The 57,671-nt window shown below is 35.7% G+C and carries 53 protein-coding genes, 3 tRNA genes and 1 pseudogene (2 of these 57 only partly in view); 29 read left to right on the plus strand and 28 right to left on the minus strand.

All coding sequences use genetic code 11. The annotated features are described in order from the left end of the window. The 9 genes from GYM76_RS10530 to GYM76_RS10570 all read right to left on the minus strand — a co-directional run. Nucleotides 1-193, minus strand: the beginning of a protein-coding gene (locus tag GYM76_RS10530) for an SIS domain-containing protein (RefSeq protein WP_220225429.1). It extends 893 nt beyond the left edge of the window; 193 of the gene's 1,086 nt are visible here — the first part of the coding sequence; the start codon lies at nt 191-193; its stop codon lies beyond the left edge, outside the window. A gap of 10 nt (nt 194-203) precedes the next feature. Then, nucleotides 204-1,028 (minus strand): PTS system mannose/fructose/sorbose family transporter subunit IID, encoded by an 825-nt coding sequence (locus GYM76_RS10535; RefSeq protein ID WP_065562742.1) that lies wholly within the window; start codon nt 1,026-1,028, stop codon nt 204-206. Further along, complete coding sequence (locus GYM76_RS10540) at nt 1,009-1,839, minus strand: PTS sugar transporter subunit IIC (RefSeq protein ID WP_220225430.1); 831 nt, start codon at nt 1,837-1,839, stop codon at nt 1,009-1,011. The genes GYM76_RS10535 and GYM76_RS10540 overlap by 20 nt, the downstream gene beginning before the upstream one ends. Nucleotides 1,840-1,853: 14 nt before the next feature. Then, nucleotides 1,854-2,321: a PTS sugar transporter subunit IIB gene (locus tag GYM76_RS10545; RefSeq protein WP_220225431.1), complete on the minus strand. Its 468-nt coding sequence runs from the start codon at nt 2,319-2,321 to the stop codon at nt 1,854-1,856. An 11-nt stretch (nt 2,322-2,332) separates the two neighbouring features. Further along, entirely contained in the window at nt 2,333-3,016 is a 684-nt protein-coding gene (locus GYM76_RS10550; RefSeq protein WP_065562745.1) for a GntR family transcriptional regulator, read from the minus strand. Continuing rightward, nucleotides 3,013-3,735 carry a GntR family transcriptional regulator gene (locus GYM76_RS10555; protein ID WP_081299500.1) on the minus strand — a complete coding sequence of 241 codons (723 nt, stop codon included), beginning with the start codon at nt 3,733-3,735 and terminating at the stop codon, nt 3,013-3,015. The genes GYM76_RS10550 and GYM76_RS10555 overlap by 4 nt, the downstream gene beginning before the upstream one ends. A gap of 318 nt (nt 3,736-4,053) precedes the next feature. After that, nucleotides 4,054-4,130, minus strand: a tRNA-Pro gene (locus tag GYM76_RS10560). A gap of 25 nt (nt 4,131-4,155) precedes the next feature. Continuing rightward, nucleotides 4,156-4,231, minus strand: a tRNA-His gene (locus GYM76_RS10565). Nucleotides 4,232-4,355: 124 nt separating this feature from the next. Further along, a complete protein-coding gene (locus GYM76_RS10570; RefSeq protein WP_220225432.1) occupies nt 4,356-5,645 on the minus strand; it encodes a serine dehydratase subunit alpha family protein in 1,290 nt (429 codons plus the stop codon). 375 nt (nt 5,646-6,020) lie between these two features. On the opposite strand from GYM76_RS10570, the gene GYM76_RS10575 reads away from it, so the two are divergent. Both GYM76_RS10575 and GYM76_RS10580 read left to right on the plus strand, forming a co-directional pair. Then, complete coding sequence (locus GYM76_RS10575) at nt 6,021-6,701, plus strand: response regulator transcription factor (protein WP_065562775.1); 681 nt, start codon at nt 6,021-6,023, stop codon at nt 6,699-6,701. Between the two features lie 12 nt (nt 6,702-6,713). After that, entirely contained in the window at nt 6,714-8,015 is a 1,302-nt protein-coding gene (locus GYM76_RS10580; RefSeq protein ID WP_065562747.1) for an ATP-binding protein, read from the plus strand. Here the strand turns inward: GYM76_RS10580 and GYM76_RS10585 are convergent. Then, a complete protein-coding gene (locus GYM76_RS10585; protein WP_220225433.1) occupies nt 8,012-8,758 on the minus strand; it encodes a M15 family metallopeptidase in 747 nt (248 codons plus the stop codon). The two genes, GYM76_RS10580 and GYM76_RS10585, sit on opposite strands and share 4 nt — an antisense overlap. 100 nt (nt 8,759-8,858) lie before the next feature. Between GYM76_RS10585 and GYM76_RS10590 the strand changes: the two genes are divergently transcribed. Genes GYM76_RS10590 through GYM76_RS10600 form a run of 3 tightly spaced genes read left to right on the plus strand, consistent with a single transcriptional unit; the run spans nt 8,859 to nt 11,278 of the window. Then, complete coding sequence (locus GYM76_RS10590; RefSeq protein ID WP_220225434.1) at nt 8,859-10,037, plus strand: bifunctional tRNA (adenosine(37)-C2)-methyltransferase TrmG/ribosomal RNA large subunit methyltransferase RlmN; 1,179 nt, start codon at nt 8,859-8,861, stop codon at nt 10,035-10,037. Nucleotides 10,038-10,050: 13 nt separating this feature from the next. Then, nucleotides 10,051-10,659: a hypothetical protein gene (locus GYM76_RS10595; protein WP_220225435.1), complete on the plus strand. Its 609-nt coding sequence runs from the start codon at nt 10,051-10,053 to the stop codon at nt 10,657-10,659. 46 nt (nt 10,660-10,705) lie between these two features. Next, on the plus strand, nt 10,706-11,278 hold the full coding sequence (locus GYM76_RS10600) for a manganese efflux pump MntP family protein (protein ID WP_065562750.1): 573 nt from the start codon (nt 10,706-10,708) through the stop codon (nt 11,276-11,278). Between the two features lie 85 nt (nt 11,279-11,363). On the opposite strand, the gene groL is transcribed toward GYM76_RS10600, so the two are convergent. From groL to GYM76_RS10615, 3 genes are all read right to left on the minus strand, one after another. Next, the gene (groL, locus tag GYM76_RS10605; RefSeq protein WP_065562751.1) at nt 11,364-13,010 is read right to left on the minus strand and encodes a chaperonin GroEL; all 1,647 of its coding nucleotides are present in this window, start codon (nt 13,008-13,010) and stop codon (nt 11,364-11,366) included. A gap of 46 nt (nt 13,011-13,056) precedes the next feature. Continuing rightward, nucleotides 13,057-13,350, minus strand: coding sequence for a co-chaperone GroES (locus tag GYM76_RS10610; RefSeq protein ID WP_220225436.1), 294 nt, complete (start codon nt 13,348-13,350; stop codon nt 13,057-13,059). 148 nt (nt 13,351-13,498) lie between these two features. Continuing rightward, a complete protein-coding gene (locus GYM76_RS10615; RefSeq protein WP_065562752.1) occupies nt 13,499-13,933 on the minus strand; it encodes an FxsA family protein in 435 nt (144 codons plus the stop codon). A 159-nt stretch (nt 13,934-14,092) separates the two neighbouring features. On the opposite strand from GYM76_RS10615, the gene GYM76_RS10620 reads away from it, so the two are divergent. From GYM76_RS10620 to GYM76_RS10655, 8 genes are all read left to right on the plus strand, one after another. Continuing rightward, a tRNA-Phe gene (locus tag GYM76_RS10620) sits at nt 14,093-14,168 on the plus strand. Nucleotides 14,169-14,537: 369 nt separating this feature from the next. After that, complete coding sequence (locus GYM76_RS10625) at nt 14,538-14,771, plus strand: hypothetical protein (protein ID WP_220225437.1); 234 nt, start codon at nt 14,538-14,540, stop codon at nt 14,769-14,771. A gap of 17 nt (nt 14,772-14,788) precedes the next feature. Further along, complete coding sequence (locus tag GYM76_RS10630) at nt 14,789-15,640, plus strand: HNH endonuclease signature motif containing protein (protein ID WP_220225438.1); 852 nt, start codon at nt 14,789-14,791, stop codon at nt 15,638-15,640. Next, on the plus strand, nt 15,633-16,031 hold the full coding sequence (locus tag GYM76_RS10635; protein ID WP_220225439.1) for a (deoxy)nucleoside triphosphate pyrophosphohydrolase: 399 nt from the start codon (nt 15,633-15,635) through the stop codon (nt 16,029-16,031). Before GYM76_RS10630 ends, GYM76_RS10635 begins: the two co-directional genes overlap by 8 nt. 382 nt (nt 16,032-16,413) lie before the next feature. Then, a complete protein-coding gene (locus GYM76_RS10640; protein WP_255561418.1) occupies nt 16,414-17,397 on the plus strand; it encodes a sulfate ABC transporter substrate-binding protein in 984 nt (327 codons plus the stop codon). Nucleotides 17,398-17,477: 80 nt separating this feature from the next. Then, a complete protein-coding gene (gene cysT / locus GYM76_RS10645) occupies nt 17,478-18,296 on the plus strand; it encodes a sulfate ABC transporter permease subunit CysT (RefSeq protein WP_370632644.1) in 819 nt (272 codons plus the stop codon). Between the two features lie 9 nt (nt 18,297-18,305). Further along, complete coding sequence (cysW, locus tag GYM76_RS10650) at nt 18,306-19,154, plus strand: sulfate ABC transporter permease subunit CysW (RefSeq protein WP_220225441.1); 849 nt, start codon at nt 18,306-18,308, stop codon at nt 19,152-19,154. 9 nt (nt 19,155-19,163) lie between these two features. Next, nucleotides 19,164-20,243, plus strand: coding sequence for a sulfate/molybdate ABC transporter ATP-binding protein (locus GYM76_RS10655; RefSeq protein ID WP_220225442.1), 1,080 nt, complete (start codon nt 19,164-19,166; stop codon nt 20,241-20,243). A gap of 19 nt (nt 20,244-20,262) precedes the next feature. On the opposite strand, the gene GYM76_RS10660 is transcribed toward GYM76_RS10655, so the two are convergent. The 5 genes from GYM76_RS10660 to sat form a co-directional block, all read right to left on the minus strand. Further along, nucleotides 20,263-21,216 (minus strand): LysR substrate-binding domain-containing protein, encoded by a 954-nt coding sequence (locus GYM76_RS10660; protein WP_065733648.1) that lies wholly within the window; start codon nt 21,214-21,216, stop codon nt 20,263-20,265. A 352-nt stretch (nt 21,217-21,568) separates the two neighbouring features. Further along, nucleotides 21,569-23,329 carry an assimilatory sulfite reductase (NADPH) hemoprotein subunit gene (gene cysI / locus GYM76_RS10665; protein WP_220218385.1) on the minus strand — a complete coding sequence of 587 codons (1,761 nt, stop codon included), beginning with the start codon at nt 23,327-23,329 and terminating at the stop codon, nt 21,569-21,571. 47 nt (nt 23,330-23,376) lie between these two features. Continuing rightward, entirely contained in the window at nt 23,377-25,164 is a 1,788-nt protein-coding gene (locus GYM76_RS10670) for an assimilatory sulfite reductase (NADPH) flavoprotein subunit (RefSeq protein WP_220225443.1), read from the minus strand. Between the two features lie 139 nt (nt 25,165-25,303). Continuing rightward, a complete protein-coding gene (locus tag GYM76_RS10675; protein ID WP_065562758.1) occupies nt 25,304-25,939 on the minus strand; it encodes a phosphoadenosine phosphosulfate reductase family protein in 636 nt (211 codons plus the stop codon). Nucleotides 25,940-25,984: 45 nt separating this feature from the next. Next, the gene (gene sat / locus GYM76_RS10680; protein ID WP_220225444.1) at nt 25,985-27,145 is read right to left on the minus strand and encodes a sulfate adenylyltransferase; all 1,161 of its coding nucleotides are present in this window, start codon (nt 27,143-27,145) and stop codon (nt 25,985-25,987) included. Between the two features lie 340 nt (nt 27,146-27,485). On the opposite strand from sat, the gene GYM76_RS10685 reads away from it, so the two are divergent. From GYM76_RS10685 to GYM76_RS11045, 9 genes and pseudogenes are all read left to right on the plus strand, one after another. After that, nucleotides 27,486-28,763, plus strand: coding sequence for an MFS transporter (locus tag GYM76_RS10685; RefSeq protein WP_220225445.1), 1,278 nt, complete (start codon nt 27,486-27,488; stop codon nt 28,761-28,763). A 12-nt stretch (nt 28,764-28,775) separates the two neighbouring features. Further along, the gene (gene pdxY / locus GYM76_RS10690; RefSeq protein WP_220225446.1) at nt 28,776-29,642 is read left to right on the plus strand and encodes a pyridoxal kinase PdxY; all 867 of its coding nucleotides are present in this window, start codon (nt 28,776-28,778) and stop codon (nt 29,640-29,642) included. Nucleotides 29,643-29,767: 125 nt separating this feature from the next. After that, nucleotides 29,768-31,507 carry a gamma-glutamyltransferase gene (gene ggt, locus GYM76_RS10695; protein WP_255561353.1) on the plus strand — a complete coding sequence of 580 codons (1,740 nt, stop codon included), beginning with the start codon at nt 29,768-29,770 and terminating at the stop codon, nt 31,505-31,507. A 712-nt stretch (nt 31,508-32,219) separates the two neighbouring features. Continuing rightward, the gene (hsdR, locus tag GYM76_RS10700; RefSeq protein WP_220225447.1) at nt 32,220-35,741 is read left to right on the plus strand and encodes a type I restriction-modification system endonuclease; all 3,522 of its coding nucleotides are present in this window, start codon (nt 32,220-32,222) and stop codon (nt 35,739-35,741) included. 111 nt (nt 35,742-35,852) lie between these two features. Next, on the plus strand, nt 35,853-37,454 hold the full coding sequence (locus tag GYM76_RS10705) for an N-6 DNA methylase (protein WP_220225448.1): 1,602 nt from the start codon (nt 35,853-35,855) through the stop codon (nt 37,452-37,454). Beyond that, nucleotides 37,454-38,716, plus strand: coding sequence for a restriction endonuclease subunit S (locus tag GYM76_RS10710; protein WP_220225449.1), 1,263 nt, complete (start codon nt 37,454-37,456; stop codon nt 38,714-38,716). Before GYM76_RS10705 ends, GYM76_RS10710 begins: the two co-directional genes overlap by 1 nt. A gap of 3 nt (nt 38,717-38,719) precedes the next feature. Further along, complete coding sequence (locus GYM76_RS10715) at nt 38,720-39,379, plus strand: hypothetical protein (protein WP_220225450.1); 660 nt, start codon at nt 38,720-38,722, stop codon at nt 39,377-39,379. Continuing rightward, nucleotides 39,357-39,725, plus strand: coding sequence for a hypothetical protein (locus tag GYM76_RS10720; protein WP_220225451.1), 369 nt, complete (start codon nt 39,357-39,359; stop codon nt 39,723-39,725). Before GYM76_RS10715 ends, GYM76_RS10720 begins: the two co-directional genes overlap by 23 nt. Nucleotides 39,726-39,905: 180 nt before the next feature. Further along, nucleotides 39,906-40,097 (plus strand): annotated as a pseudogene (locus GYM76_RS11045) (RtcB family protein); the annotation flags it as partial. 262 nt (nt 40,098-40,359) lie between these two features. Here the strand turns inward: GYM76_RS11045 and GYM76_RS10730 are convergent. Continuing rightward, nucleotides 40,360-40,821 carry a hypothetical protein gene (locus GYM76_RS10730; RefSeq protein WP_220225452.1) on the minus strand — a complete coding sequence of 154 codons (462 nt, stop codon included), beginning with the start codon at nt 40,819-40,821 and terminating at the stop codon, nt 40,360-40,362. Nucleotides 40,822-41,186: 365 nt separating this feature from the next. On the opposite strand from GYM76_RS10730, the gene GYM76_RS10735 reads away from it, so the two are divergent. Both GYM76_RS10735 and GYM76_RS10740 read left to right on the plus strand, forming a co-directional pair. Then, entirely contained in the window at nt 41,187-41,882 is a 696-nt protein-coding gene (locus tag GYM76_RS10735; protein ID WP_220225453.1) for a hypothetical protein, read from the plus strand. 407 nt (nt 41,883-42,289) lie between these two features. Further along, complete coding sequence (locus tag GYM76_RS10740; protein WP_220225454.1) at nt 42,290-42,832, plus strand: hypothetical protein; 543 nt, start codon at nt 42,290-42,292, stop codon at nt 42,830-42,832. A 394-nt stretch (nt 42,833-43,226) separates the two neighbouring features. On the opposite strand, the gene treC is transcribed toward GYM76_RS10740, so the two are convergent. The 3 genes from treC to treR all read right to left on the minus strand — a co-directional run bounded on the left by treC (nt 43,227) and on the right by treR (nt 47,522). Continuing rightward, nucleotides 43,227-44,906 carry an alpha,alpha-phosphotrehalase gene (gene treC, locus GYM76_RS10745; protein ID WP_220225455.1) on the minus strand — a complete coding sequence of 560 codons (1,680 nt, stop codon included), beginning with the start codon at nt 44,904-44,906 and terminating at the stop codon, nt 43,227-43,229. Between the two features lie 69 nt (nt 44,907-44,975). Further along, nucleotides 44,976-46,403 (minus strand): PTS trehalose transporter subunit IIBC, encoded by a 1,428-nt coding sequence (gene treB, locus GYM76_RS10750; RefSeq protein ID WP_220225456.1) that lies wholly within the window; start codon nt 46,401-46,403, stop codon nt 44,976-44,978. 162 nt (nt 46,404-46,565) lie between these two features. Further along, nucleotides 46,566-47,522, minus strand: coding sequence for a trehalose operon repressor TreR (gene treR, locus GYM76_RS10755; protein WP_220225457.1), 957 nt, complete (start codon nt 47,520-47,522; stop codon nt 46,566-46,568). Nucleotides 47,523-47,714: 192 nt separating this feature from the next. On the opposite strand from treR, the gene GYM76_RS10760 reads away from it, so the two are divergent. Continuing rightward, a complete protein-coding gene (locus tag GYM76_RS10760; protein ID WP_220225458.1) occupies nt 47,715-48,245 on the plus strand; it encodes a hypothetical protein in 531 nt (176 codons plus the stop codon). Nucleotides 48,246-48,332: 87 nt separating this feature from the next. Here the strand turns inward: GYM76_RS10760 and GYM76_RS10765 are convergent, their stop codons facing one another. Next, complete coding sequence (locus GYM76_RS10765; protein ID WP_065562514.1) at nt 48,333-48,668, minus strand: helix-turn-helix domain-containing protein; 336 nt, start codon at nt 48,666-48,668, stop codon at nt 48,333-48,335. Between the two features lie 177 nt (nt 48,669-48,845). On the opposite strand from GYM76_RS10765, the gene GYM76_RS10770 reads away from it, so the two are divergent. The 3 genes from GYM76_RS10770 (at nt 48,846) to GYM76_RS10780 (ending at nt 52,606) form a co-directional block, all read left to right on the plus strand. Further along, nucleotides 48,846-49,481, plus strand: coding sequence for an NAD(P)-dependent oxidoreductase (locus GYM76_RS10770; RefSeq protein WP_065562515.1), 636 nt, complete (start codon nt 48,846-48,848; stop codon nt 49,479-49,481). Between the two features lie 332 nt (nt 49,482-49,813). Next, nucleotides 49,814-51,181, plus strand: a complete 1,368-nt coding sequence (gene allB, locus GYM76_RS10775; RefSeq protein WP_220225459.1) for an allantoinase AllB — start codon at nt 49,814-49,816, stop codon at nt 51,179-51,181. 42 nt (nt 51,182-51,223) lie between these two features. Then, nucleotides 51,224-52,606: an NCS1 family transporter gene (locus GYM76_RS10780; RefSeq protein WP_220225460.1), complete on the plus strand. Its 1,383-nt coding sequence runs from the start codon at nt 51,224-51,226 to the stop codon at nt 52,604-52,606. Between the two features lie 34 nt (nt 52,607-52,640). On the opposite strand, the gene flhA is transcribed toward GYM76_RS10780, so the two are convergent. The 5 genes from flhA to flgA all read right to left on the minus strand — a co-directional run bounded on the left by flhA (nt 52,641) and on the right by flgA (nt 57,491). Beyond that, nucleotides 52,641-54,722: a flagellar biosynthesis protein FlhA gene (gene flhA / locus GYM76_RS10785; RefSeq protein ID WP_370632646.1), complete on the minus strand. Its 2,082-nt coding sequence runs from the start codon at nt 54,720-54,722 to the stop codon at nt 52,641-52,643. Nucleotides 54,723-54,737: 15 nt separating this feature from the next. Then, nucleotides 54,738-55,868, minus strand: a complete 1,131-nt coding sequence (gene flhB / locus GYM76_RS10790) for a flagellar biosynthesis protein FlhB (RefSeq protein WP_220225462.1) — start codon at nt 55,866-55,868, stop codon at nt 54,738-54,740. A gap of 137 nt (nt 55,869-56,005) precedes the next feature. Next, nucleotides 56,006-56,440, minus strand: a complete 435-nt coding sequence (locus GYM76_RS10795) for a flagella synthesis protein FlgN (protein ID WP_065562519.1) — start codon at nt 56,438-56,440, stop codon at nt 56,006-56,008. Nucleotides 56,441-56,462: 22 nt separating this feature from the next. After that, on the minus strand, nt 56,463-56,750 hold the full coding sequence (gene flgM / locus GYM76_RS10800; protein ID WP_065562520.1) for a flagellar biosynthesis anti-sigma factor FlgM: 288 nt from the start codon (nt 56,748-56,750) through the stop codon (nt 56,463-56,465). Between the two features lie 78 nt (nt 56,751-56,828). Beyond that, the gene (flgA, locus tag GYM76_RS10805; protein ID WP_081299483.1) at nt 56,829-57,491 is read right to left on the minus strand and encodes a flagellar basal body P-ring formation chaperone FlgA; all 663 of its coding nucleotides are present in this window, start codon (nt 57,489-57,491) and stop codon (nt 56,829-56,831) included. Between the two features lie 150 nt (nt 57,492-57,641). Here flgA and flgB point away from each other — a divergent pair, with 150 nt between their 5' ends. Beyond that, nucleotides 57,642-57,671: the beginning of a flagellar basal body rod protein FlgB gene (gene flgB / locus GYM76_RS10810; protein WP_065562522.1), read on the plus strand. 375 nt of this gene lie beyond the right edge of the window; only the first 30 of its 405 coding nucleotides appear in the window; its start codon is at nt 57,642-57,644; the stop codon falls past the right edge of the window.

The raw sequence follows: 57,671 nt of genomic DNA on the forward strand, positions 1-57,671 counted from the left end.
TCAACAGTTCGCTCATTATTGGTCTTGCACCATAAGCAGCATTAGCACTGGAGCCAGTGGCGAAAATGACAATGGCATTAAGCTGTCTTATTTGACTTAAATCGATATGATCGGCAAATAACGTCTTATAATTATCTAAAACAGCTTGATAATATTTCGGCTCTAATGCGACATAATCAGCAATACTTTTCATTGTTAATTCCTCAACTTCCTAATAGCCCAGTCCAGGCACCGAAAATACCAATGGCGGCGATAAGTAGAAGGATCCAATGTGCTTTAACGCCTTTTCTCACCAATACAAACATAAATAGCGTAAAGAGTAACGGTAGGATCTGTGGCACAATGCCGTCAAAAATATCTTGTAAGGATGCCGAATCATCACCGGTACCTATTTTCAATGGCATATTGAGTGTCACCATGGTGGCAACCATTGCCCCGACCACACAGAGCCCGAGTACTGAAGCGCCATAGGACAATTTATCCATTAAGCCCGTTTTTTGCACTTTTTCAATAAAGGAAGCACCAATGTTATAGCCAATTAATAAGCCAAAATATCGTGCTAAAATCGCCGGCACATTAAAGATAAGCAGGAATAACAATGGACCTAAAATATTGCCTTCCAGCGCTAAAGAGGTGCCAATGCCGGTGGCAATAACACGTAATGTCCCCCAGAAGAAAGAGTCACCTAAACCACTCAACGGCCCCATTAACGCAATTTTGACATCATTAATCGAACTTTTATCAAATTCACTATCGGTGGCATTTTGTTCTTCCATAGCAATACAGATGCCTAAAGGGAAAGTAATTAACCAAGGGGTAACATTATAAAATTCTAAGTGGCGTTGATAAGCATCGGTAAGGTCAACTTGATTATCACTATAAATTTTATCTAAAGCCGGGCGCATGGCATAGGCATAGCCTAAGTTCATTTGGCGTTCATAATTCCATGACCATTCAGCGGTGAAAGAGCGCCAAAAAGTTCGGGTTAATTCTTTATTGGTTATTAATTTAGAATTCTTCGTTTTCATAATCGATCTCCTGTGCACCTAAAACGTTGCCAGTTGTTAGCTTCTGACTGTCTTGTTCTGTTACGCCTTTTTTTCCATTAAATGAGGAGTAACCGGTCAAAATAAGTGCTAGGCAGGCACCAAAAATGGCCACGCCAGTAACAGGCACTTTCATATAAACGGCTAAAGCAAAGCCAAGAACAAAAAAGGTGACATTGGTTTTTTTAATCATAATTTTCATTAACATAGCAAAACCGAACGCCGGTAATAAGCCGGTGGCAATACCTAAACCATCGATAATAAAGCGAGGAATCATTTCTAATAAGCCATTGACCGCTGAACTACCGAATAAGTAGGAGAATCCAACCACTAAACCAATTGGCAGATTGATTGAAAAGAAACCACCGAGTATGTTCATTCGATCCATACCTTTGCCGTTGCCTTCGCTGGCGTATTTATCGGCTTTATGAACAAAGTAAGGAAGAATAAAAAGAAAACATAAATTTTTGACTAATAAAACCAGTGATGCAATTGGAATGCCCAGTGCTAAGGCGATTTCGGTACTTTTCCCTGCGCCAATGGCAAAAGCGGTACCTAAAACACTGCCGGAAATTATTTCCGGTGGAATGGATGCACCGATTGAAAACGATCCGACAAACGCTAATTCTAACGTTGCCCCAATTATAATGCCTTGTGTGATATCACCCATGACTAAACCAGCTAAGGTACAAGTCACTAACGGTCTGGATAACATTGATGAACCTAAAAAGTATTCACCATTAGCTAACATCGCAATCAAAGCTAACAGTAATGCGGTTAATTCGATACTCATTTTGTACCTCTCAACTATTTCTCAAATTTCTGCTTTGATTCACTTGGAATTTGCTGAATGTAGATATCAATACCGTCTTGTTGCAATTTGGTCAGTAAATCTGCTTCAAGAACGGTTAAATTTATGGTTTTAGAGTAGTTTTTTGTGCCTTCACGTGGTTTAGTACCACCTAAATTAAGGCTGGTTATTTTGCCTTGCGTGCCACGGATTAATTTTTCAGCATCTGCTACTGATTCAACGACTATCAGCATTTGATATTTATCAGTTGCGCCTGAGTTTATCGCCTCAATACTGTCATCAATTGATTTCATCACTAATTTTGCATGCTCTGGCTTAGCCAAACGAATCGCAGATTTACGTAGTTCGTCGTTGGCTACAACATCATTAGCAACTAAAATCGTGTTTGCATCCATACTTTCGAACCATGAAACAACAACTTGACCATGCAATAAGCGATGATCAACGCGTAACAATTTAATCATTGGTGTACCTCCTAAGTGAAATCGACCACATATTTGGTATTACTAGCAAACTTATACTCGAGAGCAATCGGTTCGCTATTAGTATCAAAATAGTGATTAGAAATTTTAAATAATGGGTCGTTAATCTGGATTCGAAGTTGTTTAGCGAGCTCGGAGTTGGCCACAATCAGTTGCAAATCTTGTTCTAATTTATCGACTTTTTTCTTGCCTGAATTGATGATTTCGAGCGCAGATAACACTTTGATAATTGAAATTTGAAAATCGGGAAAGTTATTTAATGGCAGGACAAAAATCTCTTTCGTAATACTGTTTTTTGCCACTTCAAGGAAGCTAATGTAATAGATCAGTTCAGCCGGTTTTATTTTTAGTAATTGACTGTAATATGCACCTGCTTGTCTTAAGTAAGCTTCTTTGATTACTTTTTTGTGATTGGGGTAGATGTATGGTTTTATGATACCTGTCATCTCTAAAATATTTTGGGTCGAGAGCGTTGGCGCAACAAACAGACCAACTCCTTTTTTCCTAACCACCATATTTTGATCAACTAATCGATCTATTGCTTTACGGACAGTTGTTCGACTTACATTATAATCTTTTTGCAATTGCCCTTCGGGTGGTAACTCAGCACCAACGCCATATCGTCCGGTATTTATCTGCTCGAGTAATTGAGCGGCAATTTTTTCAAATAGCTTCATTTATGTTTTTCCTCATAATTGAAGATATTTTTGGCCGATAAGTGATACCGAAATCGGTTACCAATCAAATATTGTTCAGTATATTCAAATGGTTGAAAATTATTATCGTAACTATAACTTGATACTTTATAGATAGGTGTTCCTTCGGCAATAGCTAAATACTCTGCTTTATCTTCGGTCGCCGCTTCGTAGGTGATCTCTTCCCGTCCATGGCTTGGTGTAAAATGATAATGCTCTTTAAGGTATTCATAGAGCGAAATGTTATTTAAGTCCTGTTTTTCTAAATCGGTAAATTTTTCTGAAGGGAGATAATTGATTTCATAAGAAAGCGGTATTTTCCCCAAGAGACGTTGTCTGATAATTCTAATTAGTTGCTGGTTAGATCCGAAAAAGGTACGCAATTGTGCAGGCATCTTTATAATTTGATTGGACAATACTTTTATTTCAATTTGAACATTTTCTTCTTTTTGGATCTCTTCACTAAACGAAGACATTTTTAGCATATTGATTTCAAAAACATTGTGTTCCGGGCTATAGTTATCTGCTTGAAACATATAACTTTCCATAGCTAAATCATGCAAGGCTTTCCTGACGGTTGTTCGGCTTACCTTAAAAAATTCGGCAAGTCCTCGCTCAGTCGATTTTTCCGTAATAATTTTAGGATTTGCTCTTATTTGTTCTTCTACATCGGTTTTAGACGCAATATCTCGGTATTCCAAAGATCACTCTCCATTACTGGGCTTTTTTAATTCACAGATATATCTTAAATCACATAATATAGCTCAAAAAATAGATAAAAAAATACATGTTGTCAATTTTAAGTACCAAAAGTGTAAGGGAGATCACAAATTTTATGAGAAATACAATAAAATCAATTAAATGAATATTAATTAGGGTTGACAGTGGGGTAAAATAGCAGCAGATAATGTGTTAAATAAACACTATAAAGCAACTGTTTATATGCTATTGCTGAGAATACAAGCGATAAAGCGGATAATAAAAAAGCCTACTCAATGAGCAGGCTTTTTTATATAAATTGGTCGGCGAGAGAGGATTCGAACCTCCGACCCACTGGTCCCAAACCAGTTGCGCTACCAAGCTGCGCTACTCGCCGTTAGATGTTTCATACTTTGCATAAATGGGGTGGCTAATGGGATTCGAACCCACGACAACTGGAATCACAATCCAGGGCTCTACCAACTGAGCTATAGCCACCACATGAAGTAGGACGAAATATTACGCATAAAAAATAATATTGTCCAGTATATTTTTTAAAAATAATGCTAATTGGTTATATTAAAAGCGCTTAAAGTCTATTCTTTTACCATCAGGGATAACATTAGACTTTATGTGACATAATTTCAATTATCTGAGTATCCAATGCTTTCATACTATTACTTGCAATCGCCCCTAGATTATTAATAGTCGTTTCAACACTATCACAAACAATGCCTTCATTACCGGTTACTCGAATCCTATTTAAAGCCATCAATACAGCTTTAAATCCAGATGAAACCGATGTTGACACTTTCATTGCACAACTATTTGATGCACCATCACATATTATTCCTGACAAATCACCAACCATATTGCATATTGCCATATCTACTGGCTCATATTGCTCTTTTCCAAGCAACCATGCCATACCAGCAGCAGCGCCCATTGCAGCCGTGGATGCTGCACAAAGTGCTGATAAAGGTGGGAATTTGCTATGTATATAGATCGCAATAGTATGAGATAAAATTAATGCTCTAGCTAATTGCTCTGGCGTCGCATTTAAATAATCGGCGACAACAACTACCGGCATAGTTGCTGTTATCCCCTGATTACCCGATCCGGAGTTACTCATTGCAGGTAAAGTCGCACCACCCATTCGTGCATCAGATGCTGCTGCGGTGCGAATCATCACTTTGGACAGCAAGTCATCTGCTAACAATCCTGTTTTTGTTTGTTCATACAATGTTGCAGCAATACTTAAACCATATTCTCGTCTTAATCCTTCTTGTGATAAAGCATTATTTAATTCTGCGGAATGTAAAATAAATTCGATATCATCAAAATTAGCTTGCATTGCAAACTCATATATCTGTTTGACTGACATATGATTTATGATCGACTCTTGTTTAGATTCACTTTGCGTTTTTTTATCTGCTTTTAAAATAGTTTCACCATTTTTTTCGATCAGAATTACGTTAGTATGTGAGTTTTCGATGCATACCCTAACATGATCGGTATTCGTATAAATATTGGCTTCAGAATAAATAGCAGTATTATTATCAGCAATTTGTACATTAACTTTATGTTCACTAATTAGTGTTTTAGCCTGAGTAATTTGTTTTGGTTTAATATTTTTTAATACTTCAAGGCCAGCTTGAGCATCGCCACCTATTGCCCCTATTGCTGCGGCAATAGGTAATCCAACCATACCGGTACCTGGAACAGTAACGCCCATGCCGTTTTTCATTAAATTTGGCGAAACAAAAGCCTCAATACGATTAATATTATTTTTATCAATATATTTAGCTGCAACAGCCGCAGCCAAAGCAAGCGAGATAGGCTCTGTACAACCAAGAGCCGGTAAAACTTCGTGTTTCACCAATTTAATTAATTGTTGCCAAGTTAGTTTCATTTATTATCTCCATATAGCTAACAATAAATAGTGAAACGTTCAATTTATAAATAATGTGACTATTTTATTCTATTTAACTTGAAAACTGAATGTACTGCTCACATATTACATAACAAGTTAGTTAAAAAATATTAATGAAACATAGCTTTTATTAATAAATTACATCACTACTAACAGTTCCTTATTCAATCGTTTTTTGATTGAAATATATACTATGAAAATAGAGTAAATCTAAATTTCTATACTTAGTTGCATAGTAAATAAATTAATCAGGAATAGTTCAAAATATGTAATATTTTAGTAAATCCACCTGACTTTTTTTTTATTATTGCAATAATGTAACTATCTAAAATTAAATAATAATGGCGACGTATGATAAATATTTTATTAATTGATGATGATGTAGAATTATCACAAATGCTTAGCGAATATTTAACCAATGAAGGTTTTAATATTAAAAGTGTTTATTTGGGTAAAGATGGTATTGATGAAGCGCTTTCAGGTAAATACCGTGTAGCAATTTTAGATGTAATGTTACCTGATATTAATGGAATTGATGTCCTTAAAAGCATTCGTCAACAATGTAATATGCCAGTAATTATGCTAACCGCTAAAGGTGATAATATTGATCGCGTGTTAGGGTTAGAATTAGGTGCAGATGATTACATTCCAAAACCATGTTATCCACGTGAATTATTAGCTAGATTACGAGCGGTTTTACGTCGTTTTGATGAACGTTCGGTTGAATTAGTCGATGATAAAAAATATCACTTTAATGGTTTAACCTTAGATATTCCTCAGCGATTATGCACTTGGAATGGTCAACCTATTGATTTAACGTCTACCGAATTTAACTTATTAGTTTTACTTGTGAAACATAGTGAGCGAGTGGTAACTAAAGAAGAATTATCTGAAATTGGGCTTGGTCGTGCACGAGAGCTTTATGACCGTAGTGTAGATGTCCATATCAGTAATATTCGCCAAAAATTACATCAAGTCGCACAAAATGATGTAACCATTGAAACGATAAGAGCCGTTGGTTACCGTATTCGTTAATGTAGGTTTGACATGAATCGTCGATTATTTTGGAAAATTCTGATTATCTTTTGGATAATCTTTTATCTTACTTTCCAATTAACTTGGATTGCTTTCTCTTATTATATAGAGAATAAAAATCAACGATTCTTAAATCATATGCCAACTAAAGTGGATATGATTGCACAATTACTACATGTTGCTGGTGAAGATGAGACTCTCAATTTTATCGCACATCTCCCCGAACGTGAGCGAGTTTTATTGTCGATAAAATTGGTCTCTCCTCAAAATGATCAAGTCAATATCATCACAGATGAATTAGAATCAACCAGTTATTTATATCAAAGGATGGCGGTTGCACCAGACGGAACACTTTACTCGGTATCATTTAAAGACGATAAAACAGATCATAGCAATAATAGGAAAACTTTATTCAATATGCCAACTCCCATTGTATTAATGGGGATATGTGTTGGGTTAGTATTCAGCCTTTTTTTAGCATGGAACTTAACCAGACCAATGAAGTTATTAAGGCAAGGTTTTTTTAGAGTTTCTCAAGGCGATCTTTCTGTCCGCCTATTCAAAAAATTAAAACCTCGTCGTGATGAGCTTAGCGAATTAGGTAAAGATTTTGACATGATGGTTGAACAGCTCAATATCTTAATTTCTGATCGCCAAGCACTACTTCATGATGTTTCACACGAACTTAGAACACCACTGGCCCGTTTGCAGCTTGCCATCGGCCTTGCACAGCAAAATAAACAAAACATAGATACTTCATTAGCTAGGATTGAGTTAGAGTCGGAACGCCTAGATCAATTAATAGGTGAAATTTTGAATTATTCACGCGCAGAAATGAATAATCGAACCGATGAATATTTTGACTTAAAAGAGTTAATTGGTGTTGTTGTTAATGATGCTAACTATGAAGCAAATCATCAATCTATTGAAGTAGTATTTAGCATATCATCGATTTCACATTCTATTGTTAAAGGTAATTCAGAACAAATACGACGAGCGATTGAAAATATTATTCGTAATGCTATCCGCTTCTCTAAAGCCGGTCAGACTGTTGAAGTATCGTTAAAAGAAGCTGGAAAATATTTACAAATAGAGGTTAAAGATCGCGGTCCTGGTGTAGATTCAAGTAAATTATCAAGCATTTTTGAACCGTTTGTCCGTATTCAATCAGCGCAATTAGGTAAAGGTTATGGACTAGGCTTGGCGATTGCAAGAAAGACCGTTATTATGCATAACGGTACTATTCAAGCTAATAATCGAGATGGCGGTGGTTTAGTGGTAACAATAAAACTACCTTATTGGCGAAAGCACTAATAACACTCTGAATTAACTGTTAATACATACTCTTTCACAAGGCTTTCAAGTGTAATTTTATCATAGCCAGTAAAATTCAAATTTTTCATAATTGTTTGTGGATTAGTTTCAAGTATCGCCTTATATTCAGCTATATATTGCTTTGCAATTGGTTTATAAGACCAGTGCCACTCTTCTGGTAAATATCCACCCTTTCTTCCTTCATTAAATGGCTGGCAAAAGCCATATTTTGGTAAGTTTTCACGAAGCCATTGATACAAAATAATACCCTTTTTATCATTTTTAAAATATTCAGATGACACGCTGGTAATATCTATATCTGTTCCCCAATGATGCCTTGATGTGCCAGGCATTGAAGATAATTTTAAAATTTCTTCGGCAATTTTTTGTGGCACTTTTAACTTAGGTAATAAGGTGTCCCATTTACGTTGCCAAATGCCATTTTGATACGTGTAATTACGTGTTGCACTCACAACTATAAACGGAATATCTGGATAAGATTTTTTAAAATCGTTATAAGCTTTAATTAGCTGCTGAGTGGGCTCTTTTTGAAGATACATGCCTTTTTTATTTACTGGTAATATTGTTGAATCCAGAGCAATAAAATCGCTGTCTTTTTTCTCATCAAATTGACCAGTAAGTTTATTTAATGGAATTGATTGTGCCATAGCAAATGTTGAACATAAAAGTAGAGTTAAAGTTTGAGTAAAATTGGCAATTGTTTTTATTATTTTTTTCATCATTCAAATTGTAATTAATATTATATTAGCCAGATAAGGTGAAAAACAGTATAATCCTTTCCTTAAAAATTGAAATAGCCATAATGTGTAAAAACGAGGCAATATGTTAACACCAGCTACACAAAAATCGTCTGGCGATTGTTCAGATGTGACAACCAATAAAAACACCACAAATCCAACCAACGAAAAAATTAACTTGCTTAACTTCACTAGACAACAGTTAAGAGAGTTTTTTATTTCCTTAGGGGAAAAACCATTTAGAGCTGATCAAGTGATGAAATGGATCTATCATTTTGGGATAGATGATTTTGATCTGATGACCGACATTAACAAAAAGCTCCGTGAACAACTAAAAAAATTAGCTGAAATTAAAGCACCTAAAATTGCTCTTGAACAACGATCATCGGATGGTACCATTAAATGGGCGTTAGATGTGGGTAATAATCAGATGATTGAATCGGTTTATATCCCTGAACGTGATCGAGCAACTTTGTGCGTATCATCACAAGTGGGATGTGCGCTTGAATGTAAATTCTGTTCAACTGCTCAGCAAGGTTTTAATCGCAATTTAACCGTTTCTGAAATTATTGGCCAGGTTTGGCGAGCATCAAATGCGATTGGTGTCACAGGTAAATTAGCCGATCGGCCTATCACGAATGTTGTTATGATGGGTATGGGTGAACCTTTACTTAATTTATCTAATGTTGCACCAGCAATGGAAATCATGTTAGATGATTTTGGTTATGGTTTATCAAAAAGACGTGTCACACTTTCAACCTCTGGCGTAGTACCGGCATTAGATAAATTGGCAGGAATGATTGATGTTGCTTTAGCTATTTCACTTCATGCACCAAATGATGAAATCCGAAGTGAAATAATGCCAATTAACCAAAAATATAATATGGCAATGCTACGTGATTCAATTTTACGTTATCTATCAACATCAAATGCTAATCACGGTAAGGTGACAATTGAATATGTTTTACTCAATCAAATCAATGATAGTGTTGAACATGCGCATGAACTGGCAAAATTCTTAAAAAATGTGCCTAGTAAGATCAATTTAATTCCATGGAATCCATTCCCTGGAGCACCTTATTCTCGTTGTTCAAATACCCGAATTGATCGCTTTATGAAAACATTAATGGGGTATGGATTTACGGTTATTGTTCGTAAAACACGTGGTGATGATATTGATGCGGCTTGCGGGCAACTTGCTGGAGAAGTGGTTGATCGTACTAAACGCACACTATATAAGAAACAAAACCTTATTCAACAATAAAAAGGAGTTGTGGATGAAAGGCGTATTAATTGCATTAATTAGTATGTTAATACTAGCTGGCTGTCAAACAAATGCTCGTGAAGAATTTGATCCTGAAGCAGCGGCACTCGCTAGAATGCGATTGGGGTTAGGCTACTTAGCTAAAGCCAATGAATCCGAGGATAATGTTAAAGCTGCACATTATAATCTAAAATTAGCCGCTCAATATTCCCCCAATAATCCACAAGTGATGCTGGCAATGGCAATGTTTGATCAGCATGTTGGTGAATATAATGAAGCAGAAATGATCTACAAACGTATTACATTAATGCAACCTGGTAATGGCTTATTTCATGTCCATTATGGCTCCTTTTTATGTGGCAGGAATCGTTATCAAGAAGCCAAAGAACAATTTAGCAAAAGCCTAGAATTTGATCGACACCGCTGGAAAGCCGATACCTACGAGCAATATGGTTATTGTGCGATTCAAAATGGAGATACAAAAACGGCAGATCTTATGTTCAAACAACTTTTTGAATATGATTCAAACCGCCGAAATAATGTAATAAAAACAGCAGAATTTTATAAAAACAAAGGCGATAAAAAGATAGCTAACTATCTATTTTTAATATCAAAAAAATAAATTATAAAAATTAAAATAAAAATCATTAGAAGCAAGAGTAAATATCATGAGTTTTTGGGCTATTTTATTATTAGCATTAGCCATGTCGACTGATGCATTTGCGGTAGCGGTTTGTCGTGGCGTTTCGCTTAAATCAACACCCTTTTTCGGTGCATTAAAAGTAGGCGTTTTATTTGGCTTTATCGAAGCTATTACCCCTATACTAGGCTGGTTTATTGGCTATATTGCACTTCAATATATTGAAAACTGGGATCATTGGATCATTTTTGCCGTCATGCTTTTGTTAGGTCTTAATATGATTTATCATAGTTTTAAAGAAGAAAACGATGAAAATGACGACCAAAAACCCCTCTCCTCAAAATCATTTCTAATATTAGTCCTTACGGCTATTTCAACTAGTATTGATGCTTTTGCAATTGGTGTTGGATTAGCCCTCGCTAGTGTCAATATCTACTTCGCATCAACAATGATCGGGTTAGCGACTTGTATTATGGTTACCCTTGGGTTATTGCTAGGTAAAAAAATTGGTTGTTTAATTGGGAAAAAAGCATCATTTATTGGCGGTATAGTTCTTATCATCATTGGTTCAATAACACTTTACCAGCACTTAACAAGTTAATTTTGAATATTTTATATAATCAATCGCTAGGTATAAAAAAACCACTCACATAACGGAGTGGTTTTTATTAGGAGAAACAGCAGAATTACATCATTCCGCCCATTCCACCCATGCCGCCCATACCTGCAGCAGCACCTAAATCAGCTTTATCATCTTTAGGTAGATCAGTAACCATACATTCAGTTGTGATCATAAGACCAGCAACAGATGCAGCATATTGTAATGCGCTACGAGTTACTTTAGTTGGATCTAAGATACCCATTGCGATCATATCGCCGTACTCTTCAGTTGAAGCATTGTAACCATAGTTACCTTTACCACCTTTAACTGCGTTAACAACAACTGATGCTTCTTCACCACAGTTAGTCACGATTTGACGTAATGGCGCTTCCATTGCACGAAGGGCAACTTTAATACCAACGTTTTGATCTTCGTTTGCACCTTTAAGGTCTAAAATTGCAGATGCAGCACGAACTAACGCAACACCACCACCGGCAACCACACCTTCTTCAACTGCTGCACGAGTTGCATGTAATGCATCTTCAACACGTGCTTTTTTCTCTTTCATTTCAACTTCAGTTGCTGCACCAACTTTAATCACAGCAACACCACCAGCTAATTTAGCTACACGTTCTTGAAGTTTTTCTTTATCGTAATCAGAAGTTGATTCTTCGATTTGTTTACGAATTTGTTCAACACGTGCACTGATTAAAGACTCTTCACCAACACCATCAATGATAGTGGTATTGTCTTTATTGATAACAACACGTTTAGCTTGACCTAGATCTTCTAAAGTTGCTTTTTCAAGCTCTAAACCAATTTCTTCTGAAATTACCGTACCGGCTGTTAAAATAGCGATATCTTGTAACATTGCTTTACGACGGTCACCAAAGCCAGGTGCTTTAACTGCGGCAACTTTAACAATACCACGCATAGTGTTCACAACTAAAGTTGCTAATGCTTCGCCTTCAACATCTTCAGCAATGATTAATAGTGATTTACCTGCTTTAGCAACTGCTTCTAATACTGGTAATAATTCACGGATGTTAGAGATTTTTTTATCCGCTAATAAAATATATGGGCTATCTAATTCAACAGTAGCTGTTTCTGGTTTATTGATGAAATATGGTGATAAATAACCACGATCAAATTGCATACCTTCAACAACATCAAGCTCGTCTTGTAAACCAGTACCATCTTCAACAGTGATAACACCTTCTTTACCCACTTTTTCCATTGCTTGAGCAATTAAAGTACCAACAGTTTCATCTGAGTTAGCAGAGATTGTACCTACTTGAGCAATCGCTTTAGAATCAGCACATGGTGAAGATAATTTTTTAAGCTCTTCAACTGCTGCAACAACTGCTTTATCGATACCACGTTTTAAATCCATTGGATTCATACCCGCAGCAACCGCTTTTAAACCTTCATTAACAATAGCTTGAGCAAGTACTGTTGCGGTAGTTGTACCGTCACCAGCGGCATCGTTTGCTTTTGAAGCCACTTCTTTAACCATTTGTGCACCCATGTTTTCGAATTTATCTTCTAATTCGATTTCACGAGCAACTGACACACCATCTTTAGTAATAGTTGGTGCACCGAATGATTTATCTAATACTACGTTACGTCCTTTTGGACCTAAAGTTACTTTAACTGCATCAGCTAATACATTGACGCCTTTAAGCATTTTAACGCGAGCGTCATTACCAAATTTTACATCTTTAGCTGCCATTTTGTATTTCTCCTAAATTCTGTCTATAAATTAAATTATTTGCCAATTACGCTTGAACAATGGCTAAAATATCGCTTTCAGATAAGATAAGCACTTCTTCGTTATCAATTTTTTCTGTTTTAACGCCATATCCTTCATTGAAAATTACGATATCACCAACTTTAACATCGAGTGGTTGAATTTGACCATTTTCTAAAATGCGACCATTACCAACAGCTAAAACTTCACCACGTGTTGATTTACCCGCAGCTGAGCCTGTTAAAACAATACCGCCAGCTGATTTTGACTCTACTTCTTTGCGTTTAATGATCACACGATCATGCAATGGACGAATTTTCATTAGTTATCTCCTAGCACTAATATAAATTAAATAATTATTAACAATAAATCATAAAATTATGATCTATATAATATAGTGAACATTAAATGGGGTTTGTTTTAAATTCTTCAAGAGAATAACATTAAAAAATTTTTTAATTGATTAATTATTAGTCATCTTTACGCTCAAATTCACCCTCAATTACATCATTAAGTTGCGCATTGTTGCTAGAAGAAAATGATCGAACTTTGAAAGGAAATTTTTTAACAATAAAGCGAACAATATAATCTTGAACGCGTGGAATTAACAAAATCCCGCCAAGCATATCAGTTAAAAAACCAGGAATTAGCAATAAAAAACCCGCAAAGAGTAAGGACACACTCTTAATAATTTCATCTTTAGGGCTTTGATTATTAGCGATTTTTTGTTGCATAATACTTAGGTTATTTAAACCCTGCTTTTTAATTAAAGAAAACCCAATAATCGAAGTGGCAATAATGCCAATTAAAGCAAGAAAAACACCTATTGAATCAGCAACTTTTATAAAAAAGCTGAGTTCCAAATAAGCATAAATAAAAAAAACAATAAATCCAAAGACTCGCATATAAAATTCCTCTAAGTATAGAGTGATATTATGTCATAATAAGTTACTAATATAGTAATAACTAGTTAAATTTCAACCAAACGACATATATTTTTCAAAATATCTTACAAAAGGGATTGACTGATAATCGGGAATCGTGTTTAATACACCTCCATTGTTGCCCGGATAGCTCAGTCGGTAGAGCAGGGGATTGAAAATCCCCGTGTCCGTGGTTCGATTCCGCGTCCGGGCACCAATTACGAAAAAGGAACACCAGCGAAAGCTGGTTTTTTTGTATCTGAAACTCCAGCAAATAAAAAAATGTCAAAAATTGAAAAATTTATAAATATGTTTTTTCAAGAAATAATAATTTTTCGACACGTTATATAAACGTTATGTAAGAATAATATGGAATTAAAAAAACTTGTAATCTAATTTAGTATCCAAATAATAAAGCCAGCGATTGCTGACTTTTTATTAAATACGATTTGGAAGTAAATACTCTCATTTTCTCTATAATAAAATTATTTTTTTCAGTGTGTTTCAAATTTTTGTGAGCTAGATCACAAAAATATTCCTATATTTGTAATAATGTCCCGATTTTTACATTAGGTTAATGAAAATAATGGGTATCAAACAATTACAACATAAAATCATCGATATCATCATTTGGAAAAAAGGTGAACAACGAGCACAACATGAGCCTTTTTTGTATGTATTATCAAAACATAAACATGATCATACGCGTTCATTTAATTATAAAACTGAGATTGAGCAACCATTGCTTAATTTATTAAAACGTTTAAGACCACAGTGTAAGTATCACAATTCTAATATGCCTCTGGGGCGATTGAGATAAGCGTTTAGGAAATGCATATGATGAATCCAGTTGACAATAAAATTAAACAATTAACACCTGGTGCAGTTTTAAATAACCAACAATTATGTGATATTTTTAAATGTAGTCCACAAGGTGGAATGCGAAAATCTAATACCACTCATACTCTAGTTCTAATTACAAATCATGTAGAGTCAGTTTATTCTGATGTTTGGGATGATGATGTACTACATTATACTGGAATGGGGCAAAGAGGTGATCAAAGTTTGGAATTTATGCAAAATAAAACACTTAATGAGATTGACTTTAATGGCATTAGTGTACATTACTTTGAAGTGTTTAAGGACAAAGAATATACATATTCAGGACGTTTAATTAAAGCAGCTTCTCCCTATCAAACACAGCAATACGATGCTAATCAATTATTACGTAAAGTTTGGGTTTTTCCATTAAAACTTATTGATAATAAGTTGCCCAATAGTGTTTTTATTGATTATAAAAAAGCACAAGAAGAACAAGTCCATAAGTACAAAGTAGATAAATTACTCAATAAAATAATAAAGCAAAATAAAAAACCAGGTAAACGAGACATTGTTACGCCTCAATATATAAGAAGTGCTGAGTTAGCTGAGTTTATAAAACGCCTAGCTGAGGGGAAATGTGATCTATGTGAAAATGCAGCTCCTTTTTTCACCAGAGAAAATATTCCTTATTTAGAATGTCATCATATTATTTGGTTGTCTGAAGGTGGTGAGGATTCAATAGAAAATACAGTTGCATTATGTCCAAACTGTCATCGTAAAATGCATTTTGTTAAAGATAATAACGATATTTCTAAATTAAAAGCGATAGCAAAGTTGAGAGCAAAAGAGGCCGCAAAAAATGACTGAATTAATTCATGTTGTTGCAGCCGTGATTATTAGTGAAGGGAAATACCTTTGTGCTCAACGTGGTAACACAAAATATCTAGCCTATAAATGGGAATTTCCTGGCGGCAAGGTTGAACCTGATGAAAAATTGGAAGATGCACTGATACGTGAAATTAAAGAGGAACTGGGTTGTAGAATAACGGTCAAAAAGCATTTATTAACGACTGTTCATAACTATGATTTTGGCTCAGTAAAAATTGACGCTTTTGTTTGTGGACTTATAAATGAACAACCACAATGTTTAGAACATCATGAGATTCGTTGGTTGAAAAATGATGAGTTGGGAGGCCTTGCGTGGGCTGAGGCAGATTTGCCTATTGTTTCATATTTGGATACCGTGACTTTTCAATAAATGTTAACACTAGAATCTTTTTTTATAATAATTAAAGGTTCCTTTATGTTACAGATGTTATCAAAACTATTATTTAATTTCTTTAGGAATATTGAGTATTAGTTTATAAATATGTTTTATCTTGTGATCCCCAAATTTTTTGTTCAGAAATAGTTAAATCTATTTAATTCATGATTTGAGTGCTAATGCTATAAAAATCTACCCCAACACCTATATATCTATTTTTGTTATAACTAAATGCAAAATAATCGTTTTCGCATCTCACCATAATTTGGTCTAATTATTTCATATTTTTATCATTACTAATCCAATACATTAGTAGCGTAGCGTGAGGTGTCGAGTGAAAAATTTACCTTTTTTTCAAAAATTATATAGGCATGGGATCAGCTTAATCTTATTGGCAATTTGCACTTTTATGCATCAAGCGCAAGCAATTGAATTACTCAATGTTTCTTATGATCCCACGCGAGAGCTTTATAAAGCATATAATCAGGCTTTTATCGAGCATTGGCAGCAGCAAACCGGTGAACGGTTGACGATAAATAATTCGCATGGTGGGTCTGGTAAACAGGCACGTTCAGTCATTGATGGTTTGCAGGCCGATGTGGTTACGCTTGCTTTAGCGAGTGATATTGATGCGTTAAACCGTTATCAAACTAACATATCACCTGATTGGCAAGCTAGGTTGCCAAATAATAGTGCGCCTTACCATTCAACTATTGTCTTTTTAGTGCGTAAAGGTAATCCAAAACAGATTTATGATTGGGGTGATCTCATAAAAGATGATGTTGAGGTAATAACACCCAATCCCAAAACCTCGGGTGGGGCTCGTTGGAATTTTTTGGCGGCTTGGGCTTATGCTAAAAGTACCTATGGTAACGATGAACAAGCTCAAGATTTTGTCACCAAATTATATCAACATGTTCCGGTTTTAGACACTGGTGCCAGAGGCGCAACCATTAGCTTTGTACAGCGAGGCTTAGGTGATGTTTTAATTTCTTGGGAAAATGAGGCTTATTTGGCGTTAAGAGAGCAAGGTGGCGATCAATTAGAAATTATTATGCCCTCATTATCCATTTTAGCTGAGCCGACTGTGGCTTTAGTCGATAAAGTTGTTGATAGCAAAGGTACACGTAAGCAAGCGCAAGCTTATTTGGAATACTTATATAGCGATCCGGCACAACACATCATTGCCAAGCATTTTTACCGTCCTGTTAATCCTGATGTCCTTAAACAATATGCTGATCAGTTTCCTACTATTAAGTTAGTTACGGTTGATAACGATTTTGGTGGATGGCAAACAGTGCAAAAAAAATTTTTTAGTGATGGGGCCATCTTTGATGCAATTTATGCTGAGATAAACTAATTACTACTTATTCTGGCGATGTTATGTGTGTGCTCACTTAGCTTTGCGGTATAAAGGTGAATGTTATGAAAGTTGCAAGCATTAAACAACAACGGATCATCCCAGGTTTTAACTTAACGTTAGGTTATACTTTAACCTTTCTTAGTTTGATTGTGCTTATTCCGTTATTAGGTTTGTTTCTTTATTCAACAAAGCTGTCTTTTGAGGAGTGGCATCGGTTATTAGTCAGCAAACAGTTTTTATTGGCATTAACTCTTTCATTAAGTACGGCATTTATCAGCGCCGGTTTAAACAGCTTTATTGGTTTATTATTGGCTTGGGTACTGGTGCGTTATCGATTTCCAGGACGTAAGATAATGGATATCTGTATTGATATCCCGTTTGCTTTACCAACAGCCGTTGCTGGCATTGCGTTAACCGCAATTTATGCCAAAAATGGGCCAATTGGGCAATGGTTCAGTTTTAAAATTGCTTATACCCCCATTGGCATTACCTTAGCGCTGTTATTTGTTACATTGCCTTTTGTTGTGCGCACTTTACAACCGGTTATGGCTGATTTACCACGTGAACAAGAAGAAGCGGCGAGTTTACTTGGTGCATCGCCTAGGCAAATTTTTATGCATATTATTTTACCTGCCATTTTACCTGCTTGGCTAACGGGGTTTACCCTCGCTTTTGCTCGTGCTATTGGCGAATATGGTTCAGTGGTCTTTATTGCCGGTAATATTCCATTTAAGACCGAAATATTACCGTTATTAATTGTCTCAAAACTTGACCAATATGCTTATGATGCCGCTGCCGCGATTGGCGTAACGATGTTACTGATTGCTTTTGTATTGTTATTAATTATGAACAGTTTACAGCGAAAACTTAACCGTAAGATTAATAAAAACCATTAATATAAGATTATGCCGATATTACAATCAATAACAGAAAAAAAGAGAGTAACCCGTTTACAGCTATTGCTAATCTTATTGGCGGTAATACTGTTTTTCGGACTTTTGTTGTTGCCGCTAGTTGTGGTGCTTGCGCAAGGGCTAGCTAATGGTGTAAATGCATTTTGGCAAGTGATTATTGAGCCAGATACCTTATCCGCTTTTAAATTAACACTGATTGCCGTTGGTGTAGCGGTACCATTAAATGTGATATTTGGTGTATGTGCAGCTTGGGTCATAACTAAATATCAGTTCAAAGGCAAACAAATATTAGTCACATTAATTGATTTACCGTTCTCGATTTCCCCCATTGTTGCAGGTTTAATCTATGTATTGCTATTTGGCGCACAAAGTGCGTTGTATCCGTTTTTGCAGGCGTGGAATATTCAAATTGTCTATGCGATTCCAGGAATTATCTTAGCAACGATTTTTGTATCCGTTCCTTTTGTGGCAAGAGAACTCATTCCGATAATGGCATTACAAGGCATTCATGAAGAAGAGGCCGCCAGCGTCCTTGGTGCAAATGGCTGGCAAATTTTTTTCCACATTACTTTACCCAATATTAAATGGGCCTTAATGCATGGTGTTGTTCTTTGCACCGCTCGCTCACTCGGTGAATTTGGCGCGGTATCGGTTGTTTCTGGGCATATTCGTGGTTACACCAATACCTTACCGCTTCATGTTGAGATTTTATACAATGAATACAATATTGTTGCCGCATTTAGTGTCGCTATTTTGCTATTAATGATGTCGCTTGCGTTACTCTTGATTCGTCAATGGATTGAAAGGCGCTTAGCCAATGAATGTCATTACGGGAACTAAGAGGTAGATATGAGTATTACACTACACAATATCAATAAAAGTTTTGAACACGTTAATGTCTTAGAAAATATCAATTTCAGCATAAAACAAGGTGAATTAGTTGCACTATTAGGCCCATCTGGTTGTGGAAAAACAACTTTACTGCGCATTATAGCGGGTTTAGAAACAGCCAGTTCAGGGCAAATCTATTTTGCTGATAGGGAAGTAACTAAGCTGAGCGCCAAGCAACGAGATATTGGTTTTGTCTTTCAAAATTATGCGTTATTTCGGCATATGAATGTAGCTGAAAATGTGGCATTTGGACTAAAAATGAAACCAAGATCTGTACGATTAAATAAAACAGCAATTGATGAACGCGTTAATCAATTACTCGAATTAGTGCAACTTGACCATTTTGCCAAACGTTATCCAGACCAACTGTCGGGTGGTCAGCGTCAGCGAGTTGCGTTAGCGCGTGCGTTGGCTTCGAAACCTAATGTGTTGTTGCTTGATGAACCATTTAGTGCTTTAGATGCTAAAGTCCGTAAAGATTTAAGGCGTTGGTTGCGTGATTTTCATCATGAACTCAATGTTACCAGCATCTTTGTTACCCATGATCAAGAAGAAGCACTGGAAGTTGCTGATAGAATAATTTTAATGAATCAAGGTCACATAGAGCAAATAGGTACCCCTGCCGAAGTCTATAAGCAACCAAAAACCGCCTTTGTTGCGCATTTTCTAGGGGATGTTAACCTTTTATATGGTTATATTGAAAATAATACATTAATCATTGGTGATTTTCACAAAGATATGAAGGAACAAGGTACCTGGCCTGATCAGTCTGCTATCGCTTATGTTCGACCTCACGAAATCAGTATTGCTAAAATTGCCCGAAAAAATGATATCCAAGGAGAAGTTGTACGTATACATACTGCTGGTCCAACCGTCTTTCTGGAAATTGCTGTAGCCGGACAACCAAAGCATATTGATGTATCTATTAGCTATCGACAATATGAACAACAGCAAGTTGAAATTGGTGATACTGTCTACTGGCAACCTGCACTCGTTAATATTTTTATGCAAGATGAACTATTAGAGTTTATGATTTAAGGAGAATGATTCCTATAAATTAAATCTGATAATCAAGTATTTTGGAATGAGTTTGCTCAATTAATGCATGACTTTTGATATCTTCCAGTGACAACTCTTGATTGCATAATTGAATAAAGCGCCAAATATAATTACGTTGTAATTTATGTCGTTTTAATCCTAGCCATGTAACATGTGATTCAAACAGATGTTTCGCATCCAATTCAACTAAATTGATATCATGATCAGGGTTATACATTTTATTACCTAAAATACCAATCCCTAAACCTAACTCAACATAAGTTTTAATAACATCAGGCTCCTGAACATTGAGCGAGATATTGGGTGTCAATCCAATAGCCGAAAAGGCTTTATCAATACTTTTACGAGGAAATATTCCTTGACGATAAGTGATGATAGGTAATGTTTGTAACATATCTAACGTCACTTTATCGACTTTAGTCAAAGGATGATCTTTAGGAGTAACTATAGAGTAATGCCAACGATAAAAAGGGTAAATAGCAAGTGAATTGTTATCTACTCTTTCATTATCAATACCAATATCCGCTTCGCCAGAAAGAAGCTGAGAGATAATTTCACTAGATGATCCCTGATTGATAATGATATGAACTTTAGGAAAAAGCATTCTAAAAGATTTTATAATATTTGGGAGAATATAACGGGCCTGAGAGTGGGTGGTCGCTATCACTAATGAACCTTCATCAGTATTAGAAAAAATGGTTGATAACCGCTTAATATTATTAATTTCATTTAAAATTCGCTCGGCAATAACCACCAATTCTAAACCGGGTTCAGTCATATTAATCAGCCGTTTACCTTGACGAATAAAAAGATCAATATTCAGCTCTTCTTCTAGCTCTTTGATATGTCGGCTTACACCAGACTGAGATGTGTATAAAGAATTTGCGACTTCGGTTAAATTATAATTACAACGCGCAGCTTCGTGAATAATCCTTAATTGTTGTATATTCATGACGATCTTCCTAGTAAAAATTACTTTATTCCCGTTATATAGTTGTATTATTTATGTGTAAGTTGCTGTATATAATTAATAACTAAAAAGTGAATTATTTAAAAAATTTCAGACCGCCAGCAAACATAAGCAATATGATGAAACTGGTTATAAGCATTTTGTCTAATTTATAAATTATGCTTATTCGTAATTTTATTAGTAAAATTATGTACTTTGATAAGTAATTTCAGTATAAAAGAACGTATAAAAAAGACAAATATGATAAAGTAATAACCATATGAATTATGGCTATATATGCCTACAGTCAATAAACATAGTTTAAAATTATCAATCAACAACTTTTATACTTATCTCAATTCGCCTCTTGATAAAAATCGATCGCTGAATTGAGTACCGGTTTCACAATCTCATGACGAATAACAAAATCACCAAATCCTTCTTCTTTATTGCGATGAATGGACCATGCGGCAATAAGTGGTTCGAGTGCTAATAAAATCTCCTCTACATTCACGTTTTCTTTATATAAGCGAGGAATTCGCGTGCCTTCTCGATTACCGCCAAGATATAAATTGTAGCGACCAGGTGCTTTACCCACCATGCCCACTTCCGCCAACATGGCTCTGGCGCAACCGTTAGGACAACCGGTTACACGCAAAATAATATAATCATCGGATAAGTGATGCTGAGTTAACATCTGTTCTATTTTAGTTACAAACGTCGGTAAAAACCGTTCTGCTTCAGCCATAGCTAGTGGGCAAGTTGGGAAAGACACACAGGCCATGGAATATTTACGTTGTAATGTGACAGTATCGTCAAGCAAACCATATTGACGTGCAATTTGTTCAATGGCTGCTTTTTGTTCCTCTGGCACGTTAGCTATAATTAAGTTTTGATTGGCGGTTATACGCAGATCACCTTGATGAATTTTGGCAATTTCTGCAACGCCGGTTTTTAATGGTTTATTGGGATAATCAAGTAACCGACCATTTTCAATAAATAGCGTTAAATGCCAGTTATCATCAATACCTTTATACCAACCAAATTGATCACCTCGTCGACTAAAGTTATAAGGTTTACTACTTAGAAATTTACTTCCGGCACGTAGTTCAACCTCTTTTTTGAAGTTTTCCACGCCAACACGTTCAAGCGTATATTTAGTTTTGGCATTTTTTCGATTATTGCGGTTACCCCAATCACGTTGAGTGGTCACAACGGCCTCAGCAAAAGTCAGTACTTTTTCGACAGGAATAAAACCAAAATCATCGGCTTTGCGTGGGTAAGTTGTTTTATCACCATGCGTCATTGCCAAACCACCACCAACTAATACATTAAAACCAATTAGTTCGCCTTTTTCTGCTATTGCCACAAAGCTAAGATCATTAGCATGAACATCCACATCATTAATCGGGGGGATGACAACGGCAGTTTTAAATTTACGCGGTAAATAAGTCGAACTTAAAATTGGCTCACTATCGGGTGTAGAAAGCTTTTCACCATCCAGCCATATTTCAACGTAAGCACGGGTTTTCGGTAAAAGATGTTCTGAGATTTTGCTTGCCCAATGATAAGCTTGTTGATGAACTTTTGATTCCACAGGATTTGAAGTACATAAAACGTTACGATTCACATCACCGGCAGTGGCGATCGAATCTAGCCCTATCTTATGCAACAGCTGATGAGCAGACTTAAGGCTGCGTTTAAACAGTCCGTGAAATTGGAAAGTTTGTCGAGTCGTGAGTCGAATACTGCCATATTTTGTTGCTTCAGTAGCAAATTTATCGATAGTCAGCCACTGTTTCGGGGTGATGATACCACCAGGCAGGCGGCAACGTAACATCATGGAGATCAGTGGCTCGAGTTTTTGTTCTGTGCGTTCTTTACGAATATCGCGATCATCTTGCTGATACATGCCATGTAAGCGAATTAGCTGAGAATTATCGCTGTTAAAGCCACCCGTTAAACCGTTATTAAGATCATCAACGATAGTGCCTCGTAAATAATTACTTTCTCGCTTAAATCGTTCAGAATCCGATAAAGGCAGATCAGAGACATCATTTTGTGGCGGTGTTAAATTGACTGTTTGAGTCAGGGTAACTGTTTTAGATTTGCTCATATTACATCACTCGATAAATTAATATTAGTTGTTGTATCTGTTTATCATTAGTAAACATCTCGTTGATAGCGCTTTTGACTTCTTAATTCATCCAAATAACTGATAGCTTGTTCTTGACGATATTGTGCTTGAGTCATCAAAATTTGTTGAAGCGCTAAATCAACCGCTTTTGCCATACGTTTAGCATCCCCACAAACATAGATAAAGGCACCTTCTTGTAGCCATTGCCAAATATCACTGGCTTGAGCAATTAATTTATCTTGTACATAGATTTTCTCAGCTTGATCTCGTGACCAAGCAAGATCGATGCGAGTTAACAGACCTTCTTTAACATAGCTCTGCCATTCCACTTGATAGAGAAAATCGGATATAAAATGTGGATTGCCAAAGAATAACCAATTCTTACCGGTAGCACCTTGACTCGCACGCTGTTGTAAGAACGCCCGAAAGGGGGCAATGCCCGTACCGGCAGCAATCATAATGATTGGTGCATGAGTATCATCAGGTAATCGAAAATTATCATTATGCTCAATAAAAATTTTGACTTGATCTTGATCAGCAATTTGATTTGCTAAGAATCCAGATGCGCCGCCCATACGGATCTTATCGTCGACCTGATAACGTACTACATTTACGGTAAGATGAACTTCTGAGCCAACTTCATCTTGCGCAGAAGCAATGGAATAGAAACGCGGAGTAAGAGGCCGAAGCAATCCAACGAAGACCTGTGCCGCTATCTTGCCGCGATAGCGGTTAAGCATATCAACCAGTGGTAATGTTTGACTCATTTCCAATAAGGCTTCTCGATCGCCAATTAAGGTAAGAAGTTCGGGATGTTGAACGGCTTGAGCGTATTTTTCAATAATGATCGGCGTATTTTGAGTCAATTCAACATATTCAGTCAGAACCGTTTTTAAAGCGATCTGTTGTCCATGATGTTCAACTGGCATTTCACCTGCAAGCTGGGTGATACTTAGTAACTCCTCCACAAGTTCATTACTATTTTGATACCAAACACCTACCGCATCACCAGGCTGATAATGAAGATCCGAATCGGACAGGTCAAGCTCAATATGACGAATATCACGATCTGAATCGCGTGAGGTGATTTTTTGATTAACGTTAACTGCGGCAATAAATGGATTATCGCGGTGATAAAGGCTACTGTTAACGGCTATACTGGTTGAATTTTCTGTTGGCGATTGTGTGTTTGATAGTTGTAATTGACTAAGTTTATCAATCACTGCCTGTCGCCAAGAGGTACTTATGGTTTGAAAATCTGTATCAGCATCTACACGTACTAGCAGGCGCTGAGCATCTAATTCAGCGAATCGTTGATCAAAGTCTTTAGCGGCTTGACAAAATTTTGGATAAGAAGCGTCACCTAAGCCAAAAACCGCAAACTGTAAATGAGTTAATTTAGGCGCTTTAGCGGCAAACAGATATTTATAGAGTGACAACGCCTCTTCCGGTGGCTCGCCCTCACCTTGGGTTGAGGTCACCAATATTAAAATCTCTTCCTGACTGAGTTTTTTAGCTTTATATTCTCCTGCCGGCAGATGAGTCACCGCAATACCCAAACGTTCAATATCCTGACTTAACTCGTTAGCTACTCGGCGGGCATTACCGGTTTGTGATGCCGATATGATTGTGACTTTTTGCTCCGCTTGAGTCATATTGGAGGGGGGAGTGGTACTCGGTAAAACTTGTTCGACGGAACTTTTTTCCGCCCGTCCCCATAAATAACCCGATAACCAAGCTAGCTGCTTATCGTTGTAATTTTCAATAATTTTTTTTAATTCATCACAATTAAAAGGAAATTGTTGTGTACTCATACGATGACCTTATCTGATAGCGTTTAGCTATCGTTAAATTGCTATTGGCTCGTAACCTTAACGTGCTATGGTAAATCCAACCAACTTAGATTCACTTACCTTTTGCCAGTAAAGTCTAATGTTGTTTATTTATAAAAAATCAAAAAGTTATTTTATGTAAACCGCACTCTCTACCTTGTGGTCCTTTAGTTGGATCGACGTAGTCCATTTCGTTAGGTAAATTATGTTTTTCGATATAATTCTGCATATCTTGACTCGTCCAATCGAGTATTGGGGCGATCTTAAATAAATTGTCCCCTGCTTTTGTTACAATATTGAGTTCTTGCCTTAGCGCAGATTGTTCACGGCGTAGTGCAGTAAACCACAATGTGGGTTTAAGCGTAGACAAAGCACGGTTAAACGGTTCAATTTTAACAATTTGTGTAAACTCGGTATGTTCCGGCGTATCAAGTTCAGGTAGCCCGCCATATCGCACATTTAAATAAGCAGTCGTCCTTTGTGGGACAAAAATATGCAGATTAAGATTAAGTTGCTTAGTAATTTCATTGGCTACGCGATAAGTTGCATTGGTGGCATAGCCGTTATCAACCCAAACAACCTTAATATTCGGATCGATTTGGGTAACAAGGTGCAAAAGTACTGCCTCATAAGGGCCAAAATGGGTACTGATAATACTTTTAACGGGAATATCTTGTTGTTTTTTCAGTGCCCATTCAATAATGGTTAACGGTGACTGATTTTGCAATTTTTGGTTAACTTTAGTTAAATCTAGCATGGCTTTTCCCTTTATTGATTTATGGATGATTAACTATTTAGCTGATTACTTATCAACCCATTGATATAACTCAGCAACGACTTCTGGCCGACTAAATGTTTCTGGTATTGGTTCTTTGGCTTGTAAACGCCGTCTGACCTCCGTGCCAGAAATAAGAACGCGATCAGCACTATCGTGTGGACAGGTTTTCGTTGATGCCATACCGTCACATTTGTGGCAATAAAATGTCCAGTCAATCTTAATTGGCTTAATGAGTAAATCGTTGTCTTGCAAATGGCTAAAGATCTCTTGCGCAGCAAACGGTGAGTAAAAATCCCTAACCCCAGCATGATCGCGGCCGACGATAAGATGACTACAACCATAATTTTGTCTAAAAAGAGCATGTAGTAACGCCTCTTTCGGCCCAGCATAGCGCATATCTAAAGGGTAACCGGAATGAATAACGGAATCTGGCACAAAGTAATTATGAATTAAACTATTAATTGCTTTAAGACGAATGTTGACCGGTACATCGCCGGGTTTTAAGTTACCAAATAATGAATGGATAAGCACACCATCAAAAAGTTCTAACACGGTTTTAACTAAATATTCGTGTGAACGATGCATTGGATTACGAGTTTGAAAGGCCGCTATTTTTTTCCAACCTAATTGATTAAAGCGTTCCCGTGTCTGTTGTGGCGTTAAAGCATATTGACCAAACTGTGCTTTAAAGCCATTATCGTGCAAAACTCGGACTTTACCACCTAAATTAACCGGTGGTTGAGCCATCAGCATTGCAACACCAGGATGACTTGGATCTGTCGTTGTAAACACCTGATTAGCTTCATATTGTTTATCTGGGCGATAAATACTATCCACATTCAAAATACCGATTATCTGCCCATCTGATGTTTTTAAAGCGATTTCATCACCTAATTTTAGGGTTTCAGCTTGAGCATCGGTCACCGATACAGTTATGGGAATTGGCCAAAAAACCCCGTTCGCTAAATGCATATTATCGCAAACGCTACGCCAGTCCTCTTCTCGCATAAAGCCATACAGAGGTGTAAAACCCCCGATGCCTAACATGACTAAATCTCCAGTTTCACGACTGGATAAGGTAATTGCTGGTAAATTTTTTGCATATTGTTGCAGGGCTAGCCGTTCATCGTCATTAACCTGTAAAGGTTGTAAACTGTCACTAGCATGAGGCGCGATCAATCCCATAATGATTCCTTACCTATATTTTTATTAAATCTAATTAAAAGCGATTATCGATAAATAAGGAAATATCAATTTTATATACCATTATGCGATTTGTGCATATTCAAATTTGATGGAAGATGTTATTACTACAATAAGATAAAAGTTATCGGAAGCCCAAAGCTAAAGTGTTATAATTAATTCGCATACATCAAGTTGAACGTATTTAGTAAAATAGAAATATTATTAAATTTCTATATATAATTTTTAATCTCTTTTCAGATAACGAATTGTGATGTTGATAGCTTTGTGCTAGTTTTATTATTCATTATTGGTCATACATTCCTCTACCCAAGGTTTACTTATGTCAAATTCATCTGCAAAAAAAGTGGCTTTTGCTGCTTTTATTGGTACTACTATTGAATGGTATGATTTTTATATCTATGCGTTAGCATCGGTATTGATTTTTGGTCAGCTATTTTTTCCGTCTGATAACGAGTTTGTACAAATTTTAGGGGCATTTGCTACCTTTGCAGTAGGTTTTTTATCCCGTCCTTTAGGTGCTATGTTATTTGGGCATATTGGTGACCGTTTAGGGCGTAAAAAATCACTTATTATCACTTTGCTTTTAATGGGGACGGCGACCACTTTTGTTGGGTTATTACCGTCTTATCAACAAGCAGGTATTTTGGCACCAACGTTATTGGTTGCGTTGCGAATATTACAAGGTGTCGCTGTTGGTGGTGAGTGGGGTGGTGCCGTGTTGATGACAAATGAACATGCGCCGAAAGGATTGAAAAATTTCTTTTCATCCTTTGCTCAGTGGGGAAGCCCTGCCGGCAATATTTTAGCATTACTGGTTTTTTCTTATATTATTCGTTTACCTGTTAATGAACTGATTGATAGTGGTTATTGGCGTATTCCTTTTTTAGCCAGTGCTATTTTGTTAATTATTGGCATTATTGCTAGAGTGACGTTAACCGAATCGCCGGTTTTTGTTGAAGCATCTAAAAAACAAGCAGACTTAAAGCAAGAGTCAGCACCGATTATTGAAGTATTTAAAAAAGCATTGCCATTATTAATATTAGCGATTGGTGCTAATGTGCTGTCATTTAGCGGTATCTTTTCCAATACCTTAATGATTGGTTATACTACTTTGGTACTTGGTGTCGAAAAATCAGTGATAGTTGATGCACTGTTTTGGATCGCTATTGTCCATTTTGTTGCTCAACCGTTTATCTCTTATTGGTCAGAAAAATTCTCGGCAACACGCTTTTTGATTTGTACATCAATGTTGGCAATGGCATCGGTATTCTTGTTATTCCCGATTATAAATTCAGGCACAAAAACCAGTTTTATTATTGGGATTTCGCTAAATGTGATTTGTTACAGCGGCTTTTATGGTGTGATAGCTGGGTATTTGAGCCGTATTTTCCCTGCCAGAATGCGCTATACTGGGTTATCAATGAGTTATCAAGGATGTGCGGCTATTTTTGGTAGCTTAATTCCAATGATAGGTGGTTATGTTATTTATACCTTCAAAAGTTTTTGGTTACCCTTAGCCTTGTTTTATTGCGGTTTAGCACTGATATCCATTATCTGCATCTACTTGTTAAGCAAATATCGTTATTATGATGAATAATAAGGTCAATATATGAAAACCGTTTTATCAATTCAGTCCAATGTTGTTTATGGTTATGCCGGTAATAAAGTGGCGACGCTAGCGATGCAATTACAAGGTGTCGAAGTGATGCCAATACACACCGTTCAGTTATCGAGTAATACGGTTTATCCACATTATGACGGCATTGTGCTGGGCGCTCAGCAAATCACTCGAATCGTCAATAGTTTAGAAAAAATTGGCGTATTGTCATCTATTGACGCCATTATTTCGGGCTATATTGGACTTGCCGAACAAGGTGAAGAGATCCTTGAGGCCGTAAAAAAGATAAAATTTTATAATCATAATGCGATTTATGTTTGCGATCCGGTTATGGGGGGCGACATCAATAAAGGCAGTTCCTTGCCACAAAATATTATTGATTTCTTCACTAAGCAAGCAATCAAATATGCTGACTATATCACGCCAAATTTATTGGAGTTACAGATATTATCGAATCTGGAAATCAAAACGTTTAACGATGTGCTTAACGCGATAAAAACACTGCAAAATAAGCCGATTCAAGCCATATTGGTTAAAAATCTGCTGCATGCCGGTAAAACGACTGAATTATTTGAAATGATTTTAGCCACACCATCACAAAGCTATCATCTGGCTCGACCATTATATGATTTTCCACACCGTCCATTAGGCGTGGGCGATTTAATTTGTAGTCTGTTTACTGCGCATTTAGTCAATGGACAATCCCAATTAACCGCCTTTGAACTGGCCGCCAATGCCGCCAATCACGTGCTCGATATCACCAAACAACAAAATGCTCGAGAGCTGGCGATTATTGATGCTCAACAATGGATTAAACAGCCGTATTTGCAGTATCGCGGAACACCGCTTGCATTATAAGGCAATTCAGATCGGTATTATCGTTTGGTCATAATCATTTTAGCTGCAAAATTTAAATAGTTTATTCTTGGCATAGAAAATGCATTCCTCAAAATGTTACAGTTAACAATTGAGGAACTTCTAAAATGAGGAAAAGATACCCAATATTAATAAGTTTATTGCTTATTAGTCATTTATCTGGCGCTGCTGATATACCGCTATCCAATACAGGGAAGTACTGTGATACCCCTTCGCGTTGTCTTAACCCGATAACGACCAATGTCATGGTGACGTCCCCCAATTATTTAGCGACTCAAGCTGGAATTGATATATTACGTAAAGGAGGCAATGCGGTTGATGCAGCGATTGCCGTAGCCTCAACGCTTGCTGTAGTTTATCCTCAAATGAATACCATAGGTGGCGATAACTTTTGGTTAATCTACAACGCTAAAACCAAAGAACTAAAAGGGCTAAATGCCAGCGGTCGTTCTGGTAGTTTGGCCACGATAGACTATTATAAAAATCAAGGTTTCCATAAAATTCCGTCGCGAGGTTATCTGGCAGCCAATACCGTTCCAGGGGTGGTTTCCGGTTGGGATGAAGCGTACCAATATGCCTCTAAAAATATGAATAATGCACTACCATGGCACACGCTATTTGCATCAGCAATTGATTATGCCGAAAATGGATTTTCGGTTTCACCTAGCCTAAATTATTGGTCTACGGTTAATATTGATCCAAAAGACAAAGAGTTTCGGGAGTTACAGCGTTTTTCGGAGTTTAAAAAAGTATTCTTAAAAAACAATGGACAAGCTTACCAAATTGGCGAAATTCTTAAACAACCCGATTTAGCTAACACATTAAAAATTATTGCAAATAAAGGCGCTAAGGAATTTTATCAGGGTGATATTGCTAAAAATATTGTCAACGATCTGCAAAGCCATGGTGGTGTATTGACTTTAGATGATTTTGCTAAGCATCGTGCTACATGGGTAGCCCCGATCCATGTTAATTATCGACAATATACTGCCTATAATCTACCACCCAATACACAAGGTATGGCATCGTTAGAGATTCTAAATATACTCAATAATTTTGATATAAAATCTTTGGGGGAAGGCAGTGCGGATTATTACCATTTAATAATTGAAGCAACAAAACAAGCATTTGCTGATCGAGATAAATACCTTACTGATCCCGATTTTAATCAGATTCCGCTTGATCTCTTATTATCTACCCAACATGGTCAGCAACAAGCAAAACAGATTGATATGCAAAAGGCTCGTGTAGAAATAAAGCCATTAGATCCTAAAGGTGATACCGTTTGGTTTGGTGTTGTTGATGCAGAAGGAAATGCGGTATCTATTATTCAAAGTATTTATCATGATTTTGGTTCTGGCATTGTTGCTAAAGATACAGGAATTTTATTGCAAAATCGTGGTAGTTTTTTCTCGTTAGATCCTAACCATATTAATCGTTTAGAGCCAAATAAACGCACCTTTCATACGTTAAATCCAGCCATGCTTTTAAAAGATAATAAACCTTATCTGGTTTATGGCACCATGGGCGGAGAAGGACAACCACAAACGCAAGCGGCAATTGTGACACGAATTGTTGATTTTGGCATGACACCTCAAGATGCCATTAATGCACCAAGATGGTTACATGGCCGCACATGGGGTGCATCATCCAATAATCTTAAAGTGGAGGGACGCATACCTAACGATGTGATTCATTCCCTCAAATTACGTGGACATGATGTGCAAATTGTTGATGATTACACCGATACCATGGGGCATGCCGGTGCCATTCTTATCGATGCAAATCATCATCTACTAATGGGCGCAACCGACCCGAGAGGGGATGGTTTAGTGGCTGGGTATTGATAATGTTTGAGGTAATTTTGTTTTAGGCATTTTACTACCATCTTTAGTTTGGCTTTTACTTCAAAACAATAAAAGTACTGTGCTTAATTGGGTAATTTGGCTGTGTTTAATTGCCGGCGCTGCTTTTTTAATTATATTAAGATTTAAAGTATTTACCGAAATCAAAAAATCACCGCAATGATTCGCTGCAACTGTAATCACATTTATCGAGATTAATTGATGAATGTGATTCAACTTTCTCTGACTATTATCACGAGAACGAATACTAAGTTTTGGCAATATCATATTTATTCAGCATATTTATATGTTGATGTTGATCAACTACACGATCACTTAAATATTTAGTCAACAATATTTCGCATAAGATGATAGATTTTCATTTAACTCCAATGCCACCTAAAAAATTTATTAAATATAAACAATTAATTATAGTTAATTGTCTTTGTCGTACTTATCTAAATATTCAAAATATTAAATGTTCTTCCTAATTTTCTAATAGGCTGTTTTATGAAAGTTTTTATATAAAAGATAAGTTATTAAGTGCTAGGTTAACTGCTGGGTATCGGTTTGCAACAAGCGGTCTAATCGATATTGATTAGATATTCCGAAAGATTATTTTGTACGTCAAAAAATAAAAATAGCTATAAAATTAGACAAAATTTGCGATAATAAAAAAGAGAAAGGGATATAACGTCAATGGAGATAGTGCTTAATGATAATAATTAAAGAGCAATCGAATTTTGGTTTTCTCGCTGAACACGATCCACTATTTGTCGAATTAGCGTGTACAGCAGAGCGAGCATTTAGTAGTGATCCTAATACCACATTAATGAAATTACGGCAATTGGCTGAAGCAATGGCACAACATATTGCTGCCAAGGCTGGTATTGAATTTAATGAACGCACTTCGCAGTCTGATTTGTTGTATAAGATTAGTAATGAACTCAAATTAGACCCCATTATCCGTAATCTTTTTCATACTTTACGTATTGAAGGGAATAAAGCTACTCATCAATTTAAAACCAAGCACAAAGAAGCAAAAGATGGACTTTTAGTTGCTTACAAATTAGCGATATGGTTTCACCAATCTTTTAGTCAAGCTGGTGTGCAATTTAAACCAGGACCTTTTAAACCACTTGTTGACCCGAGCGAGCATCTGCGCAGTTTACAGTCAGAAATCAGTAAACTTAAAATAGAACTAGAACAAGCCAATATTGAACTCAATTCAAGTCAACAATTTAATGAATTACTCGCTAAAGAAAAGACTGAATTTGAAACGTTAGCATTAAAAATGGATGAAGAGGCGCGATCCTTATCTCAACAGGCCCAAGAAAATGAGGCAATGATACTCAAACAACAGAAAGAATATGAAATAAAGATTAAGGATTTACAACAAGCACTTGCTCAACAAGATATAAAAGCTCAAAAAGCATCTCGTAATACAATGAGTAAGAAAGCTAAGAAAGCAAGTCAACAAATAGAATTAAGCGAAGAGCTCACACGAATTTTAATTGATATGCAGCTTATTGAAGCGGGTTGGCAAGCTGACACCGAACACTTAAATTATAAAAAGGGTACTCGCCCAGAAAAAAATAAATATTTAGCCATTGCCGAATGGCCGACAGAACATAAAGGCGAAAAAGGATGGGCTGATTATGTTTTATTTGCGGGATTAACACCAATTGCAGTTGTTGAAGCTAAGAAAAAGAATAAAAATGTTTCTGGAAAAATTGGTCAAGCTGAACGTTATAGTAAAGGCTTCCAAGTATTACCACCATTGATTGGTGCATGGGAACTTGAAAAAAGAACGATTGCTTGGCCTGATGAATCAGATTGCCACTACAAAATTCCTTTTGTTTATTCTTGTAATGGTCGTCCATACATTAAGCAATTAGCTGAACAGTCAGGAACATGGTTTCGTGATGTTCGTGATGGCGCCAATTTAAAGCGTCCTTTATTATCCTTTCATTCACCACAAGGACTCTTAGATCTACTTAATCGTAGCCGAGAAAACGCTGAGCAACAACTTCAGCAAGAACCATTTGCCTATTTGCAATTAAGGGATTATCAAGAAAAAGCAATTGTTGCTACCGAAAATGCCCTTTCCAAGGGGATACGAACCGCTTTACTTGCTATGGCAACAGGAACAGGTAAAACTCGAACAATTATAGGTTTGATATACCGCTTTTTAAAAACTGAACGATTTAAACGAATTCTATTTTTAGTTGATCGTACCGCTCTAGGAAATCAAGCAATAGATTCTTTTAATGAAGCCCCGTTAGAACAAAATCTCACTTTATCTAAAATTTATAACTTAGCCGAGCTTGGTTCTATGGCTACTGAAGCTGAAACACGAATACAAGTGGCAACCGTGCAAGCAATGGTTAAACGCATTTTTATGAGTGATAATCCACCTTTAATCGATCAGTTTGATTGTATTATAATTGACGAGGCGCACCGTGGTTATACATTAGATCAAGAGATGACAGAAGGTGAGATGACAATACGTGACACCACGCAATATTTATCAAGTTATCGTCGAGTATTAGATTATTTTGATGCGGTAAAAATTGCGCTAACGGCAACACCAGCAAAACATACTAGTGATATTTTTGGTAAGCCTGTTTATATTTATTCATATCGAGAAGCTGTTGCCGATGACTGGTTAATTGATCACGAACCGCCAATACGTTACCAAACTTTATTAACACAAAATGGTATTACGTTTACCAAAGGTGAAAAAGTCAGCGCCATCAATACGCAAACCGGTGAAGTTGAAACTGCTGAATTAGAAGATGAGCTTAATTTTGAAGTCGACGCGTTTAATCGTCGGGTTATAAATGAAAACTTTAACCGAGTAATTTGCGAACAATTGGTAAATGAACTCGATCCGTTTGGTGAAGAAAAAACATTAATCTTCTGTGCTACCGATCTGCATGCAGATATGGTTAAACGCTTATTAGATGATGCATTTAAGAATCTCTATAATGGTGAATATAATCAAGCTGCTGTCGCTAAGATTACCGGGCAGAGTGATAAAGTTGATCAATTAATCAAACAATATAAAAATGAACGCCATCCAAATATAGCTATCACTGTTGATTTATTAACAACCGGTATTGATGTGCCTAAAATTTGTAATTTAGTCTTCATGCGCCGAGTCAAATCCCGTATCTTATATGAACAAATGATTGGTCGTGCAACAAGACGATGTGATAGCATAGGTAAAACGGTATTTCGAATATATGATCCTGTTGATATTTATGCCGCACTAAAAGACGTTAATACCATGCAACCGTTAGTTAAAGATTCTAATATCACCCTTCAACAATTAATTGATGAACTAAGTGATCCTAAATTATTAGCTAAAGCATTACAAACACCAGGCGATATGGCGGGGGAAACTTATGCTGATGTAATTTTAAATCAATTAAATCAAAAAGTAATGCGAATCTTGCGTAAGGCAGAGCAAAAAGCGGAAAATAAGCCTGAATTAAGACAAAAGTTAGATGAATTACAAACCTTATGGGATGTTGAACCCAAAAAATTACATAACTATTTACATGAAATTGGTCCTGAATCTGCTGCTAATTTTATCAAACAACATCATGGGTTAATTAATCAATTAAACGAAGTCAATCGATTGCTAGGTAGTGAACGTTTACCACTCATTTCTCAACATGAAGATCATCTTCGTGAACGCTCGCAAAGTTATGGTTCTCACCAAAAACCCGAGGATTATTTAGACAGTTTTAATCATTTCATACATAATCAATTAAATGAAAGTGCTGCGTTGTCTGTGGTTGTTAACCGCCCACGTGATTTAACCCGTGCGCAATTGAAAGAAGTTAAACTGTTATTGGATGGTGCAGGTTATTCGGAAGCTAATTTACGCACTGCCGTACGCAATCAAACTAATCAAGATATTGCAGCGAGTATTATTGGTTATATTCGACGTGCTGCTTTGGGCGAACCATTAATTCCTTTTGAACAACGTGTTAAACAAGCCATGCAACAAATCTACCAAAGCCATAGTTGGACACCGGCTCAACGCAATTGGCTAGATCGTTTAGCCAAACAAGTCATCTTTGAAGTCGTCATTGATAAGGAATTTATTAATCAACGCTTTACTGATAGTGGTGGCGTAAAGCAGCTTGATAAAATATTGGGCAATCAACTTGATACGGTATTAGATGAATTAAGCGAGGCTATTTGGCCAGCACTTACCGCATAATATAGCAAAGTTACTTGAAGTTGCTAAACTATACATTTACTCTAATTCATAATGGCGATGAAAATACTAGTCTTGCCTATTAAGTATTCGAGTATAAACTTGGGATAAAAAATGAGTAATAACAATATTGTACAAAAACTGTGGAATTTATGTGATGTATTGCGTGATGATGGTATTAACTATTCAGATTATGTAACTGAATTAGTACTTTTATTATTTATTAAAATGGTACATGAAAATACCGAAGCAGGGATTTTGCAAAAACATCCTTTACCTGTTGGTTGTCGTTGGACTAATCTCAATGATAAATCAGGTATTACCTTATTAAATGATTATAAAGCTATGCTATTAGCCTTATCAACAGGTAAGCGTCAAGAAATCGATCCTAAAAATCCAGAAAAATACATTGAAGTGACAATACATAATGACCCATTAATAAGCGCCATTTATGACGATGCACAAACTCGATTACGAGAACCGCGCCATTTGGAACAACTGATCAAAACATTAGATCAAATTGATTGGTTTAGTATTCAAAAGGATGGGCTGGGTGATCTTTATGAAGGATTATTAGAAAAAAATGCCAATGAAACAAAATCCGGTGCTGGTCAGTATTTTACGCCAAGACCACTGATTAATTGTATGGTGAGGTGTATTAAACCACAAATAAAACATATCATCCAAGATCCTGCTGCCGGAACGGCAGGATTTCTTGTCGCAGCAGATCAGTATTTACGGCAACAAACCAACGATTATTATGATCTTGATGCTAAAGATGCTGATTTTCAAAAAAACGAAGCGTTTATTGGTGTTGAATTAGTACCAAATACTCGTCGACTTGCCTTAATGAATTGTTTATTACACGGTATAGAAGGCGGTAATGATGGTGCAATTTTATTAGGCAATTCACTTGGTCAAGTTGGGCAAAACCTAGAGCCTGCAGATATAATCCTCGCTAATCCGCCGTTTGGTACCAGTAAAGGTGGCGATGCCAGTATTACTCGTGATGATTTAACTTATGAAACTACCAACAAGCAATTAGCTTTTTTACAACATATTTACCGCAATTTGAAACCCGGTGGTCGCGCTGCCGTGGTATTGCCTGATAATGTATTGTTTGAAGCGGGTAAAGGGACTGATATTCGACGCGATTTAATGAATAAATGTAATTTACATACAATACTACGCTTACCGACCGGTATTTTTTATGCCCAAGGTGTAAAAACCAATGTGCTATTTTTTACTAAGGGCTCAGTAACAGACAAACTACAACAAGAAAACTGTACGCAAAATGTTTGGGTTTATGATTTACGTACCAACATGCCTAGCTTTGGTAAACGTACACCATTTACTGAGCAATATTTACAACCATTTGAAACTGTTTATGGTATCAATCCCGACGGTACCAGCCCAAGACAGGAAGGTGAATGGTCATTCAGTTCAGATGATATCGAAGCTGACTCGTCAGCCAGTCAAGAAAACTTAGACGTTAATGATCAACTAGCGCAATCAAGATGGCGCTGTTTTAGCCGCGATTGGATTGCTGACACAAAACAGGATTCACTCGATATCAGTTGGTTAAAAGATAAAAATAGTGTGGATGCAACCAAACTCCCAGAACCAGCCATACTCGCCAAGCAAGCTAAAGATGAGTTAATAGTTGCTTTGGATAAGTTGGAGAGTTTGTTGAGTGCTTTGGGAGAAACTGAATAATGAGCGATATTCTTTTACCGGAAGGATGGCTGTATACAATAATTGGTCGCTATTTATATATTAAAAATGGTTTTTCATTCAAAAGTAAAGATTATGTTGAATCATCTGAAGATTCACATCCTGTTATAAGAATATCTGACATTGATGGGGAATATGCTTCAGATTCAAATGCAGTTCATGTAATAAATAAAGTTGATGGGTTTGATATAGAAAATGGTGATTTATTAATAGCTATGTCAGGTGCGACAACAGGAAAAATTGGTGTATATAAAGGTATGAAGATCGCCTATCAAAATCAACGGGTAGGTAATATTAAACTGTTATCAGAAAAATTTGGAAATCATTTATTCAGAAACTATTTAATTCTATTTATCAAAGATAAAATTCTTAAAGCATCTTATGGAGGAGCACAACCAAATATATCAGGAAATACTATTGAAAAAATATCCATTTTACTACCTCCTTTATTTGAACAAAAAATCATAGCTGAAAAACTTGATTTATTACTAGCTGAAGTACAAGAAACAAAATCACACCTTGAACAAATTCCTGAACTTCTCAAACAGTTTCGGCAGTCAGTGTTATCGGATGCTGTGAGTGGTAAGTTAACGAAAGATTGTGCTTACCATTCCCGTTCTAATAACATTATATTAGGTAATGTTTTAGAATTAGCATACGGCAAATCATTACCAGCGAAATCTCGAAGTGGTGACGGTTATCCTGTATATGGATCAAATGGTGAAATAGGTAAACATAAACAAAAATTAGTAAACGGACCATTTATAATTGTTGGTCGTAAAGGAAGCTATGGTGAAATTACTTGGTCTGATAGTTCAGGATGGCCAATTGATACTACATATTATGTTGTATTAAAAATAAAAAGTAATCTTAAATTTATTTTTTATTTATTACAAACTTTGGGATTAAATCAATTAAATAGGTCTACCGCTATACCAGGCTTAAATCGTGAAGATGCATATAAACTTAAAATTAATTTACCCTCAATCCAAGAACAAAACGAAATCGTCCGTCGTATAGAACAATTATTTGCCTATGCTGATAAAATTGAACAACAGGTTAATACAGCTTTAGAAAAAGTGAATCATTTACCGCAATCAATTTTAGCCAAAGCTTTTCGTGGTGAATTAACCGCCCAATGGCGCGCTAAAAATCCTGATTTAATTACGGGTGAAAATTCAGCGGCATCCTTACTTGAAAAAATTCAGATTGAACGTGCGCAACACAATAAAAAGAACAAATAATCAATGAGTCAAGAACAAATTGATTTGTTAGAAATAATTACCAATAAACAAAATAGTAACCCTGAAATCAACACATTGTTTAAAGGGTTATTATATTCACCTTGGCAATGCTCGAATAAATTAATCGATAAATATGTTAGTAAATCATTAGCAAAAATAGTAAAACGATATAAACAGTCTGTGTTACATTTTGTTTTTAATACAACTAAATTTAATTACTACCAAACTTATATTTGTGGAATTTATTTAGAGCTTAATGATAGCAACACAGGTGAAGAAGCAAATTTCTTAGCGCAATTAAATTTGTACAAAGAAATAATTTCCGAAGACCTCGAAAAAGCTAACCTTAACTTTGATGAATTATCATCACAAGGGCAAGATACATTAGTCGGTTTGTGTATTTATGCGACCATCGCAGTATATGAGGTGGCGGGAATTATACATCCTATCGATAATTCAAAAAACTTTCATCTCAAAATTAAAGAATGTTATTTAGATGCTTATTTAATAAAACAGTTTAGAACTTTTTGCAATCAATATAGTTGTATATCAGATTATTTAACTCTCTATGAATTAACCAAGAATTTAGGACTATCTCAATTACAAAAAAATAGTGAACCACTGAAAAATATTACTAACTATGGGGGGAGTTCGTCATGGTGATTTACTTTATACCTACTTTGATCTCATGCAATTCACTAAACAGGCAATCTCTGAACCGACCAAAGATGATATAGCTATTTTAAAAGGGATATTAGCCATTATTGCATCCTGTCAGCAAGATGATTATCCGGGTTCACTGAGTGATAAACTGACGGATCTACCTAACTTTAAATCCAATCAAGATGAACGTAACATCGTTATTGAGATTTTGGCTTGTGTGGGGATTTTACAACCCGCTTCTTATGAGCGCCCAACAAGGGGAAAACACGATTGGGTATATGCCACTTATTGGCGTGGTCAGGATAAATACAATCAACAAATGGTGAAGCAATTATTTGGTCTTTAATGCATGATCTCTAATTTGCTCTAGGGGCTGTTGAATCTCATCCCAACTCAGCCCACCAAATATTTTTTCAGCCTGTCGGCATCATTACTCTTCTGTTTTTTGGTTCTCGAAATCGCAAAAAGCTATATTTAACAATGACTAGTCAAAGCAGATAGTTTTTTTCATATTGTGTAGTGAGTGATAAGCCCAACAGCGACGAGAAACAGATTTACCATTAAAGATCAAATCAAATCAACGGCACATGTCGAATGTCGAAAAGATGCTAATATGATTGATGAAATCCCAATGGCATACAAAGATATTGATGCTTTTATGGCTGCGCAAAATGCATTGGTCGAGATAGTGCATCAATTAAGGCAAGTGGGGGTGTGAAGGGATAAAAATTATCGAGAAGCGATCCTCGATATTTATTTAATCTTTACTGCTATCAACTTTAAATTACCAAACTTACTAATTACCATAATTTTCTTCGATAAGATATTTGCAGATTTTCCTTTAGGTTAGTGCAATGGGTTTCGTCTTGAAAGCAGCCGTGCAATATTGAAGTTCAGGTGTTCAGGCGACCGAGGGGTTCAAACCAACCCCTCTGGCTCTCTGTTCCACTGCGCGTGGAGCGTAAGGGCGAAAGTTTAGTCTAATGTTTATTAATTCGACTACTTTGTTGTTCTTTAGTTGGATCATGAGGTTGGCATTTTCCATATATTGTTGATTTAAATATTTTTCCACGATTATCAATGAGTTCGCCAATCATAACATAGGGGGCACCAACTGGATATTTGATGTGATCGTGATGTTTAGTGTAATGGTCAAAATCGATTGCAATGATCGCGCTTTTCAAGCATTGCAAATTGATATCTTTAGCATTCAATAAGCGGTAAAGTTTAGAATTATATTTAGATACGATTGGTTGAAAATATGCCGTGTCTGGTTTAATAACCTGATTTAGTAAATCGAACTTTAATGAGAAAATATGGTTTGTTTTTGCAAATTGATACAATATACCTAAAGCCCAGTAACCTTGAAAGTCATTATTCCGGCTATTAAAGCTACTCGTTATTCCTCGTATTACATCAATAAGTTCTTTGTGCTTGGACATATTTAATTGGTTTCAGTTTTGGTCAAAAATTTAAAGTAATCTATTGGAATAGGTAAGCGATAATACCGACAAGCGGTTAGTATTATCGGGTTAATTCCATATTTTATAGCACTAAGCTCTTTATAATAAGGTTCACTATCGCAAACATTCAAAACATCTGCCCAAAATTGCTCAGGATCTTGTTTAAAGTGCTTAAAGAGTGAGTTTTATATCTATCTTATCGCCTTGTAAAATCAGTTAAAAAATAATATAGCATATTCTGTTTAGGCTGGGCAGTTGTTAATTAAACAATTCCAAGAGTTTACTTTTTAGGTTATAGTGTTTGTGAAAATTTTTGAGGAGTCTATACCGTTATAAGGAGCGTAATGATGTATCATGCAATTTTACCGAGTAAGCAACAGCCTGCTGCAGAGCGATTTTTGCAACAGTTGCCGAAGTTAGTTGCAGCAAGTCCTTTATGCCTGCGCCTTAAACCTACATCATTGCTGATTGATATTGCTCCGTACACCTTAACGGCTCAGCCCCACAGTTTTATTGCAGTCCGGTTCAACCTATCACCACGTGCAGCTCGTAGACGGGATAATGTTATACGGCAATTGCTGGAGCAGCATGAGCCTGACCTTTATCAAGCGGTATTAGACCTTGAGCAAACCACCCCTGACCAGGTCAGTCAGCAAGCCCAAGCATTTAAATCATGGCTTAAAGATTTGCTCAGTACATCCGTCATGCCTTGCGATTATTGCGAATCACCTCTGACGGTTCGTATTGGTCACCGCCTTAATTTTCGTTGCCGAAGCTGTCGACGTACGTTTAATCCGCTCAAAAAATATCAATTAAATCATTTATCTCATTGCGAACTGTGGTTGCCTTTTGTTGACTTATTGCTACAAGGTGAAACCCTCAAAACCGCTAATCAGCAATTAGGGATTAACTCCAATACCGCCGCTAAATGGAAGTCCTGTTTTCTATGGATAATGGAAAAGCAAGGGTTTTCCATATTGGCGAATTATTGCCGAGTAAAGCGACGCCAACGTTATCGGCAAATTTGGTTAGGCATATAAACTGATGTGATTTTTTTACAGATTAGTGAATTAAATTTTAACATTGGCATCAATGATTCTAATGTTAAAATTATTGAGATGTGTATGCTACTTTAATGTAAATAATCATACTTAAGTAACACATTATCAATGATAATGAGTAATATGCATAAAGTACTTCATAAAATTAAGGAATAATGGAAATGGAAAGGGATAGACAAAATTATTTAATCTTCAATTCAAATGATTTACTGAAGTTATCACTAATTTGTTTTACAGTAATGCACGCTATTCGAATATTATTAGAAGCCCCATATGCTTTGCTAGTATTTAATAAGGGAATATTGTTATTTTGTGGTACCTTACTAATTTTAGTTCTAAATATTGTTTGTATAGTTATATCGTTATACGTTTTTTTTCGTGTTATTGTGCAAATATTTATTCCCCAAAGTGATATGAATCAAAATGATCATACTTCGATAACTTTTTTTAGTTTATTTTTATATGCACTAGGTCATTTATTTCTTTTGTTCCTTTGTATCTATTGTACAGGAGATACTGATTTCTTATTTTGCTTGGTTGTTACTTTACCAATATTGTTTTATTCATTTATCAATTTAATTGGTGCTGTATTTATTTTTATATTAAAAATAATTAAAAAAATCATTCTGTTTTTTATTGATAAAGAAGATAAATCAAATGAACGCAAATTTATGTTCACTCATTTTTTAATGAGTAAAAAATTCTGTTATTTCAACAAACTGCTTAATTATATAACGTTTTTTTCAATTTTTTATTTATTAATAGCTACAACTGTATTACCCATTGCTTTGCCATTGCTTGGTATAAAATGGTTTATTATTGTTTGTTGGGGTTATCTTTTAAACTTTATTGGCGCAATTATTCTTTATATGTTGTTTTATCTTAGAAACAATCACCACGATGACAGAAATAAGGAAGAACACAACTAACCCAAACTATTCTATTTGTAAAAAATATTGAGGAGTCTATACCATTTTAATATTTACACTGATTAATTTATTTTGCTAATAAGTAAGCTGTATCAAAAATAGTTGATCTAAATTATTACAAATTTTAATTAATATGCAGGAGTATTTTTTATAATTGACATTAAATATTAAAAAATAATCAGCTTATAAGTAGATTGTAATCATTATTATCAATACTCTAAGCAATAAGAGTATAAGTGTTTATTTTTATAACAAACACTACACTATTTATCTCCCAAACCATTTAATTCAAGAGATTTATTTTAAATCATTCACTTTTTTTCGATGTATAAATTATAAAAGATACAACCATAAAAAATTATGAAATATATGCAATTTAGGAAATATAAATCAATTATTTAGAAATTCCTAGATGCAACCAATACATAGCCTCATAAGGTTGCAACTCCATTTCGGGCTTTAATACAGTTTGGTATTCATAATTACCTAGCAATCTTTGCCAATGACGATTTTCTAATGCTTTAGGCAATTGCCATTTAACCATATTTTCGGTCAGATTGGCTATCACAAGTAACGTTTGATTATTCCAATGTCTGATATAGCACCAACAATCAGCATTATCAGGCGTTAGATCTTGATAGTCACCGAAAATAAAGATCGGGTATGTTTTTCGTAATGTGATTAAAGTTTGATAGCAATAAAAAATGGAATTAGGATCGTCAAGCGCTGCTTTAACATTAATTTTCGGGTAATTGTTTGCCACCTCAATCCAAGGTTTACCTTGACTAAATCCGGCGTTGGCGGTGTTGCCCCATTGCATTGGTGTTCGGCTATTGTCCCGTGATTTACTGGCAAGAATCGCTAACATATCAGACTCTGACACACCTTCGGCAATTTTTTCTTGATAGATGTTAAGACTTTCCACATCTTTATATTGCGAAATATCGGTAAAATGGGGATTGGTCATCCCAATCTCTTCACCTTGATAAAGATACGGCGTGCCTTGTAGTCCATAAAGAATCATCGCCAGCATTTTGGCCGATTCGTTGTGGTATTGGTCTTCGTTACCTAAACGTGACACAATGCGAGGTTGATCGTGATTACACCAGAAAATCGCATTCCACGCCTTACCGTGCATACCCATTTGCCAATAGCCAAGTATCTTTTTGAGTTCAAGTAAATCGGGTTTAGCCAGCGTCCATTTTTCCCCATTTGGATAATCAATTTTTAAATGATGAAAATTAAACGTCATGGTCAACTCTTTGCCATCCAATGCGGAATATTTTTGACAGTTTTCTAATGTAGTTGATGACATTTCACCCACGGTTTTTAAGTCATTAGGTTGAAAAACATCTCGACTTAACTCTTGTAAAAATTCGTGTATTTTCGGGCCATCCGTATAATATTTTCGTCCGTCACCTTGTACGTCATCCGGAAACTCTTGCTGTTTAGAAACCAAATTGATCACATCCAACCTTAATGCATCAACCCCTTTATCCGCCCAAAATTGACAGACGTTTTTAATCTCTTGGCGGACAGTTGGATTTTCCCAATTGAGATCGGCTTGCTGCTTTGCAAACAGGTGTAAATAGTATTGTCCTGATTGCTCATGCCACTGCCAAGCTTTGCCGCCAAATTTTGACCGCCAATTATTAGGTTCTGAGCCGTCAGCTTTGGCGTCTTTCCAAATATAAAACGATCGAAAAGGGCTGGTTTTATCTAAGGCGGATTTAAACCATGGATGCTCTGTTGAAGTGTGGTTAAAGACCATATCCATCATAATCCGGATATCACGTTCATGCGCCTGCTTCACCAATAATTCAAAGTCATGCATCGTGCCATAAGCCGGATCGATATCATAATAATCTGATACATCATAGCCATTATCAACTTGCGGAGAGGGATAAATTGGCGTTAACCAAATCGCACTAATGCCCAGATTTTTCAGATAATCTAATCGGCTGATAATGCCTAATAAATCCCCCGTTGAACCTGCGCCACTGGCTTGAAAGCTTTTGGGATAGATTTGATAGATAGTGCCATTTTGCCACCACGGGATATCTATTTTATTCATTGCTTACTCTTTATTTTTAATCAGTAAAATTAAATTCACATAAAATGGGTGAATTACTATTTATAATCATTATTGGATATTTAGTGTGCCTTTTTTCTGTTTTATTTTATAAACAATGATAGTTAATGCGATCGGAACAATAATCGCTACTAGCATTGCTAAGGCATAAATTGACCAATAAACAGGTTTTATTGATAAGATACCAGGCAATCCCCCCACACCGATACCATTAGATAATACACCATATAAACCACAGATTAACCCAGCACTAGCTGCACCGACCATGGCACAGAACATTGGGAATTTATAGCGTAAGTTAATACCGTACATAGCTGGCTCAGTAACACCTAGATAGCCGGATATAGCAGCAGGAATGGAAACTTCGCGCTCATTATGTTTTCGACTGATCAAAATAATGCCAACAACGGCTGAAGCTTGAGCAATATTGGATAAAGCAATGATTGGCCAAATCGGTGTACCGCCCATACTTTCTGTCATCTGCATATCGATAGCTAATGTAGTATGGTGAATTCCAGTAATAACCAACGGTGCATAAAAGAATCCAAAAATTGCTGACCCAATGAAGGCATAATCACCAGTCATTAAATATTTAACCACATAAGCAATACCATTGCCTAACATTCGTCCGATTGGCCCTAAAAGAAAATGTGCAAGGACGACGGCTAATAGCAGTGATACGATTGGGACAATCACTAAAGTTAGGTAATTAGGGACAATTCTACGTAATCGAGTTTCGATCCATCCCAATGCCAAACCAGCAAAAATAGATGGAATCACTTGTGCTTGATAGCCGACTTTTTGAATCGTAAACCAACCAAAATCCCACACGTCAGGAACGATTTTCCCTAGATTATAAGCATTCATCAGTTGTGGAGAAACCAATGTTATGCCTAAAACAATCCCTAACACAGGAGAACCGCCCATTTTTTTGACTGTAGACCAGCAAATAGCCACCGGTAAAAAGTGGAAAATCGCTTCACACGGTAACCAAAGGAAACTATGTATAGGTACCAACCAAGTATACGTGTCAGTAAGCGGTTTATCGTTAATAGTTGGCATTTCACCAATTACATTACGCAAGCCGAGTAATAAACCACCCGCAATCATTGCAGGTAATAATGGTACAAAAATTTCAGCTAAATTTGAGATTAACCGTTCAAACCATGACATATTTTGTTTAGCTGCGGCTTTTGTTTGCTCTTTGGTCGCTTCGTCAATATTTAATTGCTCAATCAATAATTTGTAATAACTATCAACATCCGTTCCAATAATAACCTGAAACTGCCCGGCATTATTAAAGCATCCTTTGACAAAAGACAATCCTTCAATCGTTTCAACATTGGCTAATTTGGGATTAGCAAGCGCAAACCTTAATCTTGTCAAACAATGGGTAACACTAGCAATGTTTTCTTTTCCTCCAACAAGTTCAATCAATTGCATAATTGATTTTGTTGAAACTTTAGGTGCTTTTGCCATTGTTAAGTCTCCTTATTTTCAATTTAAGCCAAAATTTTTTAATTATTTCGACCCTAATTTGTTAACAATTAAGCATAAATTGAATTATTATTTAAATAAATGGGAACGTTCCCTTTTTGTGATAAACCTCACAATTTTAGGCAATATATCACTCAAAAATAGTTAAATGAGTATTTGGGAAGGAACCGTAATAATTTTAGGTTTTGCTCCACTTTGTAGTATTTGCAATAACTCGTTTGCAGCATAAGTACCCGCTTTATCAAAACCAAGATCGACTGTAATTGTTTTGGCAAACAAGAATTTAAGCAGATCGCTACTACCAATGCTAATAACAACAATATTATTGATATTTTTTTCAGATAAGAATTTATTTAGGCCTAAAGCAATTGAATCGGTAGCACAAACGATTGCTGTTGGTGAATCAACCAATACTGACTCGGCAAGTTCATAACCAGAATAATAACTTAATTTACCAAGCACCGCATTTGGCTTAAGTTTATGAGTATGACAAAAATTAGTATACGCTTGGTAGCGTAATTCACCAGTAGTCTGATCTTGTTTAGTAATACCAATATAGCCAATTTTTTTATGCTTTTGATATAAATAGGTTAATGCTTTGTTTACCGCCCCTACATCATCATAACAAATGCAAGTATAATCAGAAAAAGGCCTAGCAATAACCACACATTTATCTTGCCAAAATGTCAGCCGAGAGCTATTCAATCCTGTAAAAGCAAAAATCACTACACCGTCAGCTTGCTTTTCTTTTAACATTGTCAGGTGTTCTTCGACTTTTTGCGGGCTAAATTGGCTCTCAATGATAATCGGATCATACCCATTTGCATAAAAAACAGGCAACATGTTTCGAACTGCATGATTTTCGGATATGGAATCAAGGCGAGTAACAATTATACCAATCACTTTATTACCATAACCACGCATTGCTCTAGCTGATTTGGATGGGGTAAATTGATATTGTTCAACAATTGCCATCACTTTGTTACGTGTCGATTCCTTCACCATTGGGTCGTGATTAATAACTCGCGAAACAGTGGATTTACTTACCCCGCTCAATTTGGCAATATCTTTAATGGTTAAATTCGGTGATGGCTTATTCATAATCAATTTTTATAATGAAAATCAATTAAATCATAGTAATATAGTTTTAACAAAATGGCGATAGGGTGGCTAGTAAGTTAATATCAAAATTATTAACTATTACTTATTCTTCATTTATAATTAGATTGAGATTTGATAGAGGAATAAAACAGAATCAACAAAGCATTAATAACCTCACATAGACAATTAATTATGAAAAAATCATATTTACTTTTAGGTTACACGCTATATTTTTTGAGTTTATCTGGCTATGCGTCTAGTGATGACACAAAGACTATAACAGAACAATTTAGATCTGCTTTATTATGTCAGTCAAAGCCTTTTGCCATAGAAGATAAAAAGATCATTGCTGAACTTGCAAAACAAAAAATTACTATAAAAAAACAAGATAGTATAAATGAAATCGAATACTATTTTGAGCAACCTATCAAAGTTAAGAATGTATGGGTTAATATGATTCGTTATGAAAGCGATAATTTTGTCACATCTTTTTATGCTAAAGCCAAAGGTGATATGTACAAGTTCGCTAAATTGATTGAGGTTAACCCTATATTACGCAGCTGTGAAGAACCTATTCCTTTAAATGATACAGACATATTCCGAAAGGAAATTACCCCTATTACCGACAACAATCTCTACCCAAATACAATCGTTATTGGTCAGGATAAAGACTCAAAGCCGGATGAATTTTATTTCATTTGTTCTAAATTTGAGGCTATTTAGCCATAATTTTCTGCTTAATGAAAATCATGCTATTAGTTTACTAACATTACTTATGTATAAATAGAAAAATTATTTTATAAATGAAACCTATTTATTAGCACTTTGTTTTGATTTATAAGCACTTCCCCACGCTAACATAGCATCATGCACTTGTTTTAAACTTTGCCCGACATCGGTCAATGTGTATTCCACTTTAGGTGGTACTTGGGCATAGACTTTGCGGCTGACTAAGCCGTTTTTTTCCATTGTTCTTAGATGTTGAGTTAAGACTTTTTGAGATATACCGTTTAGTGATTTTTTTAATTCTCCAAAGCGTTTTGTACCTGTTAATAAATCACGAACGATTAAGACTTTCCATTTATCACCCATTAACATAAGGGTAATTTCGACAGGGCAAGGAGGTAAAATTCCGTTGAGTGACATTAGTTAAAAATCCTTTAAATTCAATAACAGTATCATTTCGGTAACTATATTACTGCTTGGTACCTACTTTACAATAGATACTTAGAATATTAACCTAAAAATATCAAATTGTTAAAAGATTTTTCCAATTTAAAACCTGAATCAAACAATACTTATAAATTAATAAAGGAGTAAAAAATGAAAATTGCGGTTATTGGTGCTAGTGGTAAGTCAGGTAGTCTGATAGTTAAAGAAGCAATTGCGCGTGGACATGATGTAACGGCGATTGTTCGTAATCCCAACGCTCATGTTGACCCTAAGGCAAAAATTCTAGTTAAAGATCTGTTTGATCTAACTTATGAAGATTTGAAACCTTTTGATGTCATTATTGATGCTTTTGCAGCATGGACACCAGAAACCCTTCCACAACATCAAACTAGCTTAAAACACTTAACTGATATTTTAAGCGGTAAACCTAATCGTTTATTAGTTGTTGGCGGTGCAGGTAGTTTATATGTCAATCCTGAGCATACTATTCGTTTAGTTGACTCTCCGGATTTTCCGGATGAATTTAAACCATTAGCCAATAACATGGCAAAAGCTTTAGATCAATTAAGAACTTGTAATGATGTAAATTGGACCTATCTAAGCCCAGCAATTGAGTTTATTGCTGATGGTCCAAGAACTGGTCATTATATTGTTGGTGGCGAGCAAATTTTGGTTAATAGCCAAGGGAAAAGTCAAATCAGCTATGCTGACTATGCAATCGCGATGATTGATGAAGCGGAGAATGCAAAACACATTAAACAACGTTTTACTGTGGCTACTAAATAATATTTACAAGGCCTTACATTAGTAGCGATAACCAAAAGGTTGACTTTAATGTAAGGCACATAATCTAATTTTTCTAATGTTTTATTCGATTTTCCTATCTAATCCCCCAAAATAGTGCAAAACATTGAGTCAAACAGATATAAATGGATCATTTTAGTGCAATTCCACTTAAAGAAAACCAAATCATGTCAGTTATTACTTACTTTTTGATTTAGTGGCACGTTTATTGCATAAATATAAAGATTATTATGAAAATTTGATAAAACAAATAATACTGATAATATGAATGATTATGTGTCTAATTTGTAATCAATTTAGTTGGGAAAATTATTATGCAGTACGATCTCATTATTAAAAATGGTCTTGTCATTCTCGAATCTGGCGAAATTTATACCGATATTGCAATAAAAAATGGCAAAATTGCAGCAATTGGCCCTAATTTAGTGCAAGCAGATGAAATTATTGATGCTAATGGCTTGATTGTTAGTCCTGGAATGGTTGATATTCATGTTCATATTAGTGAACCAGGTGGTGTTCGTCATGAGTGGGAAGGCTATATCACAGGAACAAAAGCATGTGCAAAAGGTGGCGTAACAACCTTTGTTGAAATGCCTCTTAACCAACTCCCTGCGACTACAAGTGGCGAAACTCTTCGTACCAAATATGCTGCTGGTGAGGGAAAACTTTATGTCGATGTAGCATCTTATGGTGGATTAGTTCCTTATAATCTGACCAATAATGGTATTGCAGAACAAGTCGAAGAAGGTGTCGCGGCATTTAAATGTTTTATGGCAACCTGTGGTGATCCAAACCTTGACGGTGATTTTGCCAATGTAAATGATTACGCATTATGGGAAGGAATGCGCCAAATTGCTAAAACCGGTAAAGTGCTAGCTATCCATGCAGAAAATGCCACAATTACTGATATTTTAGGGCAACAAGCTAAAGCACGAGGCGAAAGTAAATTATCACAATATGTAGCAACCCGTCCGGCATTTACTGAAGTTGAAGCCATTCGTCGAGCAATCTTTTTCGCTAAACAAACTGGGTGCCCGATTCATATATGCCATGTCGCTTGTCCAGAAGGAGTTGAAGAGGTTATCAAAGCATGCCAAGAAGGCATTAATGTGACGTGCGAAACCTGTATCCATTACCTCTATTTTACTACAGACCAATTGGATGCTATTGGACCAATTGCAAAATGTTCACCACCAATCCGTGATCAGCAAGCTCAAGAAGGATTATGGAAATATCTATTTGCTGGCCACATCATCACTGCGGTGTCTGACCATTCACCATGTACTTACGATTTAAAAGACAAAGCCAATGCCTTTGATGCTTGGGGCGGAATTTCTGGTGTTCAAAATAATGTGGATATTATGTTTGATGAAGCCGTACAAAAACGGGGTATGTCATTAAAACAATTTGCCGATATCATCGCTAAAAACCCTGCTGAAAGATACAACTTACCAACTAAAGGCTCAATTCAAGTAGGTAAAGATGCTGACATCATCTTTATTAAACCTCATTCTAGCTATGTATTAAAAGAACAAGATCTCGAATATCGTAATAAATTTAGTCCTTATGTAGGACGACAAATTGGTGCACAAGTGGTTCAAACATTATTACGAGGCAAAACTATTTATCAAATTAATGCCGGTATTAATTCAACACCAAGAGGTGAATTTATTCGGCGTTAATAATGGAATTGAAACGACAGAAATAAGTAGGGAAGGAAAGTCATGAAGAATAATACAGCACAATCACCAAATACATCAATGCAGATTGATAGTTCTTTATTACCCAAATCTAGCAAAGATCGAACTATGAATCCTTTAGCCTATTCTTTTATGTGGATTGGCGATGGCATGAATTTAGGTAATATGACCTTAGGTGCAAGCTTAGTTGTAGCTGGTGTTGCCACCATGAATATTTTCCAAACTTTTGCCGCAACGTTAATTGCAATATTGATTATCACGACAATTTTTGTTTTTAATGATCGCTTAGGATATCGCACAGGTATTCCTTATGTGGTACAACTTCGCATGTCATTTGGTATAAAAGGCGCTATTATTTCTTCATTACTCCGCGGTATTCCTGCTATTGTTTGGTATGGATTTCAAAGTTGGATAGGTGCAACTGCGCTCAATGAAATTATTAGAATATTATCTAATGGTGATTTTAATAATATATTTATCTGTTTTCTTATTTTACAATTTTTCCAAATCGCTTTGTCGCTTTATGGATTCCATGCAATAAAATGGGTAGAAACGTTAATTTCAATTGTTATTCTTTGTGCGTTAATTTATGTCTTTATTATATTACTCAATAATCATCAAGAGATTATTATAGACAAATGGGTAAATACCGAAGGGACTTGGGGATTACCATTCTGCGGCTTCATTATGATGTTCTTAGGTAATTACGCTGCAATTTTTCTTAGTGCAGCTGATTACTCACGAGAACTAAAAGCTGGTTTTAGTGATAGAAAAAGGGGGCTCCTCTATTTTCTACCAATTTTTGTTGCTTACGGTTTTATTATTACTATTGGTGTGATGTTAGCTTCAGTCACAGGTAACTCTAATCCAGTTAAAGCATTTGCGATTGTAGTAAATAATCCATATATCACCATCGTGGTATCATCCTTTATTGTATTAGGCACCATTGCTGTAAATATCGTTGCTAATATCATCCCACCAGCTTACGTAATTACGTTATTAACAAAAGCTAAATATAAAGTAGCAGTAACCATTACAGGATTATTAGCTATCGCTTCTTTTCCTTGGGTTCTTGTTCAGGATACCTCAGCAAAAGGATTAGGTTTATTTATTCTAATTTACTCCGCATTTTTGGGACCAATTGTGGCAATTTTGTTGGTGGAATACTATCTGTTACGTCGCCAAAAAATTGATGTAAATACACTATATGATAACAACGGTCAATTTGCTGGATTTAACCCCGCTGCTATTCTAGCGATGCTTATTGGATCAGCAGCTGCATTTTATGAAGTGAGCTTAACATGGATTGTCGGCTTTGTTGTTGGTGGTATAAGTTATATATTGCTCACTAAATTCTCATTTAAAAACTCACCTTTCAAAAAAGGGACAATATTTGAAAAAAAATAGATTAAATGACGATCAATATTGTGCAGTAAATTTATCATAATTCACTGCCAATTTGATATGTCACTTGGATCTTTCGGTTATCAGGTATTTCTAAATTAGATAACACAGCTAATTGAGGAAAATTAGGTCTTAAAAACTGGGAGAGCATAGCTCTTAATGTGTGATTAACCAATAAAACAGGCGGCGCTCCCATTGCATCTTGCTGATTTAATGCTTGTTTGAGTTGTTGAAGAATATGTTCTGCTAGTCCCGGTTCAACATTACTAGTATTTTGCAAAGCTTGCAGTAATATTCTTTCTAAATCAATATTTAATCCAATTACTCTTATCGGTTCCGTCCCAGGAAACCATTGTTGGGTAATCACACGCCCTAGCGCTATTCTAACAATACTGAGTAAATGATAGGCATCATTTTGATTTGGTGCCTGTTCACAAATCGTCTCAATAATTGTGCGCATATCACGAATCGACACTTTTTCAGAAAGTAAGTTTTGTAGAATTTTATGAAAAGTAGTTAAAGGCACTACGTCAGGAATAAAATCTTCGACTAATTTAGGAATATCCTGCTTTATTCGATCCAATAATTCTTGTGTCTCTAATCGTCCCAATAAATCACTGGCAAATTGATGTAACAAATGATTGAAATGGGTGGCAATCATGGTACTAGTATCAACAACAGTGTAACCCAATATTTGTGCATTTTCTTTGTCATTTTCATCTATCCAAACAGCAGGTAAACCAAAAGCCGGCTCAATAGTTTCAATGCCTTCGATAGTTTCGGTTACTGTGCCGGGGTTGATCGCTAACCATTTATTATTCATTATTTCGCCTTGACCAATTTCACCACCTTTTATAAAAATTTTATATTGATAAGGTGATAACGAGAGATTATCGCGAATATGAACTTGAGGCGGTAAAAAGCCTAATGTTTGCGCAAACTTTTTACGCAAACTACGAATTCGACCAAGTAATTCACCATTTTGGTTTTGATCAACCATAGGAATGAGCCCGTATCCAACTTCCATCGCTAAGATATCTTCAATATTGACATCAGACCATGAAGCGTCAATATTTGTTGGCGCTGCAACACTTTTGGGTGGAGCGGCAACTGATTTCTCAACTTTCTTTTGTTTGGTTAACCACCAAGAAATTACTGATAATACCGCAGTAAACATTAAAAATACTAAATTTGGCATCCCTGGAATCAGTCCAAGCAGACCAATAACAACCGCAGTTAAGATTAATACTTGAGGGTTATTAAATAACTGTTTAAGCATTTGGTCGCTAATGTTTTCTTGTGAGGTAACCCGAGTCACAATTACACCCGCAGCGGTAGAAATAATCAGTGAGGGAATTTGTGCAACTAGACCATCACCAATAGTCAATAATACATAGGTTTTACTCGCATCTGAAAATGTCATACCATGCTGCATTATCCCAACTAATAATCCACCAACAATAGTTATGGCCATTATTAGTAAACCAGCAATGGCATCACCACGTACAAACTTACTCGCACCATCCATTGAGCCATAAAAATCGGCTTCCTGAGTAACTTCCGCGCGCCGTGCTTTGGCTTCATCTTCACCAATTAATCCAGCATTGAGATCAGCATCGATTGCCATCTGCTTACCCGGCATACCATCCAATGCAAAGCGAGCACCAACTTCAGCTATCCTACCGGCACCTTTAGTGATTACCATGAAGTTGATAATCACTAAAATAATAAAGACAACAATACCAATAGCGAAATTACCGCCCACTAAAAAATGTCCAAAAGCCTCAATAACTCTACCTGCTGCATCACTACCAGTATGACCTTTTAACAGTACAACCCGAGTTGAAGCAACATTTAGAGATAGTCGTAATAACGTTGCAAAAAGCAGAACTGTAGGAAACGCTGCAAAATCTAAAACCCGCTTAGTAAACAAGGCAACAATCAAAATAATAATTGATAATGCAATATTAAAAGTAAAAAACAGATCTAATATAAATGCAGGTAAAGGTAATACCATCATTGAAAGAATCAATAAAATAAGCATTGGCCCTGTTAAAATTCGATAATGACCACTTTTAGATAGATTTACTGATAATAAATTGGCTAATTTTGATTTCATCATAGAGATTTACTTTTACTCATTCACGGATAAAGATTCAGGGATCGGTATATTCGTTGGTTTTTGAGGCTTATCACCACCATGTTTATGCCAACGTTTTAATTGATAAACCCAGGCTAAAATTTGCGCAACGGCAGCATAGAGTTCGGCTGGAATGGTTTGTCCTATTTCACCATAGCGATATAAAGCCCGAGCGAGAGGGGGAGCCTCTAATTGTGGAATGCGATGCTCTTGGGCAATTTCTTTAATTTTGATAGCGATATTGTCGGTACCTTTAGCTATCAGTTTAGGGGCAGACATAGTTTTATCATCATATTGTAGTGCAACAGCATAATGAGTTGGGTTAGTGATAATAACATTGGCTTTTGGTACATCTTTCATCATTCGACGTCTTGCTATTGCTTGTTGCATCTGGCGAATGCGGCCTTTAATTTGTGGATTACCTTCTTGCTCCTTGAACTCGTCTTTAATCTCTTGTTTAGACATTCTTAATTTTTTTAAATTACTCCAGATTTGATAAAAAATATCAAATCCAACCATAGGAATTAAAGCTAAAATAGTTAATATTCCTGAATAAATAAGCAGTTGCATAACGTTAGATAATGCACTATTTAAATACATATTTGGCAGCGAAAGCATATTTGGAAATTGATTGATTAGAAACAATGTCACGGCAAAACCGATTAAAACAACTTTAAGCAGGCTTTTAAATAACTCTAAAAAAATTCGAATACTAAACATTCTTTTAAATCCGCTAATCGGATTCAATTTACCAAAATTGGGTTTAATTGATTGCAAACTAAAAAGTAAACCACCAACTCCCATAGGTGCAATGATGGCAATAATGACTAATCCGAAAAAAATAGGTAAAATCGACCAAAATCCAGCGGTTAATAAATTAATTAAATTGAAAATAATTTGTTTATCATCATCTGTTCGGTATGCAACCAACATAGCGTGTTGAATAATTGTTTTTAAATTAGCAACAAAATGACTGCCCATCATCCAAAATAATAGGATACTAACCAACAAAATAATTAACGATGTTAACTCGCGAGATCGTGGGATTTGTCCCTTTTCCTTGGCTTTTTTTAATTTGCTATCGGTGGGTTGTTCGCTTTTATCTAGATCACTATCATCAGCCATATCTTCATTAAATCAATTTTATTGCCTAATTACCGTTTACAGCACAGTATGAACGCAACTTGAGAAAGTTATTGGCTTAATAAGACCCTAATTTAATAGTTATTTATCTCGTTTACCGTAAAACAACTTCAAAATGATTAAACTTTAGCGCGTTTAGATGAAATAGTTTCTGGTTGTTGATAACCATTATGGGTATAAACAGCAGGATTATTCATGCTTTTCAAATAATCTATTGAATGTTGCGTTACGTTCATTCGATTTTGAATAAGCACTCCGTTTTCCCGATTGATTTGAGCTAATCGCTGAGTCATTTTTGTGATAGCTTGCCATTTTAATGCTAACTCTTGTTTTTCACTATAAGGTGACTGAATATTGCATTGCTGACTAACTTTTAGTCTTTTTTCATCCAGTAATTTTAACTCAATGAGTAATTGGCTTTTTTGGTTTATAATCTCACTCAATTGATTTACTGAATTATTTTTAAATAATATTTGTTGTTCAGCTTCTAAAATATCTGACAGGGCTTGTAACATAACTGTTACATTATTAAAAATGTTATCTAATTCTAACATGACGACATTCCTTCAAAATCAATTAGATTTCAATATTTTCAAAAGTTTGCTTAATAATTTCATCGGCAATTTTATTTGGATTGATCACTAATCTACCTTCAGTAATGGCCTGTTTTATCTTTTCAATTTTACTAATATCGATATCATTTTCAGTTGAATGCAACATTGCTATAGTATTTTGGCTTAACTTAACATTTAACGTTAAGTTACTTGAGTTTTGCACAGATGCATTAGTTTTTTTATTTTGCTCATTTATACGATTAAGTACCCCTGATACGGCGGTAACCATTTTTGTTGCATCTATACTCATAAAATTCCTTCAATTAACGTTGAGGTTTATAGGGGAGGTTTAATCTAATTATCGGCAAAAATCAGAAAATCATTAATTTTATTTGTTTAAAATTGTGATACCTTTTTCTGTAACAACACCCTGAACAATATTGCCTGTATTAAGTTTGATATTTATTAATTCACCCAAGGCACCATTGCTTAGTGTTTTGCCATTAGCAGCAATTGAATATCCCTCACCATTAACAATTACTTTTACTGTTTGACCTGCTTTAACATGCCAATTTTTCTGTAACATTGAATTTTTAATAGGCTCACCATTATTAATATTTCTTAAAGCAATATGATTGATAACCTCTGATTTATTCAAAATTACAGCAGGTGGTAATTTATCTAACCGCCCAGATTGCATTTTCACTTGCTGCTCTGTCATTAATGTTCCTGCACTTATCGGCTGATTCGCCATAACATAACTCCCAGTAACAGCAACATAAACTTGAATATATTTAGTAATGTTTTCACATTTAGCAGTAATAGTTAAATTACCCCACTGCTTATTTTTATTTAAAATCGCAAATGTTGGTGAATCACAATTTAACTGAGGTTTCAAAGTGAGGTAATCAATAGCAATATTATCAATATTAGCTTCGCTAATTTGTTGATAGATTAGATTGCTAATCTGTTTTTCCATTGAGTTAGCCAAAGCTATTTTTGAGCTACACAACACACCTAAAAGGCTTATATATTTTATAAACTGAGACATATTTGTTCACAACATTATTGGTAACTAAATTTTACTTTATCAGCTAATTTATTGAATGTTGAAATAAGGGCAATTTTTATCGTTATTTATACGATGATTTTTTTTTGATTTGCTTAAAATTCTCTACATAAAAAAAGATGAGATGATTTTATGCTAAATAAATTAGATACTTTTGTTAAC

The sequence above is a fragment of the Gilliamella sp. ESL0443 genome, from assembly GCF_019469165.1.
Classification (GTDB): Bacteria; Pseudomonadota; Gammaproteobacteria; order Enterobacterales; family Orbaceae; genus Gilliamella; species Gilliamella apicola_E.

Bases quoted from the DNA above. Each gene is read 5' to 3' on its own strand.
- GYM76_RS10535 (WP_065562742.1), bottom strand. From the start codon at position 1,028: ATGAAAACGAAGAATTCTAAATTAATAACCAATAAAGAATTAACCCGA.
- GYM76_RS10540 (WP_220225430.1), bottom strand. From the start codon at position 1,839: ATGAGTATCGAATTAACCGCATTACTGTTAGCTTTGATTGCGATGTTA.
- GYM76_RS10545 (WP_220225431.1), bottom strand. From the start codon at position 2,321: ATGATTAAATTGTTACGCGTTGATCATCGCTTATTGCATGGTCAAGTT.
- GYM76_RS10550 (WP_065562745.1), bottom strand. From the start codon at position 3,016: ATGAAGCTATTTGAAAAAATTGCCGCTCAATTACTCGAGCAGATAAAT.
- GYM76_RS10570 (WP_220225432.1), bottom strand. From the start codon at position 5,645: ATGAAACTAACTTGGCAACAATTAATTAAATTGGTGAAACACGAAGTT.
- GYM76_RS10580 (WP_065562747.1), top strand. From the start codon at position 6,714: ATGAATCGTCGATTATTTTGGAAAATTCTGATTATCTTTTGGATAATC.
- GYM76_RS10585 (WP_220225433.1), bottom strand. From the start codon at position 8,758: ATGATGAAAAAAATAATAAAAACAATTGCCAATTTTACTCAAACTTTA.
- GYM76_RS10590 (WP_220225434.1), top strand. From the start codon at position 8,859: ATGTTAACACCAGCTACACAAAAATCGTCTGGCGATTGTTCAGATGTG.
- GYM76_RS10595 (WP_220225435.1), top strand. From the start codon at position 10,051: ATGAAAGGCGTATTAATTGCATTAATTAGTATGTTAATACTAGCTGGC.
- GYM76_RS10600 (WP_065562750.1), top strand. From the start codon at position 10,706: ATGAGTTTTTGGGCTATTTTATTATTAGCATTAGCCATGTCGACTGAT.
- groL (WP_065562751.1), bottom strand. From the start codon at position 13,010: ATGGCAGCTAAAGATGTAAAATTTGGTAATGACGCTCGCGTTAAAATG.
- GYM76_RS10610 (WP_220225436.1), bottom strand. From the start codon at position 13,350: ATGAAAATTCGTCCATTGCATGATCGTGTGATCATTAAACGCAAAGAA.
- GYM76_RS10615 (WP_065562752.1), bottom strand. From the start codon at position 13,933: ATGCGAGTCTTTGGATTTATTGTTTTTTTTATTTATGCTTATTTGGAA.
- GYM76_RS10625 (WP_220225437.1), top strand. From the start codon at position 14,538: ATGGGTATCAAACAATTACAACATAAAATCATCGATATCATCATTTGG.
- GYM76_RS10630 (WP_220225438.1), top strand. From the start codon at position 14,789: ATGATGAATCCAGTTGACAATAAAATTAAACAATTAACACCTGGTGCA.
- GYM76_RS10635 (WP_220225439.1), top strand. From the start codon at position 15,633: ATGACTGAATTAATTCATGTTGTTGCAGCCGTGATTATTAGTGAAGGG.
- cysW (WP_220225441.1), top strand. From the start codon at position 18,306: ATGCCGATATTACAATCAATAACAGAAAAAAAGAGAGTAACCCGTTTA.
- GYM76_RS10655 (WP_220225442.1), top strand. From the start codon at position 19,164: ATGAGTATTACACTACACAATATCAATAAAAGTTTTGAACACGTTAAT.
- GYM76_RS10660 (WP_065733648.1), bottom strand. From the start codon at position 21,216: ATGAATATACAACAATTAAGGATTATTCACGAAGCTGCGCGTTGTAAT.
- cysI (WP_220218385.1), bottom strand. From the start codon at position 23,329: ATGAGCAAATCTAAAACAGTTACCCTGACTCAAACAGTCAATTTAACA.
- GYM76_RS10670 (WP_220225443.1), bottom strand. From the start codon at position 25,164: ATGAGTACACAACAATTTCCTTTTAATTGTGATGAATTAAAAAAAATT.
- GYM76_RS10675 (WP_065562758.1), bottom strand. From the start codon at position 25,939: ATGCTAGATTTAACTAAAGTTAACCAAAAATTGCAAAATCAGTCACCG.
- sat (WP_220225444.1), bottom strand. From the start codon at position 27,145: ATGGGATTGATCGCGCCTCATGCTAGTGACAGTTTACAACCTTTACAG.
- GYM76_RS10685 (WP_220225445.1), top strand. From the start codon at position 27,486: ATGTCAAATTCATCTGCAAAAAAAGTGGCTTTTGCTGCTTTTATTGGT.
- pdxY (WP_220225446.1), top strand. From the start codon at position 28,776: ATGAAAACCGTTTTATCAATTCAGTCCAATGTTGTTTATGGTTATGCC.
- ggt (WP_255561353.1), top strand. From the start codon at position 29,768: ATGAGGAAAAGATACCCAATATTAATAAGTTTATTGCTTATTAGTCAT.
- hsdR (WP_220225447.1), top strand. From the start codon at position 32,220: ATGATAATAATTAAAGAGCAATCGAATTTTGGTTTTCTCGCTGAACAC.
- GYM76_RS10705 (WP_220225448.1), top strand. From the start codon at position 35,853: ATGAGTAATAACAATATTGTACAAAAACTGTGGAATTTATGTGATGTA.
- GYM76_RS10710 (WP_220225449.1), top strand. From the start codon at position 37,454: ATGAGCGATATTCTTTTACCGGAAGGATGGCTGTATACAATAATTGGT.
- GYM76_RS10715 (WP_220225450.1), top strand. From the start codon at position 38,720: ATGAGTCAAGAACAAATTGATTTGTTAGAAATAATTACCAATAAACAA.
- GYM76_RS10720 (WP_220225451.1), top strand. From the start codon at position 39,357: ATGGGGGGAGTTCGTCATGGTGATTTACTTTATACCTACTTTGATCTC.
- GYM76_RS10730 (WP_220225452.1), bottom strand. From the start codon at position 40,821: ATGTCCAAGCACAAAGAACTTATTGATGTAATACGAGGAATAACGAGT.
- GYM76_RS10735 (WP_220225453.1), top strand. From the start codon at position 41,187: ATGATGTATCATGCAATTTTACCGAGTAAGCAACAGCCTGCTGCAGAG.
- treC (WP_220225455.1), bottom strand. From the start codon at position 44,906: ATGAATAAAATAGATATCCCGTGGTGGCAAAATGGCACTATCTATCAA.
- treB (WP_220225456.1), bottom strand. From the start codon at position 46,403: ATGGCAAAAGCACCTAAAGTTTCAACAAAATCAATTATGCAATTGATT.
- treR (WP_220225457.1), bottom strand. From the start codon at position 47,522: ATGAATAAGCCATCACCGAATTTAACCATTAAAGATATTGCCAAATTG.
- GYM76_RS10760 (WP_220225458.1), top strand. From the start codon at position 47,715: ATGAAAAAATCATATTTACTTTTAGGTTACACGCTATATTTTTTGAGT.
- GYM76_RS10765 (WP_065562514.1), bottom strand. From the start codon at position 48,668: ATGTCACTCAACGGAATTTTACCTCCTTGCCCTGTCGAAATTACCCTT.
- GYM76_RS10770 (WP_065562515.1), top strand. From the start codon at position 48,846: ATGAAAATTGCGGTTATTGGTGCTAGTGGTAAGTCAGGTAGTCTGATA.
- allB (WP_220225459.1), top strand. From the start codon at position 49,814: ATGCAGTACGATCTCATTATTAAAAATGGTCTTGTCATTCTCGAATCT.
- GYM76_RS10780 (WP_220225460.1), top strand. From the start codon at position 51,224: ATGAAGAATAATACAGCACAATCACCAAATACATCAATGCAGATTGAT.
- flhA (WP_370632646.1), bottom strand. From the start codon at position 54,722: ATGAAATCAAAATTAGCCAATTTATTATCAGTAAATCTATCTAAAAGT.
- flhB (WP_220225462.1), bottom strand. From the start codon at position 55,868: ATGGCTGATGATAGTGATCTAGATAAAAGCGAACAACCCACCGATAGC.
- GYM76_RS10795 (WP_065562519.1), bottom strand. From the start codon at position 56,440: ATGTTAGAATTAGATAACATTTTTAATAATGTAACAGTTATGTTACAA.
- flgM (WP_065562520.1), bottom strand. From the start codon at position 56,750: ATGAGTATAGATGCAACAAAAATGGTTACCGCCGTATCAGGGGTACTT.
- flgA (WP_081299483.1), bottom strand. From the start codon at position 57,491: ATGTCTCAGTTTATAAAATATATAAGCCTTTTAGGTGTGTTGTGTAGC.